Genomic DNA, 55,179 nt, shown 5'->3' with positions numbered 1-55,179 from the left:
GTACAGCGGGAGGTAGCCGGGCTTGCGATCCGGGCTGTCGTGCACGTACGCCATGCCGTCGCCCGTGCCTGGGATGGGCCAGCTGCGGGTGTCGGACTCCTCCTCGGCCCAGTAATAGGAGCCCTCGGCGTTCTCGGCGGCCGACAAGGCCTGCTCCTGGCGGTACTGCACCAGGTGGATCACGACGTTCTGCGTGCTGCCCACCCGCCAGCTCGTCGCGGCGGCGCGGCGGAACTGCTCCTGGATGAGGTCGCCGACGACCTCGTCCGGCTCCTCGTAGGTCTCCGCGTACTCGGCGAGGGCCATCCAGCCGTCCGTGCCCAGCTCGAACACGGTGTCCCGGGTGCCCTTGGGCCGCTTGAGCAGCAGCTTGCGCAGGTCGCCGTCGGTCTTCACCCGCCGGTCCTCGGCGGCGGACAGCGGCTCGACCTCGCCCGTGGCCTGCTTGACCACGGGCTGGGAGAGCGGCGGCAGCTGCGTGGGCTCGCGGTCGGCCTGCACGAGATAACCGGTGCAGGTACCGGCGACGACCCCGAGGACGACGGCTGCGGCGATCAGCAGAGCCGTACGCCCCCGCCGGCGAGGCCGGGGCACGGCCTCGCCTACTTCTTCAGATTCATGCAAAACGTCCCCCCACGGAACGTGAAGTGCGCATTCCGTATGCGCGCGCACAGGAGACCCATGGCCAACGCACCAGGTTGTATGGGAGTTGATTACGATTCGGCCATGGCGAAGAAGCTGGTGATCAAGGTGACGGCGGGGGCCGATGCCCCCGAACGCTGCTCACAGGCGTTCACGGTGGCGGCGGTGGCGGTGGCGAGTGGCGTCGACGTCTCCGTGTGGCTGACCGGCGAGTCCGCCTGGTTCGCCCTCCCGGGCCGCGCCGCCGAGTTCGAACTCCCGCACGCGGCCCCGCTCCCCGACCTGATCGACTCCGTCCTGGCCACCGGGCGCCTCACCCTGTGCACCCAGTGCGCGGCTCGCCGGGACATCACGGAGACGGACGTCATCGAGGGCGTACGGATCGCGGGCGCCCAGGTCTTCGTGCAGGAGGCCTTGGCAGACGAGACGCAGGCGCTCGTCTACTGAGACGTCCAGGCGCCTCGCGGTGGGCAGGACCGCCGGGGGCCGCTCACTGGCGCGGCCGCTTCTTGCCGTCCAGTTCGTCCCACCACTCGTCGGACTGGGGGTCGCCGGAGGGGTCGTCCCACCAGCGGTCCTCAGGGCCGCGGCGGTTGGCGACCATGGCGGCGAGGGGCGGGATGACCATGGCGACCACGCACATGCCCACGGCCACCGGGATCGACCACAGGCGTACGACGCCCCAGGCCAGGACGAAGAGCGTGATGCAGATCCCCATCATGGCGAAGTACCAGTGACGCCGCCGTGCGTACATGACTCCAGAGTAGATCCGCACAGGACGAAGGGCCGCACCCCAGGCGTCCAACCCGTGGGGTGCGGCCCTTCGGCCGATCAGAGGTGCCTCAGACCGCGATCGCGATCTCCGCCAGGCCGCCCTGCTGGGCGACGACGGTACGGTCGGCGGTGGCGCCGGGGACGAGTGCGCGCACGGTCCAGGTGCCCTCGGCCGCGTAGAAGCGGAACTGGCCCGTGGCGGAGGTGGGGACCTCCGCGGTGAACTCGCCGGTCGAGTCCAGCAGACGGACGTAGCCCGTCACCGGCTCGCCGTCGCGGGTCACCTGACCCTGGATCGTGGTCTCACCGGGCTTGATCGTCGAGGCGTCGGGGCCGCCGGCCTTCGCTCCACACATGTCTTTCTCCATAAGGGGTCTGACCGGAAGGAAGGCCGGTCGGGATTTGCGGGTCTGTGCGCTTGCTGCGGGGCTTACTTGTTGGCGCCGAGCTCGATCGGGACGCCGACGAGGGAGCCGTACTCGGTCCAGGAGCCGTCGTAGTTCTTGACGTTCTCCACACCGAGCAGCTCGTGCAGGACGAACCAGGTCAGCGCGGAGCGCTCACCGATGCGGCAGTAGGCGATGGTGTCCTTCGCCAGGTCGACCTGCTCCTCGGCGTAGAGCTCCTTGAGCTCGTCGTCCGACTTGAAGGTGCCGTCGTCGTTGGCGTTCTTCGACCACGGGATGTTGCGGGCGGACGGGACGTGGCCCGGACGCTGCGACTGCTCCTGCGGCAGGTGGGCCGGCGCGAGCAGCTTGCCGCTGAACTCGTCGGGCGAACGGACGTCGACCAGGTTCTGCGAACCGATGGCCGCCACCACGTCGTCACGGAAGGCGCGGATGGAGGTGTCCTGGGCCTTGGCCTTGTAGTCGGTCGTCGGGCGCTGCGGAACCTCCTCGACCAGCTCGCGGGCGTCCAGCTCCCACTTCTTGCGGCCGCCGTCGAGGAGCTTGACGTTCTCGTGGCCGTAGAGCTTGAAGTACCAGTAGGCGTACGACGCGAACCAGTTGTTGTTGCCGCCGTAGAGGATCACCAGGGTGTCGTTGGCGATGCCCTTGGCCGACAGGAGCTTCTCGAAGCCCTCCTGGTCGATGAAGTCGCGGCGGACCGGGTCCTGCAGGTCCGCGGTCCAGTCGATGCGGATCGCGTTCCTGATGTGGTTCTTCTCGTAGGCGGACGTGTCTTCGTCCACCTCCACGATCGCGATGTTGGGGTCGTCCAGGTTGTCCTGGACCCAGTCGGCGTCGACGAGGACGTCGCTGCGGCTCATGCTCTTTCTCCTCCGGGGCAGTTGCGGCGGGGCGTGCGAGTGTGAGGGGTGCGCGCTCGGACCGAGACGACGCACCTGTGCCCTGGTCAGGGCAGCGGGGAAACGCAGAAGTCGGAGCTTCCGCTCAGAAGGGGCGACAGAGCATGGCGGCAACGCGGCAGAGGTCTACTGCCCGCCGCTTCGTGAGATCCGCCTGTCGCTTCATGGGCTCGATCGTAGGGACGGACAGGCGGGCGTGTCACCGGCGTGTCGTATCCTGAGACGAGATTGTCCGGGATTCGGGATGAAAGGACCGCCGAGGCAGCTCCGACCGGGCCTCCGGGCGGATGTATCGGCGGTCACATCTACGGTACGGACGGCGCTGTCTCACCAGCCGGACAGCGCCAGCTGGGGGCCTGAGCCCGCCCCCGACACTGACACCGGTCCCGGTACTACCCGGCGAGGCGGACGTTCGAACCCTTCACCGTGATCTCGACGCCGTCCTTCGCCGCCTGGACGCTGTCGAGCTGGATGCCGCCGGGGAGACCGTCGATCTTCTGCTCGAAGTCGGTGATCGCGCGTGCGCGGTCCTCGGCGATGTCGGCGCCGCCGAAGTCGGGCAGGGTGTCCGCCTTCACCCGCACGGTGTCGCCCTCCGCGCTGACCGAGCTCAGGACGTAGACCGGGTTGGGGAGCTTGGTTCCGAGGACGGTGGCTTCGACGGCGACCTTGATCTTGCCGTTGCCGCCGTCGGAGAGGCCCACGACGTTCGCGGTGACGCCGGGGGCGACCTGGGTGGGCTCGGACTTGGCGGTCTTCAGCAGCTCGGCGTAGGTGATGGACGCGGTGCCGGAGGCAGTCGTCGCGGTGGCGGAGCTGTAGTCGCCGGAGAACTCGACGCCCTTCATGTTCGCCGTCAGGTCGTCGATCCGGATCGTCTTGCCATCGGTGCCGGCGGCGGCCTCATAGTCCTTGATGCCGACCTCGACGTCGTCCAGCGAGCCGCTCGCGACCTGGGTGAGGAACGGGAAGCCCTTGATGGACACGTCCGGGGCGGCGGCCAGGTTCTCGCTCGCCTGGAGCTTCCCGGCCGCCTCGTCCTCGGCGAACCCGACGGCGAGCCGGTCGGCCAGCACGAAGAGGCCGCCCAGGATCACGACGACTATCAGCAGTATCCGCAGGGCGCGCATGTTGTGGTGTTCCCCCCACCTCGGTGTTCGTCAACGACGCGAGGGTAACCCTGTAGCGGGGTCGACCGGCGAATTGTCGATCATCTGTGACAGGGGGTTCGCAGCGGCTTCGCCCTTCGGTGCCGGTGCGGGCGGATTCAGCCCGTCCGGCGTTTGAGGACGAGGCCGTTCAGACCAGTGCCCGCCCCAGCAAGTAGACCGCCGGCGCCGCAGCCGCCAACGGCAGCGCAACCCCGGCCGTGAAGTGCACGAACCGAGACGGATAGTCATAGCCGGCCACCCGATGGCCGATCAGGGCACACACCCCGGCCCCGACCCCGAGCACCGCTCCACCCGACCCGATCCCCGTCATCGCACCGACAACAGCGCCCGCTCCGGCCGCCGCCAACAGAGCGGCCACCACAGCAGCCACCGTCGGCAACGGCAACGCCCGCACCAGCACCGCGACAGCAACCGCCACCGCCCCGACACTCACCGCATCCGCCTCGGCCGCGAGGTATCCCGACGCGACAATCGCCAGCGCCGCGGAGACCACCGTCGCCATCAGCCCGTACATCCGCTCGTCCGGATCGGCGTGCGAACGGAGCTGGAGAACCAGCGTGAGCAGCACCCAGACGCCCAGCGTGCCGAGGATCGCCGCGGGCGCCCCGTCGGCCACCAGCAACGCCACATCCGCCGCCAACGCTCCCGCGAAGGCCAGTGCGATGCCCTGCCGGGCGGGCCACATGCCGTTCAGCCGGAACCAGCCGGCAGCCGTCACGGCCTGCAGGGCGACAAGGGGCACCAGCAAGGCGTACGACCCGACCGCAGCCGTGACCGAGAGCAGCAGCCCCAGCAGCGCGGTGAGTGCGGCCGGCTGGATCCCGGGCTCGATGATCGGGGAACGGCCCTCCATCCGGGCCCGCTGGGCGTCCGTGACACGGGTGTTGCCGGCAACGGTCGCGGGACCGTAGTCGGGGCCTTCACCGGTTTCTGCCTCCGCCTCGGGCCGAGGCGCCCGGGCGTGGGAGGGCTGAGCCTGGGACGGCTGGGCGTGGAACTGCTGACCATGGCCCTGCTGGGCGCGCCCCTGCGGCTGAGCGGCAGCGTGCCGCCCCTGCGCCTGTGCCTGCGACACCCCGTCCCATCCCTGGGCCTCCGAAGCACCGCTGTACCCCGCATACGCCCCCGCGCCCTGCGAGGGCAGGTAGGACGTCTCCGCCGCCGAAGCCGGCGGCTGGACCTGCGTCTCCCAGGTCTGGCCCTGCCACTGCTGCGTGTACTGCTGGGCCGCCTGCGGGTCGTCGTACGCCTGCTGCCCGGGCCACGCCTGCGGCGCGGTCGGCTGCTGCGGCTGCTGTCGATCCTGCTGATACGGGTCGTACCCGTCGTAACCGTCGTACCCCTGATACGGCTGGTCGGTCATCGTCACCCTCCTGCGAACGGCGGGAGCACCTCGACCGTGCCGCCGTCGGCCAGCCGTACCGTCTCATGTTCGCGGGTGCCCACGGGGTCACCGTCGACGAGGAAGGAGCATCGCTGCAGGACGCGCACGAGTTCACCGGGGTGTCGCTCGCGTGCGGCGTCGAGCGCCTCGGCGAGGGTGGCCGCGTCGAACGGCTCCTCGGCGATCCCGGCCGCGGCCTTCGCGGCGGCCCAGTAGCGCACCGTGACCTTTGGCATCCGGTTCCTCTGTCGATCGGCTGTGTACTCCGTCAGGCTAGCCGCCCCGTGTGGCAGCCCAGTCCCCGATCCGGGCCAGCAGATCGTCGCCGGCCGCGTGCTCGGCGTGCCCCATGCCGGGCTCCAGCCAGAGTTCGCCGTGGTCACCGGCCGCCTGGGCCAGCATGCGGGGGTGGTCGAGGGGGAAGTAGCCGTCCAGTTCGCCGTGCACGATCAGCAACGGCGTCGGCGCGATCCTCGGGACCGCTTCCACCGGTGACAGGGGTACGGGGTTCCACTCCCGGTGGTGGATCCGGGTGCGGAATCCGTAGCGGCCCACCAGCCGCCCCTCGGGCCGGGTCACCAGCCAGTGCAGACGGCGCATGCGGGGCGTGCCCCGGTAGTACCAGCGCGCAGGCGCGCTCACGGACACCACCGCGTCCGTATACGCGCCGCGGCCCCCGTGCGCCCCGAGCGCACCCAGCTCCTCGCGCCCCTCGCCGCTCCGGTCCTTCTCGCCGTACAGCGCCGCATGCCGCAGCACCACCGAGCCGCCCATGGAGAAGCCGATGGTCGCCACGCGTGTGTGCCCGAGTTCGCGGGCCCATCGCACCGCGGCCGCCAGGTCGAGCACCTCCTTGTCCCCGACCGTGGACCGCCCGCCCGACGCGCCGTGTCCACGGAAGGAGAAGGTGACGACGGCCGCGTGCCGGGCGAGGGCCTGCGCCACCCGTCGCACATGTGGCCGGTCCACATCGCCGGTGAAGCCGTGGGCGACGACGAACACCAGGTCACGGGCGGGTGGACGGGAGGAGTCGTATACGGCCGCACCCGGGTCGTATACGGAATCGATCGTCACGCCGTCATCCGTGTGCAGAAACGTCCGCATAGGTGTAGGTCTGGTTGTCTCAGAGTTCGGACGAACCGTAGATCGTGCCACATGACCTGCCGGACCAATGCTCATGTGGGCTATTCTGCTGGGCAGAGGACTCGGGCAGCGTAGCCCCCGGGTCCTTTTGTGCTTTCGGAAGCGTTGTATACGAAGCGGGAAACCTCAGGTGACCGCAGGTGTACGGGGCCCCGGGATCGCAGAGCAGTTCCGTACCGCACATGTCCTCGCAGGGACCGAGGAGGAACCAGACGTATGAGTTCTCTGCTGCTCCTGACCAACGCCCTCCAGCCGTCGACAGAGGTGCTCCCCGCACTCGGCCTGCTGCTGCACAACGTACGGGTGGCTCCCGCGGAAGGCCCGGCCCTCGTCGACACCCCGGGTGCCGACGTCATCCTGATCGACGGACGCCGCGACCTCCCGCAGGTCCGCAGCCTGTGCCAGCTCCTGCGCTCGACCGGGCCCGGCTGTCCGCTCGTCCTCGTCGTCACCGAGGGCGGCCTCGCCGCGGTCACCGCAGACTGGGGCATCGACGACGTCCTCCTCGACACCGCCGGTCCGGCCGAGGTCGAGGCGCGGCTGCGGCTCGCGATGGGCCGCCAGCAGATCGTCGCCGACGACTCGCCCATGGAGATCCGCAACGGCGACCTGTCGGTCGACGAGGCCACCTACAGCGCCAAACTCAAGGGCCGGGTCCTCGACCTCACCTTCAAGGAGTTCGAGCTCCTGAAGTACCTCGCCCAGCACCCGGGCCGCGTCTTCACGCGCGCGCAGCTCCTCCAGGAGGTCTGGGGCTACGACTACTTCGGCGGCACCCGGACGGTCGACGTCCACGTACGACGGCTGCGCGCCAAGCTCGGCCCCGAGCACGAGTCGCTCATCGGAACCGTCCGGAACGTCGGTTATCGATTCGTTACGCCCGAGAAGGTGGACCGCGCCGCCGAGGAAGCCAAGGCCAAGGCTGACCGGGCAAAGTCGGCGGATGCGGACGAGATGGCCGTCCTGGACGGCGTCGAGGTCCGTGCCGACGTGTGACGGAGGCCCGGACGGGGTGTCGGGGGCATCGCGTGCGCGCATCAGAGTGACAGCGGGGCGGCAGGCAAGCTCCTTCACGCCCTGCCCAGAGCAGGTCCATCCGCGTAGACTCCGCGCGTGGCCAAGGTGACTCGCGATGACGTCGCACGGCTGGCAGGTACCTCCACTGCCGTCGTCAGCTACGTCATCAACAACGGACCCCGGCCGGTTGCCCCGGCCACGCGCGAGCGTGTCCTCGCTGCGATCAAGGAACTGGGGTACCGGCCCGACCGGGTCGCCCAGGCCATGGCCTCGCGGCGCACGGACCTCATAGGCCTGATCGTGCCGGACGCCCGCCAGCCCTTCTTCGGGGAGATGGCGCACGCGGTCGAGTGGGCCGCCGCCGAGCGCGGAAAGATGGTGCTCGTCGGGAACTCCGACTACGTCGGCGAGCGCGAGGTCCACTATCTGCGCGCCTTCCTCGGCATGCGGGTCTCGGGGCTCATCCTCGTCTCGCACGCCCTGAACGACCTGGCCGCCGCCGAGATCGAGGCGTGGGACGCCCGGGTCGTGCTCCTCCACGAGCGGCCCGAGGCCATCGACGACGTCGCCGTCGTCACCGACGACCTCGGCGGCGCGCAGCTCGCCGTACGCCACCTCATCGAGCACGGCAACGAGTACGTCGCCTGTATGGGCGGCACCGCGGAGACCCCCGCCGTCGGCGACCCGGTCTCCGACCACGTCGAGGGCTGGCGGCGCGCGATGGCCGAGGCCAAGATCCCCACCGAGGGACGGCTGTTCGAGGCGCCGTACAACCGCTACGACGCGTATCGCATAGCGCTCGACCTCCTCTCCGGACCGCAGCGGCCGCCGGCGATCTTCTGCTCCACCGACGACCAGGCGATCGGCGTGCTGCGTGCGGCGCGGGAGTTGCGGATCGACGTGCCGGGGGAGCTGGCTGTCGCCGGGTTCGACGACATCAAGGAGGCGGCGCTGGCGGATCCGCCGCTCACCACGATCGCCTCGGACCGGTCGGCCATGGCTCGGGCCGCGGTGGATCTCGTGCTCGATGACGGGCTTCGGGTTGCGGGGTCTCGGCGGGAGCGGCTGAAGGTGTTTCCGTCGCGGCTTGTCGTCCGACGGTCGTGCGGGTGTGCCTAGGAGCTCCGCTTCCATGAAGCCTCTCTGAGAAGCCACCGACAGCTGCCGGAACGGCCTTTACATCGGGCATACGGCCTTCTGCCGGGCTTCTCAGGCGGCACTCAGGAAGCTCTCATGGTCGGGCGACAAGCTCATTGCCATGACCGAGAGCTTCCGCCGCAGCGGCGATTACGAGAACCCGTACCAGGGCGCCCAGCAGCAGCACGCCTCCTCCCCCGTGAACCCGGAGTGGCCGCCCCCGCCGGCCTACCGGCCGTCGGCGGAGCAGACGGGCGGCGGAGCCCCCACCGCTCTCCTCACCGAGCCCGTCGCCCGGCAGCCGAGGTCGCGGCGCCGGCCCCGCGGCCCCGTCGCGCTCCTCGCCGCCGTCGCCATCGTCGCGGCGGCGATCGGTGGCGGCACGGCGTACGGCATACAGGAGCTGACCGGCAGCGACACCGTCGCCGCGTCCAGCTCCACCAGCACGAACGTCGTCCCGTCCAGCCAGAAGGGCACGGTCTCCGGGGTCGCCAAGGCGGTCAGCCCGAGCATCGTCGAGATCAACGCGGCCTCGAACGCCGGGTCCTCCACCGGATCCGGCGTGATCATCACCAGTGACGGCGAGATCGTCACCAACAACCACGTCGTCGCCGGTGCCTCCTCGGTCAAGGTGAAGACCAGCAACGGCAAGGAGTACACCGCCGAGGTCGTCGGCACGGACAGCAGCAAGGACCTCGCGCTGATCAAGCTGCAGAACGCGTCCGGCCTGCAGACGGCCACCCTCGGCAACTCCTCCGGTGTCCAGGTCGGCGACCAGGTCGTGGCGATCGGCTCCCCCGAGGGCCTCACCGGCACGGTCACCAGCGGCATCGTGTCCGCGCTCGCCCGTGACGTGACCGTCTCGACGGACGAGGGCCAGCAGCAACAGCAGCAGGGCGGCGGCGGATGGCCGTTCGAGTTCGGCGGTCAGGAGTTCAACGGCGACACGGGCTCGTCGACGACGACGTACAAGGCGATCCAGACGGACGCGTCCCTGAACCCCGGCAACTCCGGCGGCGCGCTGATCGACATGAACGGCAACATCATCGGCATCAACTCCGCGATGTACTCGGCCGCCGGCTCGAGTTCGTCCAACGCGGGCAGCGTGGGCCTGGGCTTCGCCATCCCGATCAACACCGTCAAGTCCGACCTGGCGAAGCTGCGGTCGGGATCGCAGAACTAGCTGACGCGCCGAGCCGAAGGAGTACGTCATGATCCAGCAGGTTGAGCACAGCACGACCGGCGGCGGTGCGGCCGACTTCGCCCTCGCCCTGGAGGTCGCCGGCGCCCTGCACACGCCCACGGCCCCGTCCCGGGCACCGGAGCTCGCGACCACCGGGGCGAACGCCGGTCGCCGGGGCGCCTCGGCCCGCAGCCGGCGCCGCACCGTACGAGGCTGAGCAGGCCGAGAAACATGCGACGCTGAAGGCGTTCAGCCGCGCAGCCCCTGTCCCACCGCACCCGAGGATCCCGAGCCCATGAGCCCCGCCGACGGCGACCGTGACCCCCAGCGCATCCTGATCGTCGACGACGAGCCGGCGGTGCGTGAAGCACTCCAGCGCAGCCTCGCCTTCGAGGGATACGACACGGAGGTCGCGGTCGACGGCGCGGACGCGCTGGAGAAGGCGGCCGCCTACCGGCCCGACCTGGTGGTCCTCGACATCCAGATGCCCCGCATGGACGGTCTGACCGCCGCCCGCCGCATCCGTGGTGCCGGCGACACGACGCCGATCCTCATGCTGACAGCCCGCGACACCGTCGGCGACCGCGTGACCGGACTGGACGCCGGGGCCGACGACTACCTGGTCAAGCCGTTCGAACTCGACGAACTGTTCGCCCGGGTCCGCGCGCTGCTGCGGCGCAGCTCGTACGCGGCGGCGGCCGGTGCGGGCGCGGTGGAGGAGGACGAGGCGCTGACCTTCGCCGACCTGCGCATGGACCTCGCGACGCGGGAGGTCACGCGGGGTGGACGGCCGGTGGAGCTGACCCGTACGGAGTTCACGCTGCTGGAGATGTTCATGGCGCATCCGCGCCAGGTGCTGACCAGGGAGCAGATCCTGAAGGCGGTCTGGGGCTTCGACTTCGAGCCGTCGTCGAACTCGCTGGACGTGTACGTCATGTATCTGCGCCGCAAGACCGAGGCGGGCGGCGAGCCGCGGCTCGTGCACACGGTGCGGGGTGTGGGGTATGTGCTGCGCCAGGGCGGCGCGGAGTGAACAAGGTGCTACGCCGTTTCCGGTCCCTGCCGATCCGCTCGCGGCTGGCGATGCTGGTGGCGGCGGCGGTGGCGTTTGCTGTGGCGGCGGTTTCGGTGACGTGTTGGTTCATCGTGCAGGGGAAGCTGTACGACCAGGTCAACGCCGATCTGGAGGAGATGGCGCGAAGGCCCGGTACGGTCAACGCGCTCCTGCAGAGGTGCACGCAGACCCCGCAGGAGAGCACCCAACTGTTCCCCGGCCGGAACGACTACGTGCAGGCGATCAAGGAGGAGGGCGCGCCCTGCGTCGACCCGAACTCCCCGGGCACCGTCAACGTCACCTCAGCCGACAAGGAGGTGATCAAGGACGCGAACAGGAGCCAGGGCTTCTTCCGCAACGGCACCGACGAGGACGGCAACGCCGTACGCGTGCTGACCGTGTACCTGGGCGTCGACCAGAACGACTCACAAGGGGTCGCCGTGCAACTCGCGGCCCCTCTCAAGAGCACCCAGTCCACCCTCAACGAACTCGCTCTCATCCTCCTCCTCGTCTCCGGCATCGGAGTCATCGGCGCCGGTGCCGCAGGCCTCGCCGTCGCCCGTGCCGGTCTGCGTCCCGTGGACAAGCTCACCGAGGCCGTCGAGCACGTGGCCCGCACCGAGGACCTGAACGTCCGCATCCCGGTCGAGGACGACGCCGAGGACGAGGTGGCCCGGCTCTCCCGTTCCTTCAACTCCATGACGTCCGCCCTGGCCAGCTCCCACGAGCTCCAGCAGCAGCTGATCGCGGACGCCGGCCACGAACTCCGTACGCCACTGACGTCATTGCGCACGAACATCGAACTCCTCACCCGCAGCGAGGAGACGGGCCGCCCGATCCCCGAGGCGGACCGCAAGGCCCTCCTCGCCTCGGTCAAGGCCCAGATGACCGAACTGGCAGCCCTGATCGGTGACTTGCAGGAACTGTCCCGCTCGGAGGGGCAGCGGGGCGAGAGGGTCCAGGTCATCTCGCTGGAGGGCACCGTCGAGACCGCTCTGCGCCGGGCACGGCTGCGCGGTCCGGAACTGACCATCACCGCCGACCTCCAGCCCTGGTTCGTCAGGGCGGAACCGGCCGCCCTGGAGCGCGCGGTCGTCAACATCCTCGACAACGCCGTGAAGTTCAGCCCCGAGGGCGGCACCGTCGAGGTGCAGCTCACCGACGGCGTCCTCACCGTCCGCGACCACGGGCCGGGCATCCCCGCGGAAGAACTCCCCCACGTCTTCGACCGCTTCTGGCGTTCGCCGAGTGCACGGGCGTTGCCGGGCTCGGGCCTGGGCCTGTCGATCGTGGCGCGTACGGTGCAGCAGGCGGGCGGCCAGGTCACGCTGGCTCACGCGCAGGGCGGCGGCACGGTGGCGACCGTACGCCTGCCGGGCGCGCCGACGGCTCCGCCGGAGACGCCGTAGGTCGCTCCCGACGCTCTGGAGGCCGGTCGAACGGCTCTCCCCGGGCGGCAACCTTTCGGTGCGAGGCGGCGACTGATCCGCGGACCATCCCCCGCACGGAACGGATCGCCGCATGAGTGAGCAGCACAGCAAAGCGCGTCACCGCAGAGGCAGGAAGGCCCTTGTGGTCGGGGTCCCGCTGGCCCTGACCGCCGCCGGTGCCCTCGCCTACGGCACGGACCTCGGCCTCCTCGGGGACGGCGTCCAGCAGGCGTCCGCCGCGACCGCCGCAGCCCCCGCCTGGGCCACCGCCACCGCCGACGGCTTCGCGTCCGTCGACTCGCTGGGCCAGAACGGCACTTACGGCGGACGGGACGGGCAGACCGTGACCGTCAGGACGCAGGCCGAGCTGGAGAAGTACGCGACGGCCGCCGAGCCGTACGTCATCGTCGTCGCCGGGACCATCACCATGAACCCGGTCGGGAAAGAGATCAAGGTTCAGTCGGACAAGACCATCGTGGGAGCCGGGACGTCCGGGCACATCGTCGGCGGAGGGTTCTTCCTCGGCTCCGGCGTGCACAACGTGATCATCCGGAACCTCACCATCCGGGACTCGTACCAGGGCGTCTGGAACGACAAGGACCACGACTTCGACGCGGTCCAGATGGACGGCGCCCATCATGTGTGGATCGACCACAACGACCTGCGGCACATGGCCGACGGGCTCATCGACGTCCGCAAGGACAGCACGAACGTGACCGTGTCCTGGAACAAGCTGAGCCAGAACAACAAGACCTTCGGCATCGGCTGGACCGAGAACGTCAAGACGGACATCACGATCCACCACAACTGGATCCGCGAGACCGAACAACGAAACCCCTCCACCGACAACGCCGCCCACGCGCACCTCTACAACAACTTCCTGGAGGACGTGGCGGGCACCGGCATCACGTCGTCGTACGGCAACTACTCGCGTGGCAGGACGGCGATGGTCCTGGAGAACTCCTACTTCCAGGGCATGAACAACCCCGTCATCAAGGACGGCACCGCGACGCTCGTCCAGCGCGGCAACGTCTTTACGGGCACCAGCGGCCGTAACGAGAGCGGGGGGACGGCCTTCGACCCGAAGGCGTACTACTCGTACACGCCCGACTCGGCTGCGAGTGTGCCGTCACTTCTCAAGGCGGGTGCGGGACCGCGAAGTTCGATCGGTACGACCGGCAGCGCCACCGCGAGCACCAAGGCCGCCACCACCCTCACCGTCGCCAAGGACGGCAGCGGGCAGTACTCGACCGTGCAGGCGGCCGTGAACGCCGTACCGTCGAACAACGCGTCGCGGGTGGTCATCGCCGTCAAGCCGGGCACGTACCGGGAGACGGTGAAGGTCCCGTCCGACAAGCCGCACGTCACCATCCAGGGCACCGGGGCCAGCCGTAAGGACACGGTGATCGTCTACAGCAACGCGGCCGGCACGCCGAAACCCGGCGGCGGCACCTACGGCACCGGCGGCAGCGCCACCGTCGCCGTCGAAGCCGACGACTTCCAGGCCCGCAACCTGACCGTCTCCAACGACTTCGACGAGAAGGCGAACCAGAACCTGAGCGGCCATCAGGCCGTGGCGCTGCGCACCGCCGCCGACAGGGTGTTCCTCGACGGGATCATCGTCAGCGGCGACCAGGACACCCTGCTCGTGGACACCGCGGCCAAGGACAAGCTGGGCCGCGTCTACATGACGAACTCCTACGTCGTCGGCAACGTCGACTTCATCTTCGGCCGCGCGAGCGCGGTGATCGACCGGTCCGTCATCACGCTGAAAAAGCGCTGGGACGGCACCTCCGGCGGCTATGTCACCGCCCCCAGCACGGCCGCCGACCGCAAGGGCATCCTGATCGCCAACTCCACGATCAACGGCGACGTGTCCGACCGGTCCTTCTACCTCGGCCGCAACTGGCACGCCGGCGGTGACGCGTCCCTCGACCCGCAGACCACGGTCCGCAACAGCACGCTGAGCGCCGCCGTCAGAACCGGCCCCTGGTCCGACATGGGCGGCTTCTCGTGGAAGGACGACCGCTTCGCCGAGTACCAGAACTCCGGCGCGGGCGCCGGGCCCGCGAGCTCCGAGCGGCCCCAGCTGACCGACAGCCAGGCCGGTGGGCAGGAGGTCGCCGACTGGCTGGGCGGCTGGACACCCACGGCCTCCTGAGGCCCGCCCCGCGGCAACCGCTCAAGGTCAAGGCGAGCGCGGGAGAACGTCAAGAGCAGTCCAACGCTCGATCATGAGTTCCCCGCGCTTGGCCATGATTCAGCAACGTGAACATTCGTTCTGATGCCCGGGCGTACGTTCCAGCCCGTGAACTCTGACAGAGCCGTCGGCGCCCAGCCGACCGCATCCGCCCACGAGCGGTCCGCCCTTGCCTCTCCTGCCCGCCGCGCACTCCTGCGGCTCGGGCTCACCGGGACCGCAGCGCTGGGGGCCACCGCCGCCCTCGGCGCCGTTCCCGCCTCCGCCACCCCCACCGCCCCCACACGTCACCGACCCGGCACTCCCGATGAGGCCCTGCGGGAGCTCGCCGCGGGCAACCAGCGCTGGCGCACCTTCCGTCAGCGCCACCCCGACGAGTCGCCCGCCGTACGCCGGAGTCTGACGTCGGGTCAGCATCCGTTCGCCCTCGTCCTCGGCTGCATCGACTCCCGGGTCCCTCCGGAGCTGGTCTTCGACCAGGGCCTCGGCGACCTGATGACCGTGCGCTCCGCCGGCGAGGTCCTCGACGAGGCCGTACTCGGCAGCGTCGCCTACGGCGTGCTCGAACTGGACATCCCCCTGGTCATGGTCCTCGGCCACCAGTCGTGCGGCGCCGTGAAGGCGGCCGTCGAGTCGGACCTGTCCGGCGAGCGGCTGCCGGCCCACATCCAGTACATCGCCGACCGGATAGCCCAGAACATAGACCGCACCCAGGAGGGCGACGCCCGCATCAGCTCCACCATCGACGCCAACGTACGGGCGATCCGCACCCACCTCGCGGCGGAACCGGACCTCGCCGCGAAGGTGACCTCCGGCCAACTGGCCATCGTGGGCGCCCGTTACGAGCTGACGACCCAGCGGGTCCATCGGATCGGCTGACGGCCGGGGCCTGTCCAGGAGCGGCGGGGTCAGCGCCTGAGGACGAGGGTCTCCTCCGTGGGCACCCCCGGCACCGGCCCCGCCAGCCCCCCGTACACCCCGCCCCGCGCCAGCAGCTCCTCGTGGGTACCCGCCTCCACCAGCCGCCCGTCGTCCACGACCAGCACCCTGTCCGCATCCGGCGCCAGGCTCAGATCGTGGGTGATCACGAGGGTCGTACGGCCGGACATGAGGCGGCGAAGCGGCTGTACGACCTGGCGGGCGGCCACCGAGTCGAGGCCCGCCGTCGGTTCGTCCAGGACCAGGACAGGGGCGTTGCGCAGCATCGCGCGGGCGATCGTGAGCCGCTTGAGCTGACCGCCGGAGAGGGCGGCCGTGCCGGGTGCGATGCGGGTGTCGTACCCCTCCGGGAGCGCGGCGATGAAGTCGTGGGCCGCCGCCGCACGCGCCGCCCGCTCGATGTCGTCGGCGCTCGCGCGCGGGCGGCCGCACGCGATGTTCTCGCGGACGGTGCCGTTCAGGATCAGGGTCTCCTGGGGCAGCAGCGTGACGTTCTCGCGCAGGAAGCCCAGGCCCAGGTGCGGCAGCGGTACGCCGTCGAGGGTGATCGCGCCCGCCGCGGGGTCGTAGAACCGAGTGAGGAGCTTGGCCGCGGTCGACTTGCCGGCGCCGCTCGGGCCCGTGATGATCACCAGCTCGCCGGGGCCGGCCGCGAAGGTCACGTCGGTCAGCGACGCCCTCGAGGCGCCCGGATAGCGGAAGGACACCCTGTGGAAGCCGACCCGGCCCCGGACAGGCCAGGGCGCTACCGGTTCGGCGGGGTCGGTGACGGCCGGCTCGGCGTCCAGGATCTCGCCGAGGCGCTGGGCACCTGCGGTGGCGGCGGTGAGGGTGAGGCCGAGTTGGCCGAGGTTGCGGACGGGCGGGTAGAGGTAGCCGACGAAGGCGGCGAAGGCGAGGAGCTGCCCCAGGGTCATACGGTCGGCGGAGATCTCCCACACCCCGAGGCCGATGACCGCCAGGACGCAGACCGTCTCCACGACCTCGACGAACTGCTCGTACATCTCACTCAGCCGCGCACCCCGCACGGACGCCTTCATCCAGGCGCGTGCCTCGCGGTCGAGCCGCCTCTCCTCGTCGCCGTGGCGGTTGTAGGCCTGGGTGAGGACGACGTGGCCCAGCGACTCCTCGACCACCGAGGTGATCGCACCGTCGGCGACCCGCTCGTCCTTTGAGGCGGTGCGGACACGGCCGGCGAAGCGGCGGGCGGCCAGCAGGAACAGGGGCGCCAGGACGAAGGTGGCCAGGGCCAGGTCCCAGCGCAGGTACAGGGCGGCTGCCGAGTAGAAGAGCGCCGAGAACACCGCCGCCACGGTGCCGACGACGCCCGACACGACCATCTGCTCGATGGCCTCGACGTCCCCGGTGAGCCGCTCGACCAGATCCCCACGCCGCTGCTTCTGGAAGAAGTGCGGCGGCAGGTCCTGCACATGCCGGAAGACCTTCGCGCGCAGCCGCAGCACGAATCTCTCGGCGGTCCAGGTGGCGAGCGAGTTCCCGAGGTATCCGACGATCGCCCCCAGTACGGCAACGCCCAGCCAGGCCGCCGCCGGACCCCAGAAGGCAGCGAGCGAACCGGCTTTCAGCGCGTTGTCGGTGAGTTCCGCGAACAGCAGGATCGACGCGGTCTCGGCGAGCGCGGCGACCACCACGCAGGCCACGATGACCACCAGCCACTTCCGATCGCCCCGCGTCAACGGCCAGAAACGCCGGAAGGCCGTACGCACTTCCCTCATGCTCAAGTCCCTTTCTCAGCACCGGACAAGACCAGGACATGACGGAGGCGGGGCCCCCGGAGCCCGATCGCTCCGGTGACCCCGCCTCCCGTGTCGCGTCTCAGCCCTTGGGTGCGACCGGACGCCGCTTCGGAGCGGCCTTCTTCGCCACCGGCTTCTTCTTGGGCGCCGGGGCCGGGGCGGCCGGCTTGCGGGTCTTCTTGACGGGGGCGACCTTGTGGAAGCTCATCATGTTCTCCTTTGTTCTTGCGTCGAATTACTGTCGATCGCTGCCGTTCGCTTTCGACATGGAAAACATTACGGGACCCAGAACCACGAAATCGCCAATTCCGCTGAGACCTCTATTAATTGAGCCTGAGAGAGTTTTTCAGGGAATTCTCGGAACTAATCGCGAACTCACACAGAATTGATTACCGGCGCCCCACCGCCAGCCCGGCCCCCTCCAACCGCACCCTGATCCCGTCCTCCTCCACCCGCACATCCCGCAGCCGTACGTCGCCGCTCGGCGGTTCCGGGAGGCGAAAGCCCAGGGAGAGCTGGTCGGCGAGGACCGGGCGGGTGAGGCGGGGTAGCGCGTCGAGGAGGGCGGGGTCGAAGCCGAGGAGCTTGAGGAGCTGGGGGTGGTCGAGGGCCAGGTCGATGAGGTTCAGGCGCATGGCCTGGCGGATGAAGCGCGGCGTACCGGTCAGCTCGGTGAGCTTGGACTCGTGGCGCAGGGCCTCGCGGACCACCGAGTCGGGCACGCCCAGGCGCCGCACGACGGACGGGACGGACAGCAGCGCCTTCGCCTTGCGGGTCTCGTGGGCCAGGCGGGCCGCAGAGGCGCGGCTCAGGTGCAGGCCCTCCGAGGCGCGAGCACCCGGCCGGTACGTGGCCAGGTCACCGATGTCCAGGCGCATGCCGCCGATGTGGGTGGCGATGCCGCGGTCGCCGTTGCGCAGGATGCGGGCCTCGGCGCGCAGGTTGAGGTCGTGTCCGGCGACCGGCAGCGTGCCGCGGGCCCGGATGCGGTCGTGGCCCTTTCCGGTGAACGTGACCTGGGACGCGCCGAGTTCACGGTTGAGGTCCGCGAAGGAGAGCAGGACGTCGCCCTCCAGTTCGGGGACGTCGGCGCCGCGTATCGAGAGCGGGCCGTCGGTGTCGAGCCGTACGTCTCTGGCCGTCGCCGTCACCTGGGCGAGGGAGATCCGGTCGGCGGCCACGTCGGGGACCGTCACCTTCACCGAGTCCAGCCGCTCGTCGGCGAGTTGGGTGAGGAAGGGGAAGCCGCCGATCTCCACCTCGGGAGCGGCCGCGAGGTCCAGGCGGGTCTTGAGGGTGTCCGCCGCTCTGCGCTCGGCGTAGAGGAGGGCCCAGCGGTCGGCGAGGCTGAGGAAGGCGGCGAGGACGACGAGGCCGACGACCGCCTTCATCGCGAACGGAAGTGCCGCGAAGCGGCCTTTGCGCCGGCGACGGCCGTTGCGACGGTGATTGGGCGGGGCCCAGGGGTCGTCCTGGGCCGCCGCCGCGTCCGCTTCATCCGTTTGATCCGGCTCGTGCGGTACGTCGTCGTGGAGGAATTCCTCCAGAGGACCGCCGTCCAGTCTGCCGAGCTCCTCGTACGGGTTCGTATAGGGAGCGTTTGGATGGGGATGCGCCGTTATGTGGTGGGGGGAACGCATCGGCCTATCCGACCATGCGCACGCCCCCCACCCGCAACCTCTACCGGAGGTTTGCGATCTAGTTCACGCTATTTCACTTCACTACTGCACTACTGTGATCCGATTCGCCGCCGGCGGGGCGATCGGGTTCGTGGCCGAGGAGTTGGCCGTCAGGTACTTCTCCAGCACCGTCAGGTCGTCCGTCCCGACCAGGTCGTTCGTGCCCTGGCCCAGCGTCGGGAACCCGTCGCCGCCGCCCGCGAGGAAGTTGTTCGTGGCGACGCGGTAGGTGGCCGTCGGGTTGATCGCCTCGCCGTTGAGCTTGATCGAGTCGCTCACCACACGGTCCGCGCCCGACTTCGTCAGGTCCAGCGTGTACGTCAGACCCGAGGAGATCTGCAGGACCTTCGGGGAGGCCGCGTTCGTGCCGCTCACCTGCTCCTTGAGCACCTGGATCAGCTGCGCGCCGGTCAGGTCCTGAAGGTTCACCGTGTTGGAGAACGGCTGCACCGTGAAGCCCTCGGCGTACGTCACCACGCCGTCGCCCTCGGCGCCCTTGGCCGCGTAGGTCAGCGGCGCCCGGATGCCGCCGGGGTTCATCAGCGCCAGGTCCGTCTCCGGGTCCAGCTCCTTGCCGTACGCCAGCTGCGCGTCGGCGATCAGGTCGCCGAGCGGGGACTCGGTGCCGGCGCTCGGGATGTCGGCGGAGATGTAGCCGATCGCGCGGTTGCCGATGGGCGCCGCGAGGGTGTTCCACTTGCTGATCAGCCGGGTCATGTCGGGCGCCTTGGGGACGTCCCGGGTGACCACGCGGTTCGCGGACTTCACGGCCGTACGGGCGATGTCGCCGGTGTAGCGGTCGTACGTCAGCGTGGTGTCCGTGTACAGGCGGCCGAAGGACGCAGCCGACGTGACCATGCGGGGCTTGCCCGACGGGTCGTCGATCGAGCAGACGTACGCGGCGTGCGTGTGGCCGGTGACCAGCGCGTCGACCTGCGGGGTGATGTTCTTGGCGATGTCGACGATCGGGCCGGAGACGCCGTCGCCCGCGCCCGGGGCCTCGCAGTCGTAGTTGTACGCAGCGGAGGCCGGGGCGCCGCCCTCGTGGATGAGCGCCACGATCGACTTCACGCCCTGGCGCTGGAGCACCTTGGCGTACTTGTTGATCGTCTCGACCTCGTCCTTGAACTTCAGGCCCTTGACGCCCTCGGCGGAGACGACACCCGGCGTGTCCTCCAGGGTCACGCCGATGAAGCCGACCTTGACGTCCCGCTTCTTCCACACCCAGTAGGGCTTGAGGATGGGCTTGCCGGTCTTCTCGTCGAGGACGTTCGCGGCGAGGTAGGGGAAGTCGGCACCCTTGAACTTCTCGTCCGAGTAGCAGCCGTCCTTCGGGTGGCAGCCGCCCTCCTGCAGGCGGGCCAGTTCCTTGGCACCCTCGTCGAACTCGTGGTTGCCGACCGAGGTGACGTCCAGGTCGAGCTTGTTCAGCGCCTCGATGGTGGGCTCGTCGTGGAACAGGCCCGAGATCAGCGGAGAGGCGCCGACCATGTCGCCGCCGGCCGCGGTGATCGAGTACTTCTCGCCCTCGCGCGCCTGGCGCAGGTGGGTGGCGAGGTACTCCACGCCGCCCGCGTCGATGGTCTTCGTCGTGCCGTCCGCCTGCAGTTCGGTGACCCGGCCGGAGGAACCGGCCGGCGGCTCCAGGTTCCCGTGCAGGTCGTTGAAGGACAGCAGCTGGACGTCCTGGTAGCGGCCGTGCTGGTGACCGTGGCCACCCTTGCCCGTGCTCTCGTCCGCCGACGCCGTGGCGGGCAGCGCCGCGGCGAGCGCACCCACGGTGGCGAGACCGGCGGCGGTCGCGATCAGTGCGTACGTACGGCGTCTGCGGTGCTGCTGGTGGGATGTGGCTGACATCCGCCCCCCTGTGATTCGTGAGTCGTAAGTGACATGGCCCCGTCGGGCGGCAGCCTAGAGTCAACGCGCGTAGCGCGACAGGGGGTTCCGGGTTACAGGCTGGTTGCTTCTGTGCCGGGACTTTGACGCAGGCGCCCCTTACCCTCGTACGCATGACCAGCGACGACACCGCACACCCGCTTCCGACCCGTTCCATCGAGACCCATCTCGCGCTCTCCCCGGAGCAGACCGAGGCCGTGCTCGAACTGCTCGCGGAGGCCGCCCGGAACGACGGGCAGCAGGCGGTGTCCGAACAGGGACGGCTGCAACTGCGCGGCGGGGAGCGCGAGGGCGTGTCGCATCTGCTGCTGACGGTCGGCGGCGAACTCGTCGGCTACGCCCAGCTGGAGGACACCGACCCGGTGGAGGCCCCCGCCGCCGAACTGGTCGTCCACCCCTCGCACCGCGGCCACGGCCACGGCCGGGCGCTGGGCTCGGCCCTCCTCGGCGCGTCCGGCAAGCGGCTGCGGGTGTGGGCCCACGGCGGCCATGCCGCGGCCCGCCATCTGTCCCAGGTCCTGGGCCTCACACTGTTCCGCGAACTGCGCCAGATGCGCCGCTCGTTGACGGACCTGACGCTGCCGGACCCGGTGCTCCCCGAGGGCGTGACGGTCCGCACCTTCGAGCCCGGCCGGGACGACGCGGCCTGGCTCGCGGTGAACGCCGCCGCCTTCGCCCACCACCCCGAGCAGGGCTCCCTCGCCCAGCGCGACCTCGACGACCGCAAGGCCCAGCCGTGGTTCGACCCGGCGGGGTTCTTCCTGGCCGAACGGGCCGGCGAGCTCGTCGGCTTCCACTGGACGAAGGTCCACGCGGAGGAGGGGCTCGGCGAGGTGTACGTCCTCGGCGTGCGACCGGGCGCGCAGGGCGGCGGCCTGGGCAAGGCCCTCACGACGATCGGGCTGCGGCACCTGGCGGCGCAGGGTCCGCCCACGGCCATGCTCTACGTCGACGCCGACAACAAGGCGGCAGTGTCGGTGTACGAGCGGCTCGGGTTCACCACGTACGAGACGGACCTCATGTACCGGACCGAGACCTGAGATCTGGGGCCACACACCTGACATCTGAGGCATAAGGGGCGGCGATCTTGACGCCGCCCCTTTCTTTGCACCACCCTTTCACTACTCAATTAGTGAAAGGGTGGTGGAACGGATGGTCGAGTACCGCATCGACCGGCGCTCCGGCGTCGCCACCTACGTGCAGATCGTCCAGCAGACCAAACAGGCCCTGCGCCTGGGCCTGTTGGAGCCGGGCGACAAGCTGCCCACGGCCCGTGAGGTCGTCGAGGCAACCGCCATCAACCCCAACACCGTCCTCAAGGCCTACCGCGAACTCGAACGCGAAGGCCTGGTCGAGGCACGCCGGGGGCTCGGCACGTTCGTACGGCGCGGACTGAACACCGCACCGGCCGACTCGCCTCTGCGCGCAGAACTGGACGCGTGGGCCGTACGGGCCCGCGAGGCCGGGCTGGACCGCGACGACGTGGACGCTCTCTTCACTTCCGTACTGGACACGCACTTCAAGCTGGACACGCATCTCAAGGGGGACGAGTCATGACCGAGACCGCCATCGAGGCGGCCGCACTGGGCAAGAGGTTCGGGCGGCGCCGCAAGCGGGCGCTGGACGGCTGCGAGTTCCGGCTCCCCGCGGGGACCGTGTGCGCCGTCGTCGGGCCGAACGGCGCGGGCAAGTCGACCCTGCTCTCCCTCGCCGCCGGTCTGCTGCCTCCCACCGACGGCACGATCAGCGTCCTCGGCCAGGCGCCGGCGGCGGTCCGCGAGCGGATCGCGTACGTCGCCCAGGACAAGCCCCTGCACCCCCAGCTCACCATCGCCGACACTCTGCGTTTCGGCCGCGAGCTCAACCCCGGCCGCTGGGACGACCGGGTCGCCGAGCGGATCGTCGCCGAGGGCGACCTCGAGCCGGACGCGAAGATCCGCACGCTCTCCGGCGGTCAGCGCACCCGCGTCGCGCTCGCCCTCGCCCTCGGCAAGCGCCCCGAACTGCTGCTCCTGGACGAGCCGATGGCCGACCTCGACCCGCTCGCCCGGCATCAGCTGATGGCCACGCTCATGGCCGACGCGGCCGAGCACGGCACCACGGTTGTCATGTCCTCGCATGTCGTGGCCGAGCTGGAGGGCGCCTGCGACCACCTTCTGCTCCTCGGCGCCGGCCGGGTCCGCCTCGCCGGCCCGCTGGACGACCTGCTCGCCGCGCACCGCCTCGTCACGGGCCGCGCCGACGCGCCCCTGGACCCGCACACGGTGGTCGAGTCCCGCACCACCGGGCGCCAACTCACCGCACTCATACGTCCCGAGGGCCCCCTCGGCGACAGCTGGCAGGCCACCGCCCCGACCCTGGAGGAACTGGTCCTGGCGCACCTGCGCGCCCCCGAGGCCCCTGCCCTCCGCCTCGACGACGTGCGGGAGGCCGCCGTATGACCACCGTGACCCTCGAGACGTCCACCGCGGCCGCGTCCTCCCGCGGGCCGCGCGGCCTGGTCTGGACGATGCTGCGACTGCACCGCTCGGCACTGTGGTTCTGGGTGATGCTGGTTGCCGTGGCCGCCGGGGCACTGCTGTGGGCGTACGGCCCGGGGGCGGACGCCGCCTGGGCCGAGTTCCGGAAGATGGGCTGCGACTCGGGGCAACCGAATCTCGGCTGCGACTTCACGGGCCCCGCCGCCATGCGGCTCGACACGGTCGTCGCCGTCGGCGCCGGACTGCTCGCCCTCACGCCGCTGCTCACCGCCGCCTGGGCGGGCGCCGCACTCATCGGGCGCGAACTGGAGAACGGCACCGCCCAGTTGGCGTGGACGCAGTCGGTCTCCCCGGCCCGCTGGCTGGCCGCCAAGGTCGCCGTCCCGGCTGCCCTGCTCGTCTCCGGCACGCTCCTGCTCACGCTGCTGCACCGCATGCTGTGGTCGGCCGACGGTCCGCTGCGGCTTGCGATGAGCTCCCGCCAGTGGGACGACAGCACCACTTTCGTGGCCAACGGCACCCTCGCCACCGCCTACGCCCTCCTCGGCCTCGCCGTCGGCGTCCTCGCGGGCGTGCTCCAGCGCCGCGCGCTGCCCGCGCTCGGCACGGCGGTCGTCGGCCTGATGGTCCTGCTGTCCGCGCTCGCCGAGCTGCGCCCGCAGCTGTGGCCGGTCGAGACGCTCGTCACCAAGAACGAGTACCCCGAGTACATCGGCGCAGTCGTCGGCGAGGGCGCCCTCACCTCCACCGGCGCCCGCATCTCGGACCCCGTCTGCGTCGACGACACCAAGTGCCTCGCCGCCCACGACATCGTGGGCTTCTACCGCGACTTCCACCCGTCGTCGCACTTCTGGCCGCTGCAGCTGATGGAGACGGGCATCGTCCTCGCCGTCGCGGTGCTGGCGGTCCTGATCGCCTTCCGGCTGCTGAAGCGACGCACCGGAGCCGCCGTATGACGACCGCGCTCACCGCCACGACCGCCCCCGCCGAGCGCACCCCGGGCGGGCCGCGGGGCCTGCTCTGGACCGTCCTGCGGGTGCACCGCACGGCACTGGTGTTCTGGGTGCTGGCCCTGCTCGGCGCGACCGCCGTACTGATCTGGATGTACGCCATCGGCGACGAGGCCCGCAACGGCATCGTCCCCTGCGCCACGCCGGCCGGCGACGGTCACCCCAGCTGCGCCTCCGTCGAAGCGATCACGGTGGACGACGTGTACGCCGGCTGGATCGCGTTGGTCGCGACGGCTCTGACCTACGCGATCCTCCCCGTCGCCGCCTGGGCCGGCGGCTCGCTCATCGGCCGCGAGCTGGAGAGCGGCACCGCGCGTCTCGCCTGGTCCCAGTCGGTCACCCCGACCCGCTGGCTGGCGGCCAAGCTCGCCGTCCCGGCCGTACTGCTGGCCACCGGCACCGGCGGACTCGTCCTGCTGAACAACTGGGCACGCGGCGACGGCGACCCCGACCTGGTCGGTGACTGGTACAACGCGGACGCCTTCGTCGGCACCGGCCCGACCGCCGTCGGCTACACCCTTGCCGGCCTCGCCCTCGGCGCGCTCGCCGGGCTGCTGCTGCGGCGAGCCCTGGCCGGCGCCGGGGTGGGCTTCCTGGCCGCGCTCGTCCTGTGTGGCGTGCTGGAACGCTTCCGCGAGGACCTGTGGCCGGCGGTCACCCGCCGCCAGGCCGGTGACTTCGAGCTGCCCCGCTCGACCTGGCCACTGGGCTGGGACACGACCTGGGGCCCGCACCCCGGGGAGGGGGAACCGCTGTCCACCAGCGCCACATTCCATCCCCGGACCCACTACTGGCCGATTCAATACGTCGAAACCGGCATCCTGCTCGCGGTGGCCGCCGCCGCGACGCTCGCCGCCTTCTGGCTGCTGCGCCGCCGCACGCCGTAGATCCCGCCGCACGTCCCTCATGGGGGAAGGGACGGGCGGCCCGGACAGCCGCCCGGCGATGTAGACGTCCGCGAGCCGCCCCCCGCTATCCCACACGCCATGTCTCCGTAACCATTGGTTCAGACGGGCTTGCGACGCTCAGCCAATGACCCCCGCCGTGCCAGAGCCTTCGCCGCACCCGGGAGGGAGCGCGAGGAACGGGGACGCCCGACGCCTCCCCGCCAAGCTCCCGCCCGCGCTTTCCGACGCGCCCATAAGTCTCGACGCGCGGAACAATGGGCATATGAGCCAGTCCTCGAACGCCCAGGCAAAGGTCCAGCACGCGCAGCCCTCCGTGGGCTCCATCGCGGCGCACCGTCCGCACGGGGTCACCTCGGCAGTGGTCTCCGACCTGGAACCCGACATCGATGCCGACCTCGACGCGTACGAGGTCACCGAGATCGACGGCGTCCAGTTGCCCCAGGGCCGTTTCCTGGACCGGGAGCGCAGCTGGCTCGCGTTCAACGAGCGCGTCCTCGAACTCGCCGAGGACCCGAACACCCCGCTCCTCGAACGGGCGAACTTCCTGGCGATCTTCGCCAGCAACCTGGACGAGTTCTTCATGGTCCGGGTGGCCGGTCTGAAGCGCCGTATCGCCACCGGTGTCGCCACCCGGTCCGCTTCCGGCCTGCAGCCCCGCGAGGTCCTGGAGATGATCTGGGCCCGCTCCCGCGAGCTGATGGCCCGGCACGCCGCCTGCTACCACGAGGACGTCGCCCCCGCGCTCGCGGAGGAGAGCATCCACCTGGTCCGCTGGAGCGAGCTGACGGAGAAGGAGCAGGCCCGCCTCTTCACTCTGTTCCGGCACCAGATCTTCCCGGTCCTGACCCCGCTGGCGGTCGACCCGGCGCACCCGTTCCCGTACATCTCGGGCCTGTCCCTGAACCTGGCCGTACGGGTCCGCAACCCCGTCACCGGCACACCGCACTTCGCCCGCGTGAAGGTGCCGCCGCTGCTCTCCCGCTTCCTGGAGGCCTCCCCCGGCCGGTTCGTCCCGATCGAGGACGTCATCGGCGCGCACCTGGAGGAGCTGTTCCCCGGCATGGAGGTCCTGGAGCACCACGCCTTCCGGGTCACCCGCAACGAGGACCTGGAGGTCGAGGAGGACGACGCCGAGAACCTCCTCCAGGCCCTGGAGAAGGAGCTCATGCGGCGCCGCTTCGGGCCGCCGGTGCGCCTTGAGGTCGAGGAGAACATCAACCAGGAGGTCCTGGACCTGCTGGTGCGCGAGCTGAAGATCAGCGAGGCCGAGGTCTACCCGCTGACCGGCCCCCTGGACCTCACCGGTCTCTTCCGCATCGCCCACATCGACCGGCCCGAGCTGAAGTACCCGAAGTTCGTCGCGGGCACCCATCGCGATCTCGCCGAGGTCGAGTCGGCGTCCGCGCCGGACATCTTCGCCGCCCTGCGCAACCGGGACGTGCTGCTGCACCACCCGTACGACTCCTTCTCGACCTCCGTGCAGGCCTTCCTGGAGCAGGCGGCCGACGACCCGGACGTCCTCGCGATCAAGCAGACCCTGTACCGCACGTCCGGCGACTCCCCCATAGTCAACGCGCTCATCGACGCGGCCGAGGCCGGCAAGCAGGTCCTCGTGCTGGTCGAGATCAAGGCCCGCTTCGACGAGCACGCCAACATCAAGTGGGCGCGCAAGCTGGAGGAGGCCGGCTGCCATGTCGTCTACGGCCTCGTCGGCCTCAAGACGCACTGCAAGCTGTCGCTGGTGGTCCGCCAGGAGGGCGAGACGCTCCGGCGCTACAGCCACGTCGGCACCGGCAACTACCACCCGAAGACGGCGCGGCTGTACGAGGACCTCGGCCTGCTGACCGCCGACCCGCAGGTGGGCGCCGACCTGTCCGACCTGTTCAACCGGCTGTCCGGCTACTCGCGGCGGGAGACATACCGCCGACTGCTCGTGGCCCCCAAGTCCCTGCGTGACGGCCTGATCTCGCGGATCAACAAGGAGGTCCAGCACCACCGTGCCGGGCGTCCCGCCCATGTCCGCATCAAGGTCAACTCCATCGTCGACGAGGCGATCATCGACGCCTGCTACGGCGCGTCCCAGGCGGGCGTGCCGGTCGACATCTGGGTCCGCGGCATCTGTGCGATCCGCCCGGGCGTCACGGGACTGTCGGAGAACATCCGCGTCCGCTCGGTCCTCGGCCGCTTCCTCGAACACTCCCGGGTGTTCGGCTTCGGCAACGGCGGCGAACCCGAGGTGTGGATCGGCAGCGCCGACATGATGCACCGCAACCTCGACCGCCGTATCGAGGCCCTGGTCAGGGTCACCGACCCGGCCCACCGCGCCGCGCTCAACCGGCTCCTCGAGACCGGTATGTCCGACACCACCGCGTCCTGGCACCTCGGTCCGGACGGCGAGTGGACCCGGCACGCGACGGACGCGGAAGGCCAGCCCCTGCGCAACGTCCAGGAGATGCTCATAGACGCCCGGAGGCGCCGGCGTGGCACAGCAACACCTTGATCCGACGGACCCCATGGCCGGGACTGTGACCGGGGACGCCCTCGCGGGCTACCTGCGCGCCCAGGCCACGGAGTTCCTCCGAGCCCTGCGCATGCACCGGGAGACCGGGGGTGGCACGGCGGGCGGTGGCTCGGAGGAGTCCGTCGACGCGGCCCGGGCCCTGCGCCGCTCGGCCCGCCGTATCAGCGCCAGCCTGCACACGTTCCGCCCGTTGCTGGACACCGACTGGTCGGAGGCCATCCGGCCCGAACTGGCCTGGCTGTCGGGCACGCTGGCGATGGAACACGCTTACGCGGCCCGCCTGGAGCGCCTGCTCCTCGCGCTGCACCGGTTGTCGGGGGCGGCGGTGCTGCCCGCGCAGACGGGGGCGGCCGGGGTGTCCGGCGCGAGCAGGTCCGCGGGCGGGGCTGCGGGGAGCGGTTCCACCGACGCGTCCACAGGCAGCCGTGGCCCTGGAGCCGGCCCTCAGAAAGGGGAACCCGCCGAGGCCGGCCCACCGGCCCACCCGGCGGCCACCCCGGAACGCGGCAACCTGACCGTCGGTGCCGCAAAGGCGGGCGCACTGCTCGAACGCCAGCTCACCCTGGCCCGGACGCGAGCGCACAGCACCGCACTCCAGGCCCTGGGCAGCAGCCGTTTTCACGCCGTGGCCGACAACATCGCCGTACTGGCCAGCGAGGTCCCCCTCACCCCGGCCGCGGCGACTGCCGACCTGCGCCCCCTCGCGGCCGCCGCCGAGGAGCGGCTCACCGACGCGGTGACGGCGCTGCCCCTGGTGACCGCGGGCCACCCCTACAACGCCGAGGCCCTGATCCACGGACTGTCCCCGGACCCGGCGCCGCATCCGCAGGACGCGCCCTGGCACCAGGTCCGCCTGCTGCTGCGCCTGCACCGCTACGCCCGCGAGGTGCTGCACGGCGACAGCGGCCCCGTGGACGTGCGGCTGCTGGCGACCGGCCAGTCCCTCAACCGGCACCGTGACGCCTCCGAGGCCGCGGCCGCCGCGGCCCAGGCCGCCCGCACCCCGCGGATCGCCCCGGCGACGGCGTACGCCCTCGGCGTCCTGCACGCCGACCAGCGGCACGAGGTGGAGGCGGCTCGATTCGCGTTCCAGCAGTCCTGGCAGCGGCAGACGGTGGGCACGCCGTAGGCATCCCTGAGACGGGAACTCCTGAATCAGGACCCCTGAAGGAGGCTTCACCCGGTGACTCATGCGAAGGACCTCACCGTCCATGCGGCCGGCTGCGTCCTGTGGCGCCGTTCGCCGGTAGACGGTGAGCTGGAGATATGCCTCATCCACCGGCCCAAGTACGACGACTGGTCCCACCCCAAGGGGAAGCTGAAGCGCGACGAGGACCCACTGGCCGGAGCGCTGCGCGAGGTCGCGGAGGAGACAGGTCACTCCGCTCAGCCGGGCACCGAGCTGCCCACCCTGCGGTACGTGGCGAACGACCGCCCCAAGCAGGTCCGCTACTGGGCGGCCGAGGCGGGCCCCGGCGCGTTCACTCCGAACGACGAGGTGGACCGCATGCTGTGGCTCTCGCCCACGGCTGCCCGGAGCCGTCTGACCCAGCCCCGGGACCGCGCCCTCGTGGACGCTCTGCTGGAGTCGCTGCACCTGGCATAGTCCGCAACAACCCCCCACAAAACCTCGGAATGCACCCGTGTCCTCAACGTAAGCGTTCCGTGACCTCACCGCACCGTCCCCAGGGGTTCACCCCGCGTTCATTTACGCCCATCGGCGCCTTCACCTGTTCTGCCTAATTTCGGCCTTGCACGATGACGGACCGCGCCCCGGGGGACGGACCGCATCACCCATTCTTCGCACGCCGCCGAATTCAGGACGGCGGCTCCTGGAAGGAACTCTTTCAAGTGAAGCTTCAGCGCAAGAACCGGCGAGCTCTCGCTCTCGGCGCTCTCGCCGTCTCCGGCGCCCTGGCCCTCACGGCGTGCGGCTCCGACGACACCGGCAACAACGGCGGCGGCAACTCGAGCGCCAGCGCCGACGCCAGCAACATCAAGTGTGACGACGCACAGGGCCAGCTCCTCGCCGACGGCTCCTCCGCGCAGAAGAACGCGATCGACGCCTGGGTCAAGCAGTTCACGGCCGCCTGCAAGGGCGTTCAGATCAACTACAAGGGCGGCGGCTCCGGCGCCGGCGTCACCGCGTTCACGCAGGGCCAGGTCGCCTTCGCCGGCTCCGACTCCGCGCTGGACGAGGAGGAGATCACCGCCTCCAAGAAGATCTGCTCCGGCGGCCAGGGCATCGACCTGCCGATGGTCGGCGGCCCGATCGCGGTCGGCTACAACGTCCCGGGTGTCGAGAACCTGGTCCTGGACGCGCCGACCCTCGCCAAGATCTTCAACGACGGCATCAAGAACTGGAACGACCCGGCGATCGCGAAGCTGAACCCCGACGCGAAGCTGCCCGACCTGAAGATCCAGGCGTTCCACCGCTCGGACGAGTCCGGCACCACGGACAACTTCACCAAGTACCTGATCGCCACCGCCAAGTCCGACTGGCCCTACGAGGGCGGTAAGGCCTGGCAGGCCAAGGGCGGCCAGTCCGCCGCCGGCTCCTCCGGTGTCGCCCAGCAGGTCAAGCAGACCTCCGGTGCCATCAGCTACATGGAGCTGTCGTACGCCAAGGACGGCATCAGCTCGGTGAAGATCGACACCGGCGCCGACGCCCCGGTCGAGGCCACCACGGCCAACGCCTCCAAGATGATCGCCGCCGCCAAGCGCGTCGGCACCGGCAAGGACATGGCGCTCGAGCTGGACTACGCCACCAAGGTCGCCGGCGCCTACCCGATCACCCTGGTGACGTACGAGATCGTCTGCGACAAGGGCAACAAGGCCGACACCCTGCCCGGCACCAAGGCGTTCCTGCGCTACATCGCCTCCGAGGACGGCCAGAAGATCCTCGAGGAGAACGACTACGCCCCGATGCCCGAGGAGATCATCTCCGAGGTTCGTACCACCATCGATGGCCTGAGCTGACCTGAGTGCGGGCCGGTCCGAGGCTGACAAGACCCGGACCGGCCCGCACCGTCCGGTGCACCGCCGCCCGGAGCCGTACACCACCTACGGCTCCTCCGAGCCACCGCAGACCCGCGTGGCTCCGCAGACCGGAGAACCCGATGGACATATCGACACAGAACACTCAAGCACCTCCCCCCACTCCACAGCCTTCGCCCACGGACCAGAAGCGCGCGGCCCGTGGCGCCACCCGGCCCGGTGACCGGGTCTTTCTCGCGCTCTCGCGCGGTTCCGGCATCTTCCTGCTGGTGATCATGGCCGCCATCGCGGTCTTCCTCACCTACCGCGCGACCCTCGCGATCAGCAAGGACGAGGCCAACTTCCTCACCGCCTTCGAGTGGAACACCGGCGTGATCCCGCCGAAGTTCGGCATCGCGGTCCTGGCCTACGGCACGATCATCTCCTCGATCGTCGCCATGGTCATCGCGGTCCCGATCGCCGTCGCCATCGCGCTGTTCATCACGCACTACGCCCCGCGCAAGCTCGGCGGCCCCATCGCGTACGTGATCGACCTGCTCGCCGCCGTGCCGTCCATCGTGTACGGCCTGTGGGGCGCCCTGATCCTCGTACCGCACATGGACGGCCTCTTCGGCTGGCTGGACAACTACTTCGGCTGGACCGGGATCTTCTCCTGGGAAGGCGGCGCACCCCGTTCGATGCTGACCGTCGGCATCCTGCTCGCGATCATGATCCTGCCGATCATCACCAACGTGAGCCGCGAGGTCTTCCGCCAGGTCCCGCAGATGCACGAGGAGGCGGCCCTGGCGCTCGGCGCCACCCGCTGGGAGGTCATCCGCATGTCGGTCCTCCCCTTCGGCCGCTCCGGCGTCATCTCCGCCTCGATGCTCGGCCTCGGCCGCGCCCTCGGCGAGACGATGGCCGTGGCCACCGTGCTCTCCCCCGACTTCGACATCCACGCCAGCCTGCTCAACCCGGGCGGCGGAACCTTCGCCCAGAACATCGCCAGCAAGTTCGGTGAGGCGTCCCCGTTCGGCCGTGACGCGCTGATCGCCTCCGGCCTGGTGCTGTTCGTCATCACCCTGCTGGTCAACGGCGCGGCCCGCGCGATCATCGCCCGCCGCAAGGAGTACTCGGGGGCCAACGCATGAGCCACGCCATCGCCGACAAGCCCAGCAGCCTGCGCGGGGCCCGGCTGCCCAAGTGGTCCCCGTACGCCATCGCGGCCGGCTCCGTCGCCGTCGCGGTCGGCATCGGCCTGGGCGCCGGCCTCGACAGCCGGATCCAGTGGGGGCTCATCGCCAGCCTCCTCTTCATCTTCGGCACGTTCGTCATCGCCGCTCGGGTCGAGGGCCGTCGTCAGGCCAAGGACCGCATCGCCACGACGCTGGTCTGGGTGGCCTTCATCCTCGCCGTCATCCCGCTGGCCTCCCTGATCTGGGCGACCGTGCAGCGCGGTGTGAAGGTCCTCGACGTCTACTTCCTGACCCACTCCATGGGCGTCGTCGCCGACTCCGAGCCGGGCGGCGGTATCTACCACGCCATCCTCGGCACGCTGGAGCAGGTCGGCCTCGCCACCCTGATCGCCGCGCCGGTCGGTGTGCTCACCGCGATCTACCTGGTGGAGTACGGGCGGGGCAACCTCGCCCGGGCCATCACCTTCTTCGTCGACGTCATGACGGGTATCCCGTCGATCGTCGCGGGTCTGTTCATCCTCAGCCTCATGCTGATGATGGACATGCAGCCCTTCGGCTTCGCCGGTTCGCTGGCGCTCGCGATCCTGATGATGCCGGTGGTCGTCCGCTCCACGGAGGAGATGCTCAAGCTCGTCCCGAACGAGCTGCGCGAAGCCTCCCTGGCGCTGGGCGTGCCCAAGTGGCGCACCATCCTGAAGGTGGTCGTACCGACCTCCATCGGCGGCATCACGACCGGCATCATGCTCGCGGTCGCCCGTATCACCGGTGAGACCGCGCCGGTGCTGCTGCTGGTGTTCGGCAACAGCTTCATCAACAGCAACCCGTTCGAGGGTGCTCAGGCGTCGCTGCCGCTGTACATCTACCAGCAGTACGCGAACAGTGCCGGGTCGTCGGCGGCGTACGACCGAGCCTGGGCGGCATCGCTCACGCTGATCGCGTTCGTGATGATCCTGAACCTGGTGGCCCGCGGCATCGCCCGCTGGAAGGCCCCGAAGACCGGTCGCTGACGCGGCCATACAGCGACCTGAAGAATCTGGAAGTGAAGTAGTCATGGCCAAGCGAATCGACGTGAGTGGGCTGACCGCCTACTACGGCTCCCACAAGGCGATCGAAGACATCTCGATGACGGTCGAGCCGCGCTCGGTGACGGCCTTCATCGGCCCGTCCGGCTGCGGCAAGTCGACGTTCCTGCGGACGCTGAACCGCATGCACGAGGTGACGTCGGGCGGCCGCGTGGAGGGCAAGGTCCTCCTGGACGACGAGGACCTGTACGGCGCCGGCATCGACCCGGTGTCGGTGCGCCGTGAGGTCGGCATGGTGTTCCAGCGCCCGAACCCGTTCCCGACGATGTCGATCTTCGACAACGTGGCGGCGGGCCTGCGGCTGAACGGCAACTACAAGAAGAGCGAGCTGCAGGAGGTCGTCGAGAAGTCCCTCAGGGGCGCGAACCTCTGGAACGAGGTGAAGGACCGCCTGAACAAGCCCGGCTCGGGCCTCTCGGGCGGCCAGCAGCAGCGACTGTGCATCGCGCGCGCCATCGCGGTGGAGCCGAACGTCCTTCTGATGGACGAGCCGTGCTCCGCCCTGGACCCCATCTCCACCCTCGCGATCGAGGACCTGATCGGTGAGCTGAAGGAGCGCTTCACGATCGTCATCGTGACGCACAACATGCAGCAGGCCGCCCGTGTCTCGGACCGCACGGCCTTCTTCAACCTCTCCGCCGTGGGCCAGCCCGGCAAGCTGATCGAGATCGACGACACGGAGCGCATCTTCTCCAACCCGTCGGTGCAGGCCACGGAGGACTACATCTCCGGCCGCTTCGGCTGACAGACCCCTCGCGGTGCTGCATGGCGGTGCCACCGCGAGGCAGATAAAGGGCCCGCCCCCCGGCTCCCGGGGGGCGGGCCCCTGTCTTTGGGCTGCCTGCGAGGACACAAAGCCCCGTCACGACACTTGGGGACGAGATCAGAAGCTGCTTCTGAACGCGGGTCCAGGCAAATTTCAGCCCGTCCGGCGTTCAAGGACGAGGTCAGATGGTCCGCCTCCCGACGCCGGCCCAGCCACCCCAGCCCGTCCCGCGTTCAAGGACCAGGCATTTCAGCCCGTCCGGCGTTTGAGGACGAGGCCCGTTCAGGGCCGACAGCGGGGGTCTGGGGGCGGCAGCCCCCATGGCCGGGGTCGAAGGGGCAGCGCCCCTTCAAGGACGGGAAGGGTAGGGGCGGCGGGGGCGAAAGAAACCCGGCGCCTACAGGAACGCCAGGTTCACGATCCCGAACGCGCCCGCCGCAACCAACGCAGCCGCAGGCATCGTGATGAACCACCCGAGAACGATGTTCTTGGCCACACCCCACCGCACGGCATTCACCCGCTTCGTCGCCCCGACACCCATGATCGCCGAGGTGATGACATGCGTAGTGGAAATCGGCGCCTTGAACAGAAACGCCGTAGTGAACATGATCGACGCCCCCGTCGTCTCCGCAGCAAACCCCTGCGGCGGATCAAGCTCAATGATCTTGCGCCCGAGCGTACGCATGATCCGCCATCCACCCGCATACGTCCCGAGCGACAGCATCACCGCACAAACGATCTTCACCCACACCGGAATCGGATCGCCGTAATCCTCGACGTCGGCGATGACCAGAGCCATCACCACAATGCCCATGGTCTTCTGCGCATCCTGCAGACCATGCCCGAGCGCCATTCCGGCAGCAGAAACGGTCTGCGCTATCCGGAACCCCCGCTTGGCCTTGTGCGGATTCGCCCGCCGGAAGATCCACATGATCGCCGTCATCACGAGATAGCCCACGCACAGCCCGACGATGGGTGACACGAACATCGGAATGACGATCTTCTCCAGCACCCCGCTCCAGTACACCGTCGTACCCCCGGCCAGCGCCGCCCCCACCATGCCGCCGAACAGCGCATGCGAGGAGGAGGACGGCAGGCCGTAGTACCAGGTGATCAGGTTCCAGGTGATCGCGCCCACCAGCGCCGCGAAGAGGATCCCCATCCCCTTCGAGCCTTCCGGCGTCTGGATCAGCCCCTCGCTGACGGTCTTGGCGACGCCGGACCCCAGAAAGGCACCGCCGAGATTCATCACCGCGGCCATCGCCAGCGCGGCCCGAGGCGTCAGGGCCCGCGTCGACACGGACGTGGCGATGGCGTTCGCCGAGTCGTGGAAGCCGTTGGTGTACGTGAAGAAGAGCGCGACCGCGATGGTCACGACCAGAGCGAAGGTCTCCATGGAAGGGTCTCAGGACTCCTTGACGGCGATGGTCTCCACCGTGTTCGCCACGTGCTCGAAGGCGTCCGCCGCTTCCTCCAGGACATCCACGATCTGCTTGAGCTTGAGGACCTCGATCGCGTCGTACTTGCCGTTGAAGAGATGGGCGAGGAGCTTGCGGTGTATCTGGTCGGCCTGGTTCTCGAGGCGGTTGACCTCGATCCAGTACTCCGTGAGGTTGTCCATGGTGCGCAGGTTCGGCATGGCCTCGGCGGTGAGCTCCGCGGCCCGCGCCAGCACCTCGATCTGCTGCTCGACGCCCTTGGGCAGTTCCTCGACGTTATAGAGGACGACCAGGTCGACGGCCTCCTCCATGAAGTCCATGATGTCGTCGAGGCACGACGCGAGTTTGTAGATGTCCTCGCGGTCGAACGGCGTGATGAACGAGGAGTTCAACTGGTGGAAGATCGCGTGTGTGGCGTCGTCACCTGCGTGTTCCGCGGCCCTCATACGCTCTGCGATCTCGGCCCGGCCGGCGGTGTCCGCCCCGAGCAGTTCCATCAGGAGTTTCGAGCCCGTGACGATGTTGTCCGCGGATGCGGCAAACATGTCGTAGAAGCTCGTCTCCCGGGGGGTCAGACGAAATCGCACGTGGGGTCCTCAAGAAGCATCGGTTTCGGTCAGGCTGATGCTAGGCGCATCATCCGGCCACGGCTAATGGGCCGTCCTCCAGTGTCGCCCATCAGGCACAGTGGTCGGCACGGGGGCTGCCCAGTGGTCCAGTCCAGCGGCCGAATCACGGCGTCGGCCACAGGGCCCTATACCCAGCAAAGTTCGCTACGATATACCCAGTAGGGGTATGTGACACGGTTTATGACGCGGTTCCGTCTGGAGGACGCGATGACGACCACCGAGGCCGGCGCGGGTGCACCCTCCGCCGCCGATCAGGCCACCACCGAGATCGTGACGGACCACGACCGGGGCGTCCACGGCTACCACAAGCAGAAGGACGAGCACCTCAAGCGCCTGCGCCGTATCGAGGGCCAGATCCGTGGCCTGCAGCGCATGGTCGACGAGGACGTCTACTGCATCGACATACTCACGCAGGTGTCCGCCTCGACCAAGGCCCTGCAGTCCTTCGCCCTCCAGCTCCTGGAGGAACACCTGCGCCACTGCGTCGCCGACGCTGCCCTCAAGGGCGGCACGGAGATCGACGCCAAGGTGGAGGAGGCCACGAAGGCGATCGGCCGACTGCTGCGGACGTGAGGGAGACCTCACTCACCGACGCCTCACGCACCGACGCCTCACTCACCGCCCGCGTCGCGCTCCTCGGCGACTCGCAGCACCTCGTCGATGTCCTCCAGGCTGAGCCGGTCCTCACGAGCGGTCGAGGCCGCGATGATCAGCTCTCCGCACAGCTCGATCTCGGCGAGGGCCACGTGGTCCTGAACTGCCGTACCGCCGACCGGAGCCACGTGCATCACCTCTTCTCTGCCGTTACCGACTTCCTAGAGTAGGGAGCGGCCTACACACCGCGCATGGCACGGACGGGCTAGTTCTTGACGCCCGTCACGCACACCCGCGGCGGCCCTCACTCCTCGGCGATCTTGCCCGCGTAGATGTCGTCACCGTCCGGCAGCCGTACGTCGACGGGGGCCCCGAAGTCGTACAGCAGGGTCGTCGAGGCCACGGCGACGGCGTTCTTCTGCTGCCCGTTGACGAAGCTGAACCGATGCCGCACCTTGCGGATCCGCCCCTCGTCATCGAGATAGACGTCGAACGGTACCTCGTCCGTGGCGAACCCTTTCGCCGCCGCCGCCAGGGCCTGCGCGTTCCCGTCGGAGGCCTCCCGCGCGGCCATCCGCAGGTCAGCCGTGCCGCGGTAGTGCCGCACCGCCGCCCCCGCGACCTCCTCCTCACCCACGTACGTCGCCGTCCGCGCGCCGCGGAGCACCTCCGCCGCGGCGAAGGGATCGGTGGCCCCACCGGTGACGAGGTTCCCGTCGGACAGCGACCGCGTTTCGACGCGCACCCATTTGTCGGAGGGCACACCGGCACCGCGGTTCTTCATGAACAGCGCCCCCGGAGCGAGGAGCTCCACGATCGGCCGCTGCGCGGGGGCGCCGGCGGGATCCTGCGGCAGCAGCACCTTCAGCCGCCCCACCTGCCGACGGAAGTCGTACACACCTTCACCGCGGATGGTGACCCGCGTCCCACCGGTGGCCATCTCCATGGACGTTCGAGCCTTGGACGACCGGGCCCCGGCCAACGCATCGGCCGCGCGCCGCACGACCTTCACGGCGTCCCCGTCCCGCGAGTCCTCGACCGCGGCCCCGCTCTCCGCCACGCACCCGCTGCCCGCGAGGCAGACACACAGGACCCCCGCCGCAACGCCCGCCCCACGCCTCTGCCTGTGCTGCTGCCGCTCCGTCATCGCCTGCCTACCCCCAGCCGGTACGTCCGTCACGGGCCCCCTGTCGTTCCGGATAACGACGGGTAGGTGCCCCCGTCACGCACGCGGGAGGCGTTGGGTCTACTTGCCTTGGGTAACGTTGTCGCCGTGGCGCAGCAGGACGAACCAACGTCTCCCAAAAATCCCGACGACCCCTCGAACCACCGCACGACAACAGTGGAGAAGGGCCACTTCTGCACAGCCCACTGCATCTGCGGCTGGCGCGGCCCCGCGAGACGGGCCCGCAGCCTGGCGCGGGCGGACGCGGAGGGGCATGTGAGGGCTTGAGAGGCAGCCGACCAGCGCGCACGAACGAACGCCGGTCCGGGCCTTTCAGCCCGTCCGGCGTTTGAGGACGAGGCCGTTCGGATGGGGGTCCAGGGGGCGCACCCCACTGGCGGGGTCAAAAGGGCGGAGCCCCTGGGGACGGGACGGGTAGGGGCGGCGGGGGCGAGAAAACGCCCGGCCACCACCCAGGTCACCCCCCACCCCATGGAACCCCGCCCGCCACCACCCCGTCTCGTTCCACGAACCCCCAGGAGGCGACATGGAACGGCGCACCTTCATCGGCGGCACCGCAGCAGCCGTAACCGCCCTGACGGCAACCGCCTGCAACGGCAGCTCGGGCAACGGCGTAGGCGCGGAAACAGCCACCGGCACAGGCACGAGCAGCACGGGCACCGGCACAGCCACCCGCACCCGAACCACCGCCACCGCCACCGGCACATCCGCCGCCGCCAACTGGACCGCCCTGGCCCAAGATCTTGACGGCCCCCTCATACGCCCCGGCGACGCCTCCTGGAAAGCGGCCCACCAGCTCTACAACACCCGCTTCGACACCCTGAAGCCCGCCGCAGTCGCCTACGTCTCGCACTCCGACGACATCCGCACCACGCTCGCGTACGCCCGAGCCCACAACCTCCACGTCGCCATACGCAACGGCGGCCATTCCTACGGCGGTTGGTCCTCCGGCAACAACCGCCTGATCCTCGACGTCTCCAAGCTGAACCGCATCCGAGCCACCGGCAACACCGCGGTGGTCGGCGCCGGTTCCAAGCTCATAGACGTCTACCGAGCCCTCGCCGCCAAGGGCGTCACGATCCCCGCCGGTTCCTGCCCCACCGTCGGTGTCTCCGGCCTCACCCTCGGCGGCGGCCACGGCGTCACGTCCCGCGCCTACGGCCTGACCTGTGACAGCCTCACCCGGGCCACCCTGATAACCGCCGACGGCAAGCAGCTCACCGCCGACGCCACCACCAACAAGGACCTGTTCTGGGCCCTGCGCGGCGCCGGCAACGGCAACTTCGGCGTGGTGACGGAACTGCAGTTCAAGACCCACCCCGCCCCCCAGGCCGTAACGGCGTACATGACCTGGCCCTGGTCGAAGGCGACCGCGCTGATCAAGGCCTGGCAGGAGTGGGGCCCGACCCAGCCCGACGAGATCTGGTCGTCCCTGCACGTCGCGAACCATGCCGGCGGCACCCCGACCATCTCCGTCGCCGCGTTCTCCCTGGGCACGTACCGCGAACTCCAGAACGCGGTGGACCGCCTCGCCGACCGCCCCGGCGGCCCCGGCCCGGCGCGGAGCGTGTCCCTCAAGCGCCGCTCGTACGAGGAGTCGATGGAGCTGTACGCGGGCTGCTCGTCCCTCGCCACGGACGCGCAGTGCCACCTCCCCGGCTCCACTCCGGGCCGGTCCCCGCAGGGCGCGCTGGGCCGGGAAACGTATGCGGCCAAGTCCGACTTCTTCGACCGTTCGCTCTCTGCGGCGGGCATCCAGACGCTGCTGAAGCAGATGCAGTCGGTGCGCGGCGGCTCCGGCAGCATCGCCTTCACGGCCCTCGGCGGAGCCGTCAACCGCGTCTCCCCCACCGCGACGGCTTTCGTGCACCGGCGCTCCCGCATGCTGGCCCAGTACATCGCCTCCTGGCGCGCCGGCACGACGGGCACCACGGCCCAGGCATGGCTGGCGTCGGCCCACGACGCAATGCGTCCCCACGCCTCGGGCGCCGCCTACCAGAACTACTCCGACCCGGCCCTGCGGAACTGGCGCAAGGCGTACTACGGCGACGCGGCAACCCGTCTGGCGAAGCTGAAGAAGCAGTACGACCCGCAGGGCTTCTTCACATATCCACAGGCGCTGTAGTCCTGGACTCACGGCTGGGCCTGCCGCGGCCGACCCCCGTGAGCCGCGACGGGCCCCTAAGCCGCGAGATCCCGCTCCTCAGCCCCCGCCGTCTCCTTCCGGGCCCCTGGAATCACCGCTTCCTGCCCACCCGCCCGGGACCGCCCCCTTGCCTTGATCAGCCAGCCACCCCTCGGCGACCGTTCGACGGCGGACATCACGGGGGTCAGCAGGGCCATGGCGAGCGGTGACAGCAGGAGGGCGACGGCGGTGCCGAGCGCGAAGCCGCCGATGACGTCGGTCGGGTAGTGCACGCCCATGTAGACCCGGCAGAACCCTTCGAGAAGAGCGAGCCCGATCCCGGCGATGCCGAACTTCCGGTTGGCGACGAACAGCCCGACCCCCAGGGCCATGGCGATCGTCGCGTGGTCGCTCACGAAGGAGTAGTCGGTCTTGCCACTCACCAGGACCTCGAGCCCCTGGTGATCACGGAACGGCCGGGGCCGCTCGACGAACCCCCGTATGGGCACGTTCACCAGGACCGCGATCCCGGCGGCCAGCGGCGCCCACACGAGCGCGGCGGCGGACGAGGCGGCGTCCTCGTCACCGCGGCGCCGCACCGACCACCAGCACCACACCACGAGCAGCGCCATGGCGAGCACCAGCCCGTACTCACCGACGTACTCCATGACCCGGTCGAACCAGCGCGGGGCATCCTTGGCCAGGCCATTGATGTCGAAGAGCAGCTCGACGTCGGGGTTCGACCCGGATTCTGCGAGTCCAGCCATGATGCCGCGGCCCCTTCGTCGTCTCTCCGGCGCATCGTGCGTGCGCCGCTCCGCCCACCCCCGTGGTTGTAGATCCGGCTACGACACCAGGAACGCACGGCCCCTGTTGATACGTTCCACACTCCACTGAATGATCACGCAGACGTTATCGAAGAGAGACCCATCGCCGCAGCTCAGGGGGTGGGTTCACGCTCCGTCTACACCGTCGTGGGCAACGCTTTCGCGCCATCTTCCGTCACCCGGGTCGCCCCGAAGTAGTCCGGGGTGTCGATCGGGTCGAACCGGATCACAGCACCCGTTCTCGGTGCGTCGATCATGTACCCGCCACCGACATAAATACCCACATGCCGGATGGCCCGGGAGTTGGTGAGGTCGTCCGAGAAGAACACCAGGTCTCCCGGCAGGAGTTCCTCCCTGGCCGGATGCGGCCCCGCGTTCCACTGGTCGTTGGCGACGCGCGGCAGCGTTATCCCGACGCTGTCGTACGCGGCCTTCGTCAACCCCGAGCAGTCGAACCGCCCGTTGTCCTCGGCAGTACCGTCACCGCCCCAGAGGTAGAGCGTGCCGAGCTTCTTCTGGGCGTAGTAGATGGCACCGGCGGCCTGCTTGCTGGGATCGACACGGCTGACGGGCGCGGCGAAGCTCTGCTGCAACGTCGTGATCGTCTTGACGTAGTTCTGGGTCTCCTTGTACGGCGGCACACCCTTGTACTTGATGACCGCGTACGCCCCCGCGTTGTAGGACGCGAGCATGTTCTTCGTCGGGTCGCCGGGTACGTCCTTCACGTAGGAGGCGAGCTTGCAGTCGTACGACGCGGCCGACGGAATCGCGTCATTCGGATCCCAGACGTCACGGTCGCCGTCCCCGTCACCGTCCAGCCCGTGCGTCGCCCAGGTCCCCGGGATGAACTGCGCGATGCCCTGCGCGGCAGCCGCGCTCTGCGCCTTCGGGTTGAATCCGCTCTCCTGGTACAGCTGGGCGGCGAGCAGCGCGGGGTTGATGGCGGGGCAGAGGTTGCCCCACTTCTGCACGAGCGCCGAGTAGGCGGCCGGCACGGCCCCCTTGGCCAGCGCTTTGGACGCTCCGCCCACTCCGCCCGCGAGGTTCCCGGCGACGATGTAGACCCCGACGACGAGCAGCATCACGAAGCTGAGACCCGCCGCGAGTGCGGCGCCCGCCACGATCCATGCCTTACGCACCGTCAACCGCCCCTCGCCCACCGGGATTCCGCCCGCGCCAGTCTATGAGCTTCCCACTGGGAATCCGCGGCAACCGATGCGGTCGTACGGTCGTACGGCTTCCGGACTGCCCGTGCGGCCGTGCCCGGCATTACCTGAGCGGTAATCGATCCCCCGCAGGCCCGCGTGCCAGCATCGACACCACAGGGAGCCCGACCGAACGGAAGGACACCATGCCCGCCTACGCCATTGCTCACCTGCAGGAAGCCGCCCCGAACCCGGAGATCGCGGAGTACATCGAACGCCTCCCGGCCACCTTCGAACCGTACGGCGGCCGTTTCCTCGTGCATGGCACGCAGCACGAGGTGAAGGAGGGCAGCTGGCCCGGACACGTCGTGATGATCGGCTTCCCGGGGATCACCGAGGCACGGTCCTGGTGGGACTCGCCCGCCTACCGCGAGATCGCACCTCTGCGCTCCCGGCACATCGAGGGCGACATCATCCTGGTCGAGGGCGTCGCCGAGGACTACGACCCGACGGTCACCGCGCAGGCGATCCGGGACGCCACGTCCGCCAAGTAGCTTTCAGCGCCGCCGGCTTGGCGGCGCAGGGGCACCGACGGGGCGGGGCAGCCGGCTGCCCGAGCGGCCCGGTCAGGCGGTCAGTTCCGTCCGACCCGACGCGTGGGACCCCGGATCCTGCCGGATGTACCACTCGGTCGCGAGGATCCGCTCGCGTACGGCCGCCGGGAAACCGGCCAGCAACCCGGGTGCCGCCCCTCGCTCCACCTCGGTGCGGTGGGCCCGCACGGCGGCCCACTTCCGGTCCAGCCATGGGCGCACGTCGACGGTCGCGGTGATCCGGTCGTCCGGCACGGTGTTCAACCCCTTGCCCGCACGGGCCAGTTCCTCCAACCGGGGAAGTGCCGAGTGCGGATGGGTGGCCAGGTAGAGGGCGCTCGGCTGCCAGGGGGCGCCGGCGTCCGGGTGGAGCCGTTCGAGGCCGGCCTCATGGACCGCGAGCGTGGTCACGCGGTGGGTGTGCACATGGTCGGGATGCCCGGTGAGGCCGCCGTACGCGTCATGGGTGACCACGATCCGGGGCCGGAACTGCCGTATGTGAGCGACCAGCCGCCCCACCGACTCGTCGAGCGGCGCATCGCACAGCCGCGGGCGACCGGGGGCGGAGTGCGGCACCCCGGCGTCGGCATAGCCGAGCATCCGCGGCTCGCCGGCACCGAGAATCCGCAGCGCCTCTGTGAGTTCGGCGCCGCGCTGCGTGTCCGGGGTCCAGGTCGCCGTCACGACGGCCGTGCGGGCGCCGGCGGCCGCGTGCCGGGCGAGGACTCCGCCCGTAGAGAGGGACTCGTCGTCCGGATGAGCGAAGACAGCGAGCAGGCTCGGCACCGACATCGATCGACCACCTCCGGACACGGCCCACGACCGGGTCGCAGCCCAGCCGGCCTGACGCCGGCTTCGGCAGCAACACCACTGCCTACCGCCCGGCAGCCGGCTCGGCAACCCTCCCCAACGGAGAGGTCACGCCGGTCAGTTCCTCCGACACCGTCCACAACCGCCGCGCCACCTGCGCGTCACTGGCCGCCGTCGTCCGCCCCACCAGCGTCGGCGCTCCCCGCATCTCACCCAGCCCGTCGGGGCCGACGTAGCTCGCGCCGGGGAGGTCCTGGGTCGCGGCGTACAGCGTCGGCAGTGCGCCCGCCTTGTCGTCCTGCGCGAAGACTCGGTTGCCGATCCTCATGAACGCCCGCATCACCGGACTCCCCGCGTGGCTCTGCAGGTTGGTGGCGGCATAGCCGGGGTGGGCGGCCAGGGCGCGCACCGGGGAGCCGGACTCCGTCAGGCGGCGCTGGAGTTCCAGCGTGAACAGGAGGTTCGCCAGCTTCGACTGGGCGTACGCGCGATTCGGGTCGTAGCCGGACGTCCAGTTCAGGTCCTCGAAGCGGATCCTCGCTCCGAACCACCGATGGGCACCGGACGACAGCGTCACGACCCGGTCGGTGACGTACGGCAGCAGCAGGTTCGTCAGCGCGAAGTGACCCAGATGGTTGGTGCCGAACTGCATCTCGAAGCCGTCCGCCGTCCGCTGCTGCGGCAGCATCATCACGCCGGCGTTGTTGATCAGCAGATCCAACGGCCGCCCCTGCCACGCATCGGCGAACTCCCGCACGGAGGCCAGATCCGCCAGGTCCAGGCGCCGCACCTCGGTACTGCCGGTCACGGTCGCGGCTGCGGCCCGGCCCCGATCGAGGTCCCGTACCGCGAACACGACGTGCGCGCCGGAGCGGGCCAGCGCGTCGGCCGCGGTGAGGCCGATGCCGCTGTTGGCACCGGTGACGACGGCCGTGCGGCCGCTGAGGTCGGGGAGGCTGGTCGCGTCCCACGTCTTCTTCTTCGTTTTGTCAGCCATACCTCCGAATGTAGGCGTCGCCAACAATGCTGTCAATGACAACAATGGTGACGGCGCCAACAAAGATGGCACCGGCAACATCAAGCTAGGATGTGCGCATGCCAGCGAGCCGCCCCTACCACCACGGAGACCTGCGCGCCGCCCTGCTCGCCGCAGCGGAACAGACCCTGCGCGAGAAGGGCGTAGGCGCCCTCTCGCTCCGCGAACTGGCCCGCGAGGTCGGCGTCAGCCACGCCGCACCCGGCCGGCACTTCAAGGACAAGCAGGCCCTGCTCAACGCCCTGGCACTGGCCGGGTACGAGCGGCTCGGCCAGGCCCTGGGCGCGGCCGACGACCCCGCGCTCCCGCTGGAGCCCCGCCTCACCGCCCTGGCCCGGGCCTACCTCGGTTTCGCCATAGACAACGCCGAGCTGCTGGAGCTGATGTACGCCCGCAAGCACGACCCGGACGCCTCGGAGCAGATGGCCGCCGCGGTCGAGCAGACGGTGGGCAGCCTCGAACGGGTCCTCGCGGACGCCCAGCAACGGGGTGAGATCATCGAGGGCGCCCCGGAGGAACTCAACCTCGTCACGGGCGCCGCCCTCCACGGCATGGCCGCCTTCATCGCCGGCGGCATGCTGACCCCCGAGGTGGCCATGGCCGGCGTCGATGGCCTGGTCCACCACCTGCTGCACGGCCTCAGGCCCCGCTGAGGGCCACTGACAACACCGCGTTCGGCAACGCCAGGGCGGCGGTCGCGTTGCCACCCACCGAGTCGCCGGCGGAACTGACCACCCGTCACCATGCCTGGCAGGCACGGGCGGCCGTGGCACCCTGCTTAGGGATGTTCATACATCGGCGATAACCTTCACCCGCAGAACACCGGCGCGCCCCCTCACCCGACCACCCGTCAGAAGCGGCGCCCGGCATGAAGAGGGGCTAACGACGGAACCACACGACAGGTTCCGCTCCGGCCTCGTTGCCCGGCGTGACCTGCCGTGATACACAGAGTGACCGTACGAGGTATTCGTACGATTCCCGCCCATCAATGACGCCAAGTCGACATACGACAGCGCCGTTGTCGGCGAGAATGAGACCTGACCTCTGCGCACCGCAGGGGACTGCGGAACTACCCAACAGGGGCGGTGACTTACATGCTGTTTGCGGCCGATAAGGGCGATATCAACACCATCATCGGCGGGATCGCTCCGGACTGGGGCCCCTTCGGCAGCCTGGGCAACGAGGCGAAGGTGATGATCGAGGTCGTGATGGCCGTGGCCATCCTGCTCTGCCTCGGCATCGCCATCTGGGGGGCGGCCAAACAGCGCATCGGCGCGACGGCACTGCGCGACACGTTCAGCGCCGAGCAGGGCAAAGGTCTCATCATCGCCGGGCTGACGGGCGTCTTCATCATCGGCTCACTGGGCACGCTGTTCACGATCGTGTACGGCATGGCCGTTTAGCCGCCTCAGTCGCGCCACCTGCTCGACCCCCTCCATCCCCTCCTCCCTCTCCATCCGCTCCGGGCACGCCCGGTCCCTGCCGTCCCCCACCCACCCGTCGTGCCCACCGGCTGAGGTTGCGTTTCCCTGATGTCGAGTCACCACACCGCGCCCATGCGGGAACCAGCGGGGCTACCGTCGTACTCCAACGTGTTGTTGTCCGACGTCGAGGGGGCGTACGCGGCATGAGTCTCGGAGACGAGCGGGAGGCCTCCGGCGGTTACGGAGGCACGGGTCAGACCCGTACGCGCCTGCCCGAAAGCGGTGGTGACGCCTACGGAGGCGCGCGGCGGGGTGGCCGTTCCTCGTCCCGGAGCCTGGTCACCGTGGTCGGCGTGGTCGTCCTCCTCATCGCCGCAATCGCCTTCGCGAACCGTGGAGGCGACGACTCCGGTTCCGCGGGCGGGGACGAAAACCAGCCGAAATCCTCGCCGACGGCAGCCACGGGGACACGACCGGTGGACGGCAAGGCGGCGGGGATTCCTGGGGGGTTCGCGCAGGATGAGCAGGGGGCGGGGAGTGCGGCGGCCAACTACTCCGTAGTGCTGGGGTCGGCCGAGATGTTCAACACGGCCAGACGGCACGAGATCGTAAGTACCGTCTACGCCCCCGACGTCGCCACCGGCCGACAGGCCGACCTGGATCGCGCGTACTCCAGCGAGGAGTTCCTGGCGAACATCGGCCTCAGCAAGGAAGGCACGGCGCCGGCGGGGCAGACCTTCGTCTCCCGAGTCATCCCGGTGGGCACCAAGGTCACGTCGTTCAGCGCGAGTGCCGCCACCGTCGAGGTCTGGTACACCTCGCTCTTCGGCCTGTCCGGCAACGGCTCGACCAATCCGGTCTCCGAGAGCTGGTACACCACGACCTACCAGCTCAAGTGGGTCAACGACTGGAAGGTCACCGACTTCCAGCAGAAGGACGGACCCGTACCGGTCGGGCGGGACCAGAGGGCCTCCACAGCCGACGACATGACGAAGGCCGTCGAGGAGTACGGAGGGTTCACGTATGCGCGCTAACCACCGCTTCCTCAAGGTCACGGCGGCCCTCGCCGCCGTACAGGCCGGTGCCGTACTGCTGGCCACACGTGCCGTGGCCGCACCCACCCCCACCCCCACCCCCACGCCCGCGGCCAGCAATGACCCCTGCGACCTCATCCGCGGCCCCGCCAAGGACTACTGCGAAAAAGACAACGGCACCGGAGGCTCAGGCGGCGGCGGATCCAGCCCCCTCACCGACCCGACCTCCACCCTCGACCCCCTCTCCTCCCTCGCCAAGGGCTGCGCCGAAGCCGCCGCCTGGACCGTCGACAAGCTCAGCGAGGCCGTGAAGGAGACCGCGAACGTCGACTTCACGAACACGAAGTTCCTCCAGCAGTACGCGGTCGTCTTCGCGGCGTCCACGATCCTCACCCTGCTCCTGTGGCTGCTGGCCGTGGCCAAGCGAGCCGTCCGCGGCGTACCTCTCAGCACCGCCATCTCCGAGGCGATCGGCTTCCTCTGGCTGACGGTCCTGGCGTCCGCGTTCACGCCGCTGATCCTCTACACGGTCGTATCGGCCACGGACGGCATCACGGACGTCCTCGCGAAAACGACCGGCGATCAGACGGACACCTTCTTCGGCACCTTCTCCGGCGCCCTGGAGAAGGGCGAGGACATCGGCGGCGGCCCGATCATGCTGATCGTGGTGTCCCTGGTCTCCATCCTGGCCGCCGGCGTCCTGTGGCTGGAGCTCGTCATCCGCGCCGCCCTGCTCTACGTCGGCGCCCTCCTCGGCACCGTCGTCTACGCGGGCCTGGTCGACAAGAACCTGTGGGGCCACGTCCGCCGCTGGGCCGGCATCATGATCGCCGTCATCCTCGTGAAGCCGGTCATCGTCATAGTGCTCGGCCTGGCCGGCGCCCTGTCCTCGGCCGACGGCCCGAACGCCTTCTCGGCCGTGGTCTCCGGACTGGCCATCATCCTGCTCGCCATCTTCGCGAGCGCCATGATCTACCGCTTCGTCCCCGGCTTCGGCGACGAGCTCGCCGGCTCCCGCAACAACCGCATCATGCGGGGCGCCGAAGGCAAGGCCGCCGCGGTCATCAGCTCCCCGGCCACCCTCGTCGCACAGGGCATCAAGACGCACAGCTCCCGCACGGACAACAAGGGCGGAGGAGGCCAGTCCGGCTCCCCGGCCCGCCCCTCCAACCCCGCTTCCGGCGGCGTCGCCGCGCACAGTTCGCGCTCCTCGAACGGCGGCGGATCTGTTCCCTCCGCCGCACCCGCACCCCGCTCGAGCAGCCCGGTGAACACCCCCCACGCCAGCAACACCCGCAGCAGCAATCGTTCAGGAGGTGACGGGCGTTGACGACCGAGGCCCATGTGTCCCATCCGGTCACGCCCCGCCGTACATATCTGATCGGCCGCGCCCGGCCGAACGCGATCGTCGGCCGCAACCGCGAGACCGGCGAGATCGCGCTGATCATCGGCGGCGCGTTCCTCGGCATGATGTGCGGACTCCTCGTCCCCGTCCTGTCCCTGCGCATCGTGCTGCTGATGGGCTTCCCCCTGCTCGCGCTCGGCGCGGTCTACGTGCCGTACAAGCACCGGACCATCTACAAGTGGTTCGAGATCAACCGCAGCTACAAGCGCACCCTGCGCCAGGGCACCACCTACCGCTCCGGCGCCGTGGAGGCCGGCACCGGTCTCGACGGGCGCGAGGTCGAGGTCGGACCGCCGCCCGGCATCGGCCGTATCACCTGGCTGGCCGCCCCCTTCGGGCCCGACGAGATCGCCGTGCTCCTGCACGCCGACCGCCGTACGGTCACGGCCGCGATCGAGATCGAGGGACCCGGCGTCGGCCTGCGCGACTCCGAGGACCAGGAAGCCCTCGTCGACCGCTTCGGCACCCTCCTCAAGCACGTGGCGAACGGCGACGGCTTCGTCACCCGCATCCAGATGCTCGCCCGCACCCTGCCCGCCGACCCGGACGCCCACGCCAAGGACGTCGCCGTACGCGGCGACGAGCGGGCCCCGGGATGGCTGCAGCAGTCGTACGACCAGCTCCAGTCGATGGTGTCGACGAGCAGCGAGCAGCACCGCGCGTACCTCGTCGCCTGCATGCACTTCACGCGCGAACTGGCCGCCGAGGCCCAGGCGATGGCCCGCGCGGCCCGCCCGCACGGCGGCAAGGTCGACCGGGACTCCGGCCTCGCGGTCGTCATGGCCCGCGAGCTGACGGACATCTGCTCGCGCCTCCAGGAGGCCGACATCCGCGTCCGCCAGCCCCTCGGGCAGGGCCGCCTGGCCTCCCTCATCCACTCCATGTACGACCCGGACCACCCGATCGACCACATCCAGGCGATGACCAAGCGCAATGCCTGGCCGGCCGAACTCGACGCCATGGAACCCACGTTCCTCCAGGCGAAGACCCGCGAGTCCTCCACCCGCGCGCCCTGGTGCCACGCCACCGCCTGGGTGAAGGAGTGGCCGATGACCCCGGTGGGCGTCAACTTCCTGGCACCCCTGCTCGTCCACACCCCGGACGTCATCCGGACGGTCGCCGTCACGATGGACCTCGAACCCACCGAGGTCGCCATCGAACGGATGCTGACCGAGAAGACCAACGACGAGGCGGAAGCCAGCCGCGCCGCCAAGATGAACCGGACCGTCGACCCGCGCGACATCGCCGCCCACAACCGCCTCGACCAGCGAGGCGAAGACCTCGCGAGCGGAGCCGCCGGCGTCAACCTGGTCGGCTACATCACCGTCTCGTCCCGCTCCCCCGAGGCCCTGGCCCGGGACAAGAGGACCATCCGGGCGTCGGCCGGAAAGTCGTATCTGAAGCTGGAGTGGTGCGACCGCGAGCACCACCGGGCATTCGTCAACACACTCCCCTTCGCCACCGGCATTCGGAGGTAGGACCTGATGCGGGACCCGCTGTCCGTCCTCACCGACGCCTTCACGTCCTTCCTCTTCGGGAAGGTCGAGACGACGCGGCTCCCGGTGCGCACGTCGACGGGCCAGGCCCAGGCGGTCTACCTCCCGACCGCCGCCCCCGGCCTCGGCGACTCGGGCGTCATCATCGGCCGCGAGGTGTACTCCGGAAAGGGCTACATCTACGACCCCTTCCAGCTCTACGGCCAGCAGCTGCCCGCTCCGCACTGGCTGGTCCTCGGCGAGTCCGGCAACGGCAAGTCGGCGCTGGAGAAGACGTACGTCCTGCGCCAGCTGCGCTTCCGCGACCGCCAGGTCGTCGTCCTCGACGCCCAGGGCGAGGACGGCGTCGGCGAGTGGAACCTCATCGCGCAGGAGCTGGGGATAACCCCCATCCGCCTGGACCCGACGGCCGCCCTGGACATGGGCATCCGCCTCAACCCGCTCGACCCCGCGATCACGACGACGGGCCAGCTGGCCCTGCTCCGCACGATCATCGAGGTCGCGATGGGGCACGGCCTCGACGAGCGCTCCGGCTTCGCGCTGAAGGTCGCGCATGCGTACGTCAACGAGACCATCCTCGATCGCCAGCCGGTCCTGACCGACATCGTCGAGCAGCTACGGCACCCCGAGCCGGAGTCGGCGGAGGCGATGAACGTCGCCATAGACGACGTACGCGCGTGGGGCCTGGACGTCGCTCTGGTCCTGGACCGTCTCGTCGACGGTGACCTGAGGGGCATGTTCGACGGCCCCACGACGGTCGGCATCGACCTCGACGCGCCGCTCATCGTGTTCGATTTGTCCCACATCGACCGCAACTCGATCGCCATGCCGATCCTGATGGCGATCGTCGGCGTCTGGCTGGAGCACACCTGGATCCGCCCCGACCGGAAGAAGCGCATCTTCCTGGTCGAGGAGGCCTGGCACATCATCAACAGCCCGTTCGTGGCCCAGCTCTTCCAGCGCCTGCTGAAGTTCGGCCGACGGCTGGGTCTTTCCTTCGTGGCCGTCGTCCACCACCTGTCCGACGTCGTCGACGGCGCTGCGGCGAAGGAGGCCGCCGCGATCCTGAAGATGGCCTCGACCAGGACGATCTACGCCCAGAAGGCCGACGAGGCGAGGGCGACGGGCCGCGTGCTCGGCCTGCCGCGCTGGGCGGTGGAGATCATCCCCAGCCTCACCCCGGGCATCGCGGTGTGGGACGTCAACGGCAACGTCCAGGTGGTCAAACACCTGATCACCGAGACCGAACGCCCACTGGTCTTCACCGACCGCGCGATGACCGAGTCGTCCGCCGACCGCGACCTGACCGACGACGCCCTGCGCGCCGCCGAGCTGGAGGCGGAGGAACGGGCGGCGGCCTTCGTGGAGCAACACCTTGGCGACTCCGAATCAACGGTGGCGTAGGGGGCAGCGTGAGACCGGACGACCGCCGGGAGCACCGGTACACCCGGGACAGTGGAGGCAGTCAGGGAGGCATCCCCGACGGCCTGCTGATCGGCCTGCTCGCCTTCCTCCTGGGCATGACGCTGCTGGTCTGGACGGCGACGGGCCTGGCGGGCCTGTTCGCGCACGGCTCCTGGCCCGCCGGGGTCACCTTCGCCCGCACGCCTTTGGCCATGCGCTCCCTGGTCGCCCAGCCCCACGACATCCCGGGCGCGTGGCCGGAGACACCGGACGGACAGCTGTCGGGGTACGGCCTGTTCTGGGGGCTGTTCATCGGGCAGTTGATGGTCCTGGTCGTACTGACCGTGTTCGTGCTGGGGACAGTGGCGCGCTGGCGGGCGGTCAGGGCGGGACGGCGCGCGGGGAAGACGGGGCGCGTAGGCAAGGCGGAGGCTGCAGAGCAGGCAGCCACAGGGGCGGGGCACGCGGAGGGCGCGGCACAGCCCGGCTTCTCGCCGGCCCCTGAGCCCACTCCGGCACCAGCGTCAGAACCGGTACGCGGCGACGTGCCGGCGCCGCGGACGGAAGCGGAGCCGATGGCGGCGGTGCCGATGACGGCAGCGGCGGCAGCGACGACAGCAGCGGCGGCAGCAGCCTCGGAGACAGCGGTACGCAGCGAAGTGCCGGTGCCCGATGCCGGACCCCACACCGCGCTGCTCGCCGAACGGGCAGTCGCGTGGGAGAGGATCCACGTGGCCCCGAGGGAAAGCCGCCAAGCCACCGCGACCCAAGCGGTACGCGATGCGGAAGGCCCCGCCGTCGTCGTCACGTCGAACCCCACCGTCTGGCAGGACTCGAAGGACGCCCGCGCGAAACTCGGCCCGGTCCTCCTCTACGACCCCTCCCACCTCTGCGACACCCCGGCCCGCCTCCACTGGTCCCCCACAACGGGCTGCGAGGACAAGCAGACCGCGGTCTCACGGGCGACCGCACTCCTCACTCCGGTCCGCCCCACCTCCCGCCTCGACCAGGCGGTCAGCGACACGGCCGAAACGCTACTGCGCAGCTACCTGCACGCCGCGGCCATCGACGGCCGCACCATCCGCCACGTCCACCGCTGGTCCCAGGGCACCCAGATCCAGGACGCCGTACGCATCCTGCGCACGAACCCGAAGGCGGCCCCGGGCGCGGCAGGCGAACTCGAAGCGGCGCTCACCGCCCACCCCGAACGGCGAGACGTGGCCCAGGAGTTGACGACCAGGGCGCTCTCCGCCCTCTCCACCGTCAACATCCGGGAGTCCTGCACTCCAAACCGAACTGATGCCCTCACCTTGGATTCCTTTGTCCACGAAGGGGGCACGCTTTATGTGGTGGGTGAATCCATCGAGGACCCCCGAACCAACCCCGGCGCCATGCCACTCCTGACGGCCCTCGCCGCAAGCGTGGTCGAGCGCGGCCGGCGCATGGCCGAACGGTCATCCTCCGGTCGCCTCGACCCACCAATGACGCTCGTCCTGGACGACGTCGCCGCCGTGGCTCCACTTCCCCAGCTCCCGGAGCTGCTGGCCACCGGAGCGGACCGGGGCATGCCGACCCTGGCCCTGCTCCGGTCCCGCGAACAGGCCCGCTCCCGCTGGCCCCACGACGAACTCCCGATGTAGCCGAACACCCGCTGTAGCCGAACACCCGGTGCAGGCGAGGCGATCACCGAACCCCCGGCCCCCTACGGCCGCTCGATGACGAACTCCAACTCGACCTCCGCCTCCTCACCCAGCGGCACGGTCACCCCACTCGGCTCGAACCCGACCTTCCGGTAGAACCGCTGCGCCCGTCCGTTCTCCTCGTGCACGATGAGCCGCACCCGCTCCGCGCCCCGCGACCACGCCCACTCCAGGGCGGCGTCGAAGAGCACGTCGGTCAGCCCGCTCCCCCGCTCCTCGGGCCGTACGAACACGGCGACGACATGCCCCTGCTTCCGCTCCACCGCGAACCCGGCCCAGTCGGTCGTCCCCGGCTCCTCGACCAGCACGGTCAACGTCCCGACCCAGGCCCCGTCCGGCCCTTCGGCGATGATCTGCTGCGCCCCGTCGGCCCCCTCGCAAGCCCCTGCGGCACGCTCCTGCCAGAAGGAGTCGGGCCGGGCAACGGCCTGCTCGTACGTCTCCAGAAACGCCAGCGGCGCGACGGGATCCCGCAGCGCGGCGAGCCGCAACTCCTTGGCGGCGGGCCACTCGTCGGCACGTATGGACCTGATGACATAGGCCCCGGGGGTCGTGGTGCTCATGGTCGCCACCGTAGTACCCGGGTACGACATCGCTCACCCGGATTCCTGCCCGGGGCCCGTGTGCCGGCCACCGCCGGACCCCCAGGATGGACCACGTGACGCACGAGCGAGCGACGACGGAACCCCTCACCCAGCACATCCAGCGCATCAGCCGACGCGTACGTGCCTTCGACGGACGCCACCCGCTCGTCTGGGACCTGCACCTGACCGGCTTCTGGGTGCTGGCCGCACTGATCGACTACTACGGCGACGGCTGGCTCAACGTGGCCCGCGACCGCGACAACCCCGGCTGGCTGGTCCTCACCCTGAGCCTCGGTCTGAGCGTCCCGCTCCTCCAGCGACGCGCCCACCCCCGCGCGGTACTCCTGGCCATAGCCCCGTTCGCCCTGGTCAATGCCTGGACCGGCATCGCCCTCCAAGCGGTACTACTCCAGCTGCTCGTCGTCTTCCACATCGCCCTGCGCCGCCCTCCCCGCAACCTCTGGTGGGCGACGGCCCTGATCACCGCGCCGGTCGCCGTGATGGCGGCCCGTCACCCGCAGGGAACCCCGGACAAGGACATCGTCCCGGTTCTGATGTCCATCGCCGTAGCGGTAGCCATCGGCATCACGGTCCGCACCCGTCGCGACCACACCGAGGCCCTCGAGGACCGCGCCCGCCGCCTGGAGATCGAACGCGACCAGCAGGCCCAACTCGCCGCCGCAGCCGAACGAGCCCGTATCGCCCGCGAGATGCACGACATCATCGGCCACAACCTCTCCGTCATCACCGGCCTGGCCGACGGCGGCAAGTACGCGGCCGCCAGGTCCCCGGAACGCGCCACCCAGGCCCTCCACGCCATAGCCACCACCAGCCGACAGGCCCTGGCCGAACTACGCCGTCTCCTCGACGTCCTGCGCGACGAGGAACACCCCCGAGCACCCCACCCCGAGCTGACCCCCCAACCCACCCTCACCGACCTGGCCCAGCTCCTCGACGGCGTACGCGCCGCAGGCCTCCCCATCGACACCACCACCCGCGGCACCCCCAGCCTCCCCCCGGGCCGCCAACTCACCGTCTACCGCGTCATCCAGGAGGCCCTCACCAACACCCTCAAGCACGGCGGCCCCGACACAACAGCTCACATAGAGCTCTTCTACGAGGAGAAGGGCGCCGTCACCGCGACCGTGACCGACACCGGCAATGGCGGCCCCGCTCATCCCACGGGCGGCCGCGGCCTGCCCGGAATGCGCGAGCGAACGGCCCTGTACGGCGGCACACTTGAGGCGGGCCCCCGCCCGCACCCCGAGCAGGGCTGGCGAGTCCACCTGCATCTCCCGGAGGAATCCCCGCAGTGACCACCGTCCTCATAGCCGACGACCAGCCCCTGCAGCGCTTCGGCTTCCGGATGCTCCTCGAAAGCCAGGACGACATGACGGTGGTGGGCGAAGCCGCCAACGGCAGCGAGGCGATCCGCATGACAGCGGAACTGCACCCCGACGTGATCCTCATGGACGTCCGCATGCCCGGCCTGGACGGCATCGAGGCCACCCGTCGCATCACCACCACCGGCGACCGCACCAGGGTCCTGATCCTCACGACCTTCGACCTCGACGAGTACGCCTACGCCGGCCTCCGCGCAGGCGCCTCCGGTTTCCTCGTCAAGGACGCCCAGCCGGAGGAACTCCTCTCCGGCATCCGCGCGGTCGCCACCGGCGACGCGGTGGTCGCCCCAAGCCTGACCCGCCGCCTCCTCGACGCATACGCCCACCACCTACCGGCGCAGGGCCACGCCAACGGCCAGCAACCGTCGCCGCTGGACCACCCTCGCCTCTCTCCTCTCACCGACCGCGAACGCGAGATCCTCTCGGTGATCGGCAAGGGCTGGACCAACACGGAGATAGCGACCCGCCTCCACCTCGCCGAGTCGACGGTAAAGACGCACGTGGGCCGCATCCTCGCGAAGACCGGCTCGCGGGATCGAATTCAGGCGGTGATCCTGGCGTACGACACCGGACTGGTGCAGCCGTCCTGAGCCAGAAACGCAGAAAGGCCCACACCATAAGGTGTGGGCCTTTCTCACAATTTGTTCGGCGGCGTCCTACTCTCCCACAGGGTCCCCCCTGCAGTACCAT

General features: G+C 69.9%; 56 protein-coding genes (1 of these 56 only partly in view). 34 read left to right on the top strand and 22 right to left on the bottom strand.

Annotated elements, in window-relative coordinates:
* Positions 1–594, bottom strand: partial view of a hypothetical protein gene (locus ACFY5C_RS37725; protein WP_389453709.1) — the 5' portion only. 120 nt of this gene lie to the left of the window's left edge; 594 of the gene's 714 nt are visible here — the first part of the coding sequence; its start codon is at positions 592–594; its stop codon lies off the left edge, out of view.
* A gap of 132 nt (positions 595–726) precedes the next feature.
* Here ACFY5C_RS37725 and ACFY5C_RS37720 point away from each other — a divergent pair, with 132 nt between their 5' ends.
* Complete coding sequence (locus tag ACFY5C_RS37720) at positions 727–1,089, top strand: DsrE family protein (RefSeq protein ID WP_389453706.1); 363 nt, start codon at positions 727–729, stop codon at positions 1,087–1,089.
* A gap of 43 nt (positions 1,090–1,132) precedes the next feature.
* On the opposite strand, the gene ACFY5C_RS37715 is transcribed toward ACFY5C_RS37720, so the two are convergent.
* The 8 genes from ACFY5C_RS37715 to ACFY5C_RS37680 form a co-directional block, all read right to left on the bottom strand.
* Entirely contained in the window at positions 1,133–1,396 is a 264-nt protein-coding gene (locus tag ACFY5C_RS37715; protein ID WP_328880761.1) for a DUF3099 domain-containing protein, read from the bottom strand.
* Positions 1,397–1,484: 88 nt separating this feature from the next.
* Complete coding sequence (locus ACFY5C_RS37710) at positions 1,485–1,772, bottom strand: DUF1416 domain-containing protein (protein WP_328426615.1); 288 nt, start codon at positions 1,770–1,772, stop codon at positions 1,485–1,487.
* A 74-nt stretch (positions 1,773–1,846) separates the two neighbouring features.
* A complete protein-coding gene (locus tag ACFY5C_RS37705) occupies positions 1,847–2,686 on the bottom strand; it encodes a sulfurtransferase (RefSeq protein ID WP_389453703.1) in 840 nt (279 codons plus the stop codon).
* A 124-nt stretch (positions 2,687–2,810) separates the two neighbouring features.
* The gene (locus tag ACFY5C_RS37700) at positions 2,811–2,891 is read right to left on the bottom strand and encodes an Ms5788A family Cys-rich leader peptide (RefSeq protein ID WP_350751515.1); all 81 of its coding nucleotides are present in this window, start codon (positions 2,889–2,891) and stop codon (positions 2,811–2,813) included.
* Positions 2,892–3,117: 226 nt separating this feature from the next.
* Positions 3,118–3,855 carry a DUF2993 domain-containing protein gene (locus ACFY5C_RS37695; RefSeq protein WP_389453700.1) on the bottom strand — a complete coding sequence of 246 codons (738 nt, stop codon included), beginning with the start codon at positions 3,853–3,855 and terminating at the stop codon, positions 3,118–3,120.
* Between the two features lie 169 nt (positions 3,856–4,024).
* A complete protein-coding gene (locus tag ACFY5C_RS37690; RefSeq protein WP_389453697.1) occupies positions 4,025–5,260 on the bottom strand; it encodes a hypothetical protein in 1,236 nt (411 codons plus the stop codon).
* Between the two features lie 2 nt (positions 5,261–5,262).
* On the bottom strand, positions 5,263–5,517 hold the full coding sequence (locus ACFY5C_RS37685) for a MoaD/ThiS family protein (protein ID WP_030052141.1): 255 nt from the start codon (positions 5,515–5,517) through the stop codon (positions 5,263–5,265).
* Between the two features lie 37 nt (positions 5,518–5,554).
* On the bottom strand, positions 5,555–6,460 hold the full coding sequence (locus ACFY5C_RS37680; protein ID WP_389453695.1) for an alpha/beta hydrolase family protein: 906 nt from the start codon (positions 6,458–6,460) through the stop codon (positions 5,555–5,557).
* Between the two features lie 180 nt (positions 6,461–6,640).
* Between ACFY5C_RS37680 and ACFY5C_RS37675 the strand changes: the two genes are divergently transcribed.
* The 8 genes from ACFY5C_RS37675 to ACFY5C_RS37640 all read left to right on the top strand — a co-directional run bounded on the left by ACFY5C_RS37675 (position 6,641) and on the right by ACFY5C_RS37640 (position 15,324).
* The gene (locus ACFY5C_RS37675; protein ID WP_389453692.1) at positions 6,641–7,420 is read left to right on the top strand and encodes a winged-helix domain-containing protein; all 780 of its coding nucleotides are present in this window, start codon (positions 6,641–6,643) and stop codon (positions 7,418–7,420) included.
* A 117-nt stretch (positions 7,421–7,537) separates the two neighbouring features.
* Positions 7,538–8,560 (top strand): LacI family DNA-binding transcriptional regulator, encoded by a 1,023-nt coding sequence (locus ACFY5C_RS37670; protein ID WP_389453690.1) that lies wholly within the window; start codon positions 7,538–7,540, stop codon positions 8,558–8,560.
* 139 nt (positions 8,561–8,699) lie between these two features.
* Entirely contained in the window at positions 8,700–9,761 is a 1,062-nt protein-coding gene (locus tag ACFY5C_RS37665) for a S1C family serine protease (RefSeq protein WP_389453687.1), read from the top strand.
* A 28-nt stretch (positions 9,762–9,789) separates the two neighbouring features.
* Complete coding sequence (locus ACFY5C_RS37660; RefSeq protein WP_389453684.1) at positions 9,790–9,978, top strand: hypothetical protein; 189 nt, start codon at positions 9,790–9,792, stop codon at positions 9,976–9,978.
* Between the two features lie 78 nt (positions 9,979–10,056).
* Positions 10,057–10,794 carry a response regulator transcription factor gene (locus ACFY5C_RS37655; RefSeq protein ID WP_389453681.1) on the top strand — a complete coding sequence of 246 codons (738 nt, stop codon included), beginning with the start codon at positions 10,057–10,059 and terminating at the stop codon, positions 10,792–10,794.
* A complete protein-coding gene (locus ACFY5C_RS37650; protein WP_389453678.1) occupies positions 10,791–12,224 on the top strand; it encodes a sensor histidine kinase in 1,434 nt (477 codons plus the stop codon). The genes ACFY5C_RS37655 and ACFY5C_RS37650 overlap by 4 nt, the downstream gene beginning before the upstream one ends.
* Positions 12,225–12,336: 112 nt before the next feature.
* Positions 12,337–14,406: a pectinesterase family protein gene (locus ACFY5C_RS37645; protein ID WP_389453675.1), complete on the top strand. Its 2,070-nt coding sequence runs from the start codon at positions 12,337–12,339 to the stop codon at positions 14,404–14,406.
* A gap of 147 nt (positions 14,407–14,553) precedes the next feature.
* Positions 14,554–15,324, top strand: a complete 771-nt coding sequence (locus tag ACFY5C_RS37640) for a carbonic anhydrase (protein ID WP_389453672.1) — start codon at positions 14,554–14,556, stop codon at positions 15,322–15,324.
* A 29-nt stretch (positions 15,325–15,353) separates the two neighbouring features.
* Here the strand turns inward: ACFY5C_RS37640 and ACFY5C_RS37635 are convergent, their stop codons facing one another.
* The 4 genes from ACFY5C_RS37635 to ACFY5C_RS37620 form a co-directional block, all read right to left on the bottom strand.
* Positions 15,354–17,120, bottom strand: coding sequence for an ABC transporter ATP-binding protein (locus ACFY5C_RS37635; RefSeq protein ID WP_389453669.1), 1,767 nt, complete (start codon positions 17,118–17,120; stop codon positions 15,354–15,356).
* 100 nt (positions 17,121–17,220) lie between these two features.
* Entirely contained in the window at positions 17,221–17,352 is a 132-nt protein-coding gene (locus tag ACFY5C_RS37630; protein WP_389453667.1) for a hypothetical protein, read from the bottom strand.
* 178 nt (positions 17,353–17,530) lie between these two features.
* The gene (locus ACFY5C_RS37625) at positions 17,531–18,781 is read right to left on the bottom strand and encodes a DUF2993 domain-containing protein (protein ID WP_389453664.1); all 1,251 of its coding nucleotides are present in this window, start codon (positions 18,779–18,781) and stop codon (positions 17,531–17,533) included.
* An 81-nt stretch (positions 18,782–18,862) separates the two neighbouring features.
* Complete coding sequence (locus ACFY5C_RS37620; protein ID WP_389453661.1) at positions 18,863–20,677, bottom strand: bifunctional metallophosphatase/5'-nucleotidase; 1,815 nt, start codon at positions 20,675–20,677, stop codon at positions 18,863–18,865.
* 152 nt (positions 20,678–20,829) lie between these two features.
* Between ACFY5C_RS37620 and mshD the strand changes: the two genes are divergently transcribed.
* From mshD to pstB, 12 genes are all read left to right on the top strand, one after another.
* A complete protein-coding gene (gene mshD / locus ACFY5C_RS37615; protein WP_389453658.1) occupies positions 20,830–21,756 on the top strand; it encodes a mycothiol synthase in 927 nt (308 codons plus the stop codon).
* Positions 21,757–21,868: 112 nt separating this feature from the next.
* Positions 21,869–22,273 carry a GntR family transcriptional regulator gene (locus tag ACFY5C_RS37610; protein WP_389453852.1) on the top strand — a complete coding sequence of 135 codons (405 nt, stop codon included), beginning with the start codon at positions 21,869–21,871 and terminating at the stop codon, positions 22,271–22,273.
* Entirely contained in the window at positions 22,270–23,157 is an 888-nt protein-coding gene (locus tag ACFY5C_RS37605; RefSeq protein WP_389453655.1) for an ABC transporter ATP-binding protein, read from the top strand. Before ACFY5C_RS37610 ends, ACFY5C_RS37605 begins: the two co-directional genes overlap by 4 nt.
* The gene (locus ACFY5C_RS37600) at positions 23,154–24,152 is read left to right on the top strand and encodes an ABC transporter permease (protein WP_389453652.1); all 999 of its coding nucleotides are present in this window, start codon (positions 23,154–23,156) and stop codon (positions 24,150–24,152) included. Before ACFY5C_RS37605 ends, ACFY5C_RS37600 begins: the two co-directional genes overlap by 4 nt.
* Entirely contained in the window at positions 24,149–25,093 is a 945-nt protein-coding gene (locus ACFY5C_RS37595; protein WP_389453650.1) for a hypothetical protein, read from the top strand. Before ACFY5C_RS37600 ends, ACFY5C_RS37595 begins: the two co-directional genes overlap by 4 nt.
* Positions 25,094–25,238: 145 nt before the next feature.
* On the top strand, positions 25,239–27,614 hold the full coding sequence (locus ACFY5C_RS37590; RefSeq protein ID WP_389453648.1) for an RNA degradosome polyphosphate kinase: 2,376 nt from the start codon (positions 25,239–25,241) through the stop codon (positions 27,612–27,614).
* Complete coding sequence (locus ACFY5C_RS37585; RefSeq protein ID WP_389453646.1) at positions 27,595–28,764, top strand: CHAD domain-containing protein; 1,170 nt, start codon at positions 27,595–27,597, stop codon at positions 28,762–28,764. Before ACFY5C_RS37590 ends, ACFY5C_RS37585 begins: the two co-directional genes overlap by 20 nt.
* 54 nt (positions 28,765–28,818) lie before the next feature.
* Complete coding sequence (locus ACFY5C_RS37580) at positions 28,819–29,241, top strand: NUDIX hydrolase (protein ID WP_389453643.1); 423 nt, start codon at positions 28,819–28,821, stop codon at positions 29,239–29,241.
* Between the two features lie 245 nt (positions 29,242–29,486).
* Positions 29,487–30,614: a phosphate ABC transporter substrate-binding protein PstS gene (gene pstS / locus ACFY5C_RS37575; protein ID WP_389453640.1), complete on the top strand. Its 1,128-nt coding sequence runs from the start codon at positions 29,487–29,489 to the stop codon at positions 30,612–30,614.
* Between the two features lie 140 nt (positions 30,615–30,754).
* Positions 30,755–31,762 carry a phosphate ABC transporter permease subunit PstC gene (gene pstC / locus ACFY5C_RS37570; protein WP_389453637.1) on the top strand — a complete coding sequence of 336 codons (1,008 nt, stop codon included), beginning with the start codon at positions 30,755–30,757 and terminating at the stop codon, positions 31,760–31,762.
* Positions 31,759–32,814, top strand: coding sequence for a phosphate ABC transporter permease PstA (gene pstA, locus ACFY5C_RS37565; RefSeq protein ID WP_389453635.1), 1,056 nt, complete (start codon positions 31,759–31,761; stop codon positions 32,812–32,814). The genes pstC and pstA overlap by 4 nt, the downstream gene beginning before the upstream one ends.
* A 43-nt stretch (positions 32,815–32,857) precedes the next feature.
* A complete protein-coding gene (gene pstB / locus ACFY5C_RS37560) occupies positions 32,858–33,634 on the top strand; it encodes a phosphate ABC transporter ATP-binding protein PstB (protein WP_389453632.1) in 777 nt (258 codons plus the stop codon).
* A gap of 418 nt (positions 33,635–34,052) precedes the next feature.
* Here the strand turns inward: pstB and ACFY5C_RS37555 are convergent, their stop codons facing one another.
* Both ACFY5C_RS37555 and ACFY5C_RS37550 read right to left on the bottom strand, forming a co-directional pair.
* A complete protein-coding gene (locus ACFY5C_RS37555) occupies positions 34,053–35,051 on the bottom strand; it encodes an anion permease (protein ID WP_389453629.1) in 999 nt (332 codons plus the stop codon).
* 9 nt (positions 35,052–35,060) lie between these two features.
* Positions 35,061–35,681: a DUF47 family protein gene (locus tag ACFY5C_RS37550; protein ID WP_362388253.1), complete on the bottom strand. Its 621-nt coding sequence runs from the start codon at positions 35,679–35,681 to the stop codon at positions 35,061–35,063.
* Between the two features lie 249 nt (positions 35,682–35,930).
* On the opposite strand from ACFY5C_RS37550, the gene ACFY5C_RS37545 reads away from it, so the two are divergent.
* Positions 35,931–36,296, top strand: coding sequence for a metal-sensitive transcriptional regulator (locus ACFY5C_RS37545; RefSeq protein ID WP_389453626.1), 366 nt, complete (start codon positions 35,931–35,933; stop codon positions 36,294–36,296).
* A 38-nt stretch (positions 36,297–36,334) separates the two neighbouring features.
* On the opposite strand, the gene ACFY5C_RS37540 is transcribed toward ACFY5C_RS37545, so the two are convergent.
* Together ACFY5C_RS37540 and ACFY5C_RS37535 are read right to left on the bottom strand one after the other, a co-directional pair.
* Positions 36,335–36,511, bottom strand: a complete 177-nt coding sequence (locus tag ACFY5C_RS37540; RefSeq protein ID WP_389453623.1) for a hypothetical protein — start codon at positions 36,509–36,511, stop codon at positions 36,335–36,337.
* Positions 36,512–36,621: 110 nt separating this feature from the next.
* Positions 36,622–37,464: a hypothetical protein gene (locus ACFY5C_RS37535; protein ID WP_389453620.1), complete on the bottom strand. Its 843-nt coding sequence runs from the start codon at positions 37,462–37,464 to the stop codon at positions 36,622–36,624.
* A 126-nt stretch (positions 37,465–37,590) separates the two neighbouring features.
* On the opposite strand from ACFY5C_RS37535, the gene ACFY5C_RS37530 reads away from it, so the two are divergent.
* Entirely contained in the window at positions 37,591–37,770 is a 180-nt protein-coding gene (locus ACFY5C_RS37530) for a hypothetical protein (RefSeq protein ID WP_389453618.1), read from the top strand.
* 259 nt (positions 37,771–38,029) lie between these two features.
* The gene (locus ACFY5C_RS37525) at positions 38,030–39,628 is read left to right on the top strand and encodes an FAD-binding oxidoreductase (protein WP_389453615.1); all 1,599 of its coding nucleotides are present in this window, start codon (positions 38,030–38,032) and stop codon (positions 39,626–39,628) included.
* A gap of 56 nt (positions 39,629–39,684) precedes the next feature.
* Here ACFY5C_RS37525 and ACFY5C_RS37520 read toward each other — a convergent pair whose 3' ends face one another.
* Positions 39,685–40,395: a phosphatase PAP2 family protein gene (locus ACFY5C_RS37520; protein ID WP_389453612.1), complete on the bottom strand. Its 711-nt coding sequence runs from the start codon at positions 40,393–40,395 to the stop codon at positions 39,685–39,687.
* Between the two features lie 197 nt (positions 40,396–40,592).
* Entirely contained in the window at positions 40,593–41,600 is a 1,008-nt protein-coding gene (locus ACFY5C_RS37515; RefSeq protein ID WP_389453609.1) for an NlpC/P60 family protein, read from the bottom strand.
* Between the two features lie 206 nt (positions 41,601–41,806).
* On the opposite strand from ACFY5C_RS37515, the gene ACFY5C_RS37510 reads away from it, so the two are divergent.
* Positions 41,807–42,154 (top strand): DUF1330 domain-containing protein, encoded by a 348-nt coding sequence (locus tag ACFY5C_RS37510; RefSeq protein ID WP_389453606.1) that lies wholly within the window; start codon positions 41,807–41,809, stop codon positions 42,152–42,154.
* 72 nt (positions 42,155–42,226) lie between these two features.
* Here the strand turns inward: ACFY5C_RS37510 and ACFY5C_RS37505 are convergent, their stop codons facing one another.
* Both ACFY5C_RS37505 and ACFY5C_RS37500 read right to left on the bottom strand, forming a co-directional pair.
* On the bottom strand, positions 42,227–42,985 hold the full coding sequence (locus ACFY5C_RS37505) for a PIG-L family deacetylase (protein WP_389453603.1): 759 nt from the start codon (positions 42,983–42,985) through the stop codon (positions 42,227–42,229).
* Positions 42,986–43,067: 82 nt separating this feature from the next.
* A complete protein-coding gene (locus ACFY5C_RS37500) occupies positions 43,068–44,000 on the bottom strand; it encodes an oxidoreductase (protein ID WP_389453600.1) in 933 nt (310 codons plus the stop codon).
* A 98-nt stretch (positions 44,001–44,098) separates the two neighbouring features.
* On the opposite strand from ACFY5C_RS37500, the gene ACFY5C_RS37495 reads away from it, so the two are divergent.
* The 7 genes from ACFY5C_RS37495 to ACFY5C_RS37465 all read left to right on the top strand — a co-directional run bounded on the left by ACFY5C_RS37495 (position 44,099) and on the right by ACFY5C_RS37465 (position 52,442).
* Positions 44,099–44,692 (top strand): TetR/AcrR family transcriptional regulator, encoded by a 594-nt coding sequence (locus ACFY5C_RS37495; protein ID WP_389453598.1) that lies wholly within the window; start codon positions 44,099–44,101, stop codon positions 44,690–44,692.
* A gap of 441 nt (positions 44,693–45,133) precedes the next feature.
* On the top strand, positions 45,134–45,442 hold the full coding sequence (locus ACFY5C_RS37490; RefSeq protein ID WP_003991275.1) for a hypothetical protein: 309 nt from the start codon (positions 45,134–45,136) through the stop codon (positions 45,440–45,442).
* A gap of 224 nt (positions 45,443–45,666) precedes the next feature.
* Entirely contained in the window at positions 45,667–46,497 is an 831-nt protein-coding gene (locus ACFY5C_RS37485; protein ID WP_389453595.1) for a hypothetical protein, read from the top strand.
* The gene (locus tag ACFY5C_RS37480; RefSeq protein WP_389453592.1) at positions 46,487–47,827 is read left to right on the top strand and encodes a hypothetical protein; all 1,341 of its coding nucleotides are present in this window, start codon (positions 46,487–46,489) and stop codon (positions 47,825–47,827) included. The genes ACFY5C_RS37485 and ACFY5C_RS37480 overlap by 11 nt, the downstream gene beginning before the upstream one ends.
* Positions 47,824–49,380, top strand: a complete 1,557-nt coding sequence (locus ACFY5C_RS37475) for an SCO6880 family protein (protein WP_389453589.1) — start codon at positions 47,824–47,826, stop codon at positions 49,378–49,380. Before ACFY5C_RS37480 ends, ACFY5C_RS37475 begins: the two co-directional genes overlap by 4 nt.
* A 6-nt stretch (positions 49,381–49,386) precedes the next feature.
* Positions 49,387–50,802 (top strand): ATP-binding protein, encoded by a 1,416-nt coding sequence (locus ACFY5C_RS37470; RefSeq protein ID WP_389453587.1) that lies wholly within the window; start codon positions 49,387–49,389, stop codon positions 50,800–50,802.
* Between the two features lie 8 nt (positions 50,803–50,810).
* A complete protein-coding gene (locus ACFY5C_RS37465; protein ID WP_389453584.1) occupies positions 50,811–52,442 on the top strand; it encodes a type IV secretory system conjugative DNA transfer family protein in 1,632 nt (543 codons plus the stop codon).
* A gap of 62 nt (positions 52,443–52,504) precedes the next feature.
* On the opposite strand, the gene ACFY5C_RS37460 is transcribed toward ACFY5C_RS37465, so the two are convergent.
* Positions 52,505–53,065, bottom strand: coding sequence for a GNAT family N-acetyltransferase (locus ACFY5C_RS37460; RefSeq protein WP_389453582.1), 561 nt, complete (start codon positions 53,063–53,065; stop codon positions 52,505–52,507).
* 86 nt (positions 53,066–53,151) lie between these two features.
* On the opposite strand from ACFY5C_RS37460, the gene ACFY5C_RS37455 reads away from it, so the two are divergent.
* Both ACFY5C_RS37455 and ACFY5C_RS37450 read left to right on the top strand, forming a co-directional pair.
* A complete protein-coding gene (locus ACFY5C_RS37455; protein WP_389453580.1) occupies positions 53,152–54,402 on the top strand; it encodes a sensor histidine kinase in 1,251 nt (416 codons plus the stop codon).
* The gene (locus tag ACFY5C_RS37450; RefSeq protein WP_389453577.1) at positions 54,399–55,079 is read left to right on the top strand and encodes a response regulator; all 681 of its coding nucleotides are present in this window, start codon (positions 54,399–54,401) and stop codon (positions 55,077–55,079) included. The genes ACFY5C_RS37455 and ACFY5C_RS37450 overlap by 4 nt, the downstream gene beginning before the upstream one ends.
* Positions 55,080–55,179: the final 100 nt, after the last annotated feature.

The sequence above is a fragment of the Streptomyces sp. NPDC012935 genome (assembly GCF_042900345.1).
Lineage (GTDB): Bacteria > Actinomycetota > Actinomycetes > Streptomycetales > Streptomycetaceae > Streptomyces.
This window is presented reverse-complemented; position numbering and strand designations above follow the sequence as displayed.

Bases quoted from the DNA above. Each gene is read 5' to 3' on its own strand.
- ACFY5C_RS37720 (WP_389453706.1), top strand. From the start codon at position 727: ATGGCGAAGAAGCTGGTGATCAAGGTGACGGCGGGGGCCGATGCCCCC.
- ACFY5C_RS37715 (WP_328880761.1), bottom strand. From the start codon at position 1,396: ATGTACGCACGGCGGCGTCACTGGTACTTCGCCATGATGGGGATCTGC.
- ACFY5C_RS37710 (WP_328426615.1), bottom strand. From the start codon at position 1,772: ATGTGTGGAGCGAAGGCCGGCGGCCCCGACGCCTCGACGATCAAGCCC.
- ACFY5C_RS37705 (WP_389453703.1), bottom strand. From the start codon at position 2,686: ATGAGCCGCAGCGACGTCCTCGTCGACGCCGACTGGGTCCAGGACAAC.
- ACFY5C_RS37700 (WP_350751515.1), bottom strand. From the start codon at position 2,891: ATGAAGCGACAGGCGGATCTCACGAAGCGGCGGGCAGTAGACCTCTGC.
- ACFY5C_RS37695 (WP_389453700.1), bottom strand. From the start codon at position 3,855: ATGCGCGCCCTGCGGATACTGCTGATAGTCGTCGTGATCCTGGGCGGC.
- ACFY5C_RS37690 (WP_389453697.1), bottom strand. From the start codon at position 5,260: ATGACCGACCAGCCGTATCAGGGGTACGACGGTTACGACGGGTACGAC.
- ACFY5C_RS37685 (WP_030052141.1), bottom strand. From the start codon at position 5,517: ATGCCAAAGGTCACGGTGCGCTACTGGGCCGCCGCGAAGGCCGCGGCC.
- ACFY5C_RS37680 (WP_389453695.1), bottom strand. From the start codon at position 6,460: ATGAGCATTGGTCCGGCAGGTCATGTGGCACGATCTACGGTTCGTCCG.
- ACFY5C_RS37675 (WP_389453692.1), top strand. From the start codon at position 6,641: ATGAGTTCTCTGCTGCTCCTGACCAACGCCCTCCAGCCGTCGACAGAG.
- ACFY5C_RS37665 (WP_389453687.1), top strand. From the start codon at position 8,700: ATGACCGAGAGCTTCCGCCGCAGCGGCGATTACGAGAACCCGTACCAG.
- ACFY5C_RS37660 (WP_389453684.1), top strand. From the start codon at position 9,790: ATGATCCAGCAGGTTGAGCACAGCACGACCGGCGGCGGTGCGGCCGAC.
- ACFY5C_RS37655 (WP_389453681.1), top strand. From the start codon at position 10,057: ATGAGCCCCGCCGACGGCGACCGTGACCCCCAGCGCATCCTGATCGTC.
- ACFY5C_RS37645 (WP_389453675.1), top strand. From the start codon at position 12,337: ATGAGTGAGCAGCACAGCAAAGCGCGTCACCGCAGAGGCAGGAAGGCC.
- ACFY5C_RS37635 (WP_389453669.1), bottom strand. From the start codon at position 17,120: ATGAGGGAAGTGCGTACGGCCTTCCGGCGTTTCTGGCCGTTGACGCGG.
- ACFY5C_RS37630 (WP_389453667.1), bottom strand. From the start codon at position 17,352: ATGATGAGCTTCCACAAGGTCGCCCCCGTCAAGAAGACCCGCAAGCCG.
- ACFY5C_RS37625 (WP_389453664.1), bottom strand. From the start codon at position 18,781: ATGCGTTCCCCCCACCACATAACGGCGCATCCCCATCCAAACGCTCCC.
- ACFY5C_RS37620 (WP_389453661.1), bottom strand. From the start codon at position 20,677: ATGTCAGCCACATCCCACCAGCAGCACCGCAGACGCCGTACGTACGCA.
- mshD (WP_389453658.1), top strand. From the start codon at position 20,830: ATGACCAGCGACGACACCGCACACCCGCTTCCGACCCGTTCCATCGAG.
- ACFY5C_RS37610 (WP_389453852.1), top strand. From the start codon at position 21,869: ATGGTCGAGTACCGCATCGACCGGCGCTCCGGCGTCGCCACCTACGTG.
- ACFY5C_RS37605 (WP_389453655.1), top strand. From the start codon at position 22,270: ATGACCGAGACCGCCATCGAGGCGGCCGCACTGGGCAAGAGGTTCGGG.
- ACFY5C_RS37600 (WP_389453652.1), top strand. From the start codon at position 23,154: ATGACCACCGTGACCCTCGAGACGTCCACCGCGGCCGCGTCCTCCCGC.
- ACFY5C_RS37595 (WP_389453650.1), top strand. From the start codon at position 24,149: ATGACGACCGCGCTCACCGCCACGACCGCCCCCGCCGAGCGCACCCCG.
- ACFY5C_RS37590 (WP_389453648.1), top strand. From the start codon at position 25,239: ATGACCCCCGCCGTGCCAGAGCCTTCGCCGCACCCGGGAGGGAGCGCG.
- pstC (WP_389453637.1), top strand. From the start codon at position 30,755: ATGGACATATCGACACAGAACACTCAAGCACCTCCCCCCACTCCACAG.
- pstA (WP_389453635.1), top strand. From the start codon at position 31,759: ATGAGCCACGCCATCGCCGACAAGCCCAGCAGCCTGCGCGGGGCCCGG.
- pstB (WP_389453632.1), top strand. From the start codon at position 32,858: ATGGCCAAGCGAATCGACGTGAGTGGGCTGACCGCCTACTACGGCTCC.
- ACFY5C_RS37555 (WP_389453629.1), bottom strand. From the start codon at position 35,051: ATGGAGACCTTCGCTCTGGTCGTGACCATCGCGGTCGCGCTCTTCTTC.
- ACFY5C_RS37545 (WP_389453626.1), top strand. From the start codon at position 35,931: ATGACGACCACCGAGGCCGGCGCGGGTGCACCCTCCGCCGCCGATCAG.
- ACFY5C_RS37540 (WP_389453623.1), bottom strand. From the start codon at position 36,511: ATGCACGTGGCTCCGGTCGGCGGTACGGCAGTTCAGGACCACGTGGCC.
- ACFY5C_RS37535 (WP_389453620.1), bottom strand. From the start codon at position 37,464: ATGACGGAGCGGCAGCAGCACAGGCAGAGGCGTGGGGCGGGCGTTGCG.
- ACFY5C_RS37525 (WP_389453615.1), top strand. From the start codon at position 38,030: ATGGAACGGCGCACCTTCATCGGCGGCACCGCAGCAGCCGTAACCGCC.
- ACFY5C_RS37520 (WP_389453612.1), bottom strand. From the start codon at position 40,395: ATGGCTGGACTCGCAGAATCCGGGTCGAACCCCGACGTCGAGCTGCTC.
- ACFY5C_RS37510 (WP_389453606.1), top strand. From the start codon at position 41,807: ATGCCCGCCTACGCCATTGCTCACCTGCAGGAAGCCGCCCCGAACCCG.
- ACFY5C_RS37505 (WP_389453603.1), bottom strand. From the start codon at position 42,985: ATGTCGGTGCCGAGCCTGCTCGCTGTCTTCGCTCATCCGGACGACGAG.
- ACFY5C_RS37500 (WP_389453600.1), bottom strand. From the start codon at position 44,000: ATGGCTGACAAAACGAAGAAGAAGACGTGGGACGCGACCAGCCTCCCC.
- ACFY5C_RS37495 (WP_389453598.1), top strand. From the start codon at position 44,099: ATGCCAGCGAGCCGCCCCTACCACCACGGAGACCTGCGCGCCGCCCTG.
- ACFY5C_RS37490 (WP_003991275.1), top strand. From the start codon at position 45,134: ATGCTGTTTGCGGCCGATAAGGGCGATATCAACACCATCATCGGCGGG.
- ACFY5C_RS37485 (WP_389453595.1), top strand. From the start codon at position 45,667: ATGAGTCTCGGAGACGAGCGGGAGGCCTCCGGCGGTTACGGAGGCACG.
- ACFY5C_RS37480 (WP_389453592.1), top strand. From the start codon at position 46,487: ATGCGCGCTAACCACCGCTTCCTCAAGGTCACGGCGGCCCTCGCCGCC.
- ACFY5C_RS37470 (WP_389453587.1), top strand. From the start codon at position 49,387: ATGCGGGACCCGCTGTCCGTCCTCACCGACGCCTTCACGTCCTTCCTC.
- ACFY5C_RS37460 (WP_389453582.1), bottom strand. From the start codon at position 53,065: ATGAGCACCACGACCCCCGGGGCCTATGTCATCAGGTCCATACGTGCC.
- ACFY5C_RS37455 (WP_389453580.1), top strand. From the start codon at position 53,152: ATGGACCACGTGACGCACGAGCGAGCGACGACGGAACCCCTCACCCAG.